At 72.5% G+C, this 54477-nt stretch carries 53 protein-coding genes (2 of these 53 cut by a window edge); 26 read left to right on the forward strand and 27 right to left on the reverse strand.

Features of this window, described 5'->3' with window-relative positions; translation table 11 throughout:
* The 3 genes in view from ACIGXE_RS02115 to era are tightly spaced (at most 37 nt apart) and all read left to right on the forward strand, a layout consistent with a single transcriptional unit that may run on beyond the window.
* Positions 1-941: the 3' portion of a beta-xylosidase gene (locus tag ACIGXE_RS02115; protein WP_399741621.1), read on the forward strand. It extends 409 nt beyond the left edge of the window; the window shows 941 of its 1350 coding nt (coding positions 410-1350); its start codon lies beyond the left edge, outside the window; it ends in the stop codon at positions 939-941.
* A 37-nt stretch (positions 942-978) separates the two neighbouring features.
* Entirely contained in the window at positions 979-1941 is a 963-nt protein-coding gene (locus tag ACIGXE_RS02120; protein WP_399741624.1) for a WxL protein peptidoglycan domain-containing protein, read from the forward strand.
* A 30-nt stretch (positions 1942-1971) separates the two neighbouring features.
* Positions 1972-2913, forward strand: a complete 942-nt coding sequence (gene era, locus ACIGXE_RS02125; protein WP_399741627.1) for a GTPase Era — start codon at positions 1972-1974, stop codon at positions 2911-2913.
* A gap of 142 nt (positions 2914-3055) precedes the next feature.
* Here era and ACIGXE_RS02130 read toward each other — a convergent pair whose 3' ends face one another.
* Entirely contained in the window at positions 3056-3334 is a 279-nt protein-coding gene (locus ACIGXE_RS02130) for a protealysin inhibitor emfourin (RefSeq protein ID WP_399741630.1), read from the reverse strand.
* Between the two features lie 20 nt (positions 3335-3354).
* Complete coding sequence (locus ACIGXE_RS02135; RefSeq protein WP_399741633.1) at positions 3355-4431, reverse strand: M4 family metallopeptidase; 1077 nt, start codon at positions 4429-4431, stop codon at positions 3355-3357.
* Between the two features lie 296 nt (positions 4432-4727).
* Here ACIGXE_RS02135 and leuA point away from each other — a divergent pair, with 296 nt between their 5' ends.
* The 3 genes from leuA (at position 4728) to ACIGXE_RS02150 (ending at position 8837) form a co-directional block, all read left to right on the forward strand.
* Entirely contained in the window at positions 4728-6491 is a 1764-nt protein-coding gene (gene leuA, locus ACIGXE_RS02140; protein WP_399741636.1) for a 2-isopropylmalate synthase, read from the forward strand.
* A gap of 228 nt (positions 6492-6719) precedes the next feature.
* Positions 6720-8012 (forward strand): choice-of-anchor A family protein, encoded by a 1293-nt coding sequence (locus tag ACIGXE_RS02145; RefSeq protein ID WP_399741639.1) that lies wholly within the window; start codon positions 6720-6722, stop codon positions 8010-8012.
* 132 nt (positions 8013-8144) lie between these two features.
* The gene (locus tag ACIGXE_RS02150; protein WP_399741642.1) at positions 8145-8837 is read left to right on the forward strand and encodes a TerB family tellurite resistance protein; all 693 of its coding nucleotides are present in this window, start codon (positions 8145-8147) and stop codon (positions 8835-8837) included.
* Positions 8838-9052: 215 nt separating this feature from the next.
* On the opposite strand, the gene ACIGXE_RS02155 is transcribed toward ACIGXE_RS02150, so the two are convergent.
* The 3 genes from ACIGXE_RS02155 to ACIGXE_RS02165 all read right to left on the reverse strand — a co-directional run bounded on the left by ACIGXE_RS02155 (position 9053) and on the right by ACIGXE_RS02165 (position 13721).
* Entirely contained in the window at positions 9053-10684 is a 1632-nt protein-coding gene (locus ACIGXE_RS02155; protein ID WP_399741644.1) for a LuxR family transcriptional regulator, read from the reverse strand.
* A 190-nt stretch (positions 10685-10874) separates the two neighbouring features.
* Positions 10875-12248 carry an FAD-dependent oxidoreductase gene (locus tag ACIGXE_RS02160; protein WP_399741647.1) on the reverse strand — a complete coding sequence of 458 codons (1374 nt, stop codon included), beginning with the start codon at positions 12246-12248 and terminating at the stop codon, positions 10875-10877.
* A gap of 249 nt (positions 12249-12497) precedes the next feature.
* Positions 12498-13721 carry an FAD-dependent monooxygenase gene (locus ACIGXE_RS02165; RefSeq protein WP_399741651.1) on the reverse strand — a complete coding sequence of 408 codons (1224 nt, stop codon included), beginning with the start codon at positions 13719-13721 and terminating at the stop codon, positions 12498-12500.
* A 168-nt stretch (positions 13722-13889) separates the two neighbouring features.
* Between ACIGXE_RS02165 and ACIGXE_RS02170 the strand changes: the two genes are divergently transcribed.
* Positions 13890-15005, forward strand: a complete 1116-nt coding sequence (locus tag ACIGXE_RS02170) for a TetR/AcrR family transcriptional regulator C-terminal domain-containing protein (protein ID WP_399741654.1) — start codon at positions 13890-13892, stop codon at positions 15003-15005.
* A gap of 8 nt (positions 15006-15013) precedes the next feature.
* On the opposite strand, the gene ACIGXE_RS02175 is transcribed toward ACIGXE_RS02170, so the two are convergent.
* On the reverse strand, positions 15014-15748 hold the full coding sequence (locus tag ACIGXE_RS02175; protein ID WP_399743689.1) for a helix-turn-helix domain-containing protein: 735 nt from the start codon (positions 15746-15748) through the stop codon (positions 15014-15016).
* A 236-nt stretch (positions 15749-15984) separates the two neighbouring features.
* On the opposite strand from ACIGXE_RS02175, the gene ACIGXE_RS02180 reads away from it, so the two are divergent.
* From ACIGXE_RS02180 to ACIGXE_RS02190, 3 genes are all read left to right on the forward strand, one after another.
* Positions 15985-16656 carry a DUF4097 family beta strand repeat-containing protein gene (locus ACIGXE_RS02180; protein WP_399741657.1) on the forward strand — a complete coding sequence of 224 codons (672 nt, stop codon included), beginning with the start codon at positions 15985-15987 and terminating at the stop codon, positions 16654-16656.
* Positions 16657-16738: 82 nt separating this feature from the next.
* Positions 16739-17389 carry a TOPRIM nucleotidyl transferase/hydrolase domain-containing protein gene (locus ACIGXE_RS02185; protein WP_399741659.1) on the forward strand — a complete coding sequence of 217 codons (651 nt, stop codon included), beginning with the start codon at positions 16739-16741 and terminating at the stop codon, positions 17387-17389.
* A gap of 56 nt (positions 17390-17445) precedes the next feature.
* Positions 17446-18042 (forward strand): ClpP family protease, encoded by a 597-nt coding sequence (locus ACIGXE_RS02190; RefSeq protein WP_399741662.1) that lies wholly within the window; start codon positions 17446-17448, stop codon positions 18040-18042.
* Between the two features lie 24 nt (positions 18043-18066).
* Here the strand turns inward: ACIGXE_RS02190 and ACIGXE_RS02195 are convergent, their stop codons facing one another.
* Positions 18067-18336, reverse strand: a complete 270-nt coding sequence (locus tag ACIGXE_RS02195; protein ID WP_399741665.1) for a DUF397 domain-containing protein — start codon at positions 18334-18336, stop codon at positions 18067-18069.
* Entirely contained in the window at positions 18318-19151 is an 834-nt protein-coding gene (locus tag ACIGXE_RS02200) for a Scr1 family TA system antitoxin-like transcriptional regulator (RefSeq protein ID WP_399741668.1), read from the reverse strand. The genes ACIGXE_RS02195 and ACIGXE_RS02200 overlap by 19 nt, the downstream gene beginning before the upstream one ends.
* A gap of 94 nt (positions 19152-19245) precedes the next feature.
* Between ACIGXE_RS02200 and ACIGXE_RS02205 the strand changes: the two genes are divergently transcribed.
* The 4 genes from ACIGXE_RS02205 (at position 19246) to ACIGXE_RS02220 (ending at position 21376) form a co-directional block, all read left to right on the forward strand.
* On the forward strand, positions 19246-19491 hold the full coding sequence (locus tag ACIGXE_RS02205) for a hypothetical protein (RefSeq protein ID WP_399741671.1): 246 nt from the start codon (positions 19246-19248) through the stop codon (positions 19489-19491).
* Positions 19488-19703, forward strand: a complete 216-nt coding sequence (locus ACIGXE_RS02210) for a hypothetical protein (protein WP_399741674.1) — start codon at positions 19488-19490, stop codon at positions 19701-19703. The genes ACIGXE_RS02205 and ACIGXE_RS02210 overlap by 4 nt, the downstream gene beginning before the upstream one ends.
* An 85-nt stretch (positions 19704-19788) precedes the next feature.
* Positions 19789-20538: a DNA repair protein RecO gene (gene recO, locus ACIGXE_RS02215; protein WP_399741677.1), complete on the forward strand. Its 750-nt coding sequence runs from the start codon at positions 19789-19791 to the stop codon at positions 20536-20538.
* Positions 20539-20551: 13 nt separating this feature from the next.
* Positions 20552-21376, forward strand: coding sequence for an isoprenyl transferase (locus ACIGXE_RS02220; protein ID WP_399741680.1), 825 nt, complete (start codon positions 20552-20554; stop codon positions 21374-21376).
* Positions 21377-21434: 58 nt separating this feature from the next.
* Here the strand turns inward: ACIGXE_RS02220 and ACIGXE_RS02225 are convergent, their stop codons facing one another.
* The 4 genes from ACIGXE_RS02225 to ACIGXE_RS02240 form a co-directional block, all read right to left on the reverse strand.
* Positions 21435-21845, reverse strand: a complete 411-nt coding sequence (locus tag ACIGXE_RS02225; RefSeq protein ID WP_345488510.1) for a Fur family transcriptional regulator — start codon at positions 21843-21845, stop codon at positions 21435-21437.
* Positions 21846-21906: 61 nt separating this feature from the next.
* A complete protein-coding gene (locus tag ACIGXE_RS02230) occupies positions 21907-22800 on the reverse strand; it encodes a metal ABC transporter permease (RefSeq protein WP_399741683.1) in 894 nt (297 codons plus the stop codon).
* Position 22801: 1 nt separating this feature from the next.
* Positions 22802-23578: a metal ABC transporter ATP-binding protein gene (locus tag ACIGXE_RS02235; RefSeq protein WP_399741686.1), complete on the reverse strand. Its 777-nt coding sequence runs from the start codon at positions 23576-23578 to the stop codon at positions 22802-22804.
* 35 nt (positions 23579-23613) lie between these two features.
* Positions 23614-24612, reverse strand: a complete 999-nt coding sequence (locus tag ACIGXE_RS02240; protein ID WP_399741688.1) for a metal ABC transporter substrate-binding protein — start codon at positions 24610-24612, stop codon at positions 23614-23616.
* Between the two features lie 46 nt (positions 24613-24658).
* Between ACIGXE_RS02240 and ACIGXE_RS02245 the strand changes: the two genes are divergently transcribed.
* Together ACIGXE_RS02245 and ACIGXE_RS02250 are read left to right on the forward strand one after the other, a co-directional pair.
* Complete coding sequence (locus tag ACIGXE_RS02245) at positions 24659-25480, forward strand: hypothetical protein (protein ID WP_399741691.1); 822 nt, start codon at positions 24659-24661, stop codon at positions 25478-25480.
* A gap of 66 nt (positions 25481-25546) precedes the next feature.
* On the forward strand, positions 25547-26929 hold the full coding sequence (locus tag ACIGXE_RS02250) for a glycine--tRNA ligase (RefSeq protein WP_399741694.1): 1383 nt from the start codon (positions 25547-25549) through the stop codon (positions 26927-26929).
* A gap of 67 nt (positions 26930-26996) precedes the next feature.
* Here ACIGXE_RS02250 and ACIGXE_RS02255 read toward each other — a convergent pair whose 3' ends face one another.
* From ACIGXE_RS02255 to ACIGXE_RS02265, 3 genes are all read right to left on the reverse strand, one after another.
* Positions 26997-27587: a TetR family transcriptional regulator gene (locus tag ACIGXE_RS02255; protein WP_399741697.1), complete on the reverse strand. Its 591-nt coding sequence runs from the start codon at positions 27585-27587 to the stop codon at positions 26997-26999.
* Positions 27588-27603: 16 nt separating this feature from the next.
* The gene (locus tag ACIGXE_RS02260; RefSeq protein ID WP_399741700.1) at positions 27604-28626 is read right to left on the reverse strand and encodes an aldo/keto reductase; all 1023 of its coding nucleotides are present in this window, start codon (positions 28624-28626) and stop codon (positions 27604-27606) included.
* Between the two features lie 92 nt (positions 28627-28718).
* On the reverse strand, positions 28719-30170 hold the full coding sequence (locus tag ACIGXE_RS02265; RefSeq protein WP_399741703.1) for an MFS transporter: 1452 nt from the start codon (positions 30168-30170) through the stop codon (positions 28719-28721).
* 101 nt (positions 30171-30271) lie between these two features.
* On the opposite strand from ACIGXE_RS02265, the gene ACIGXE_RS02270 reads away from it, so the two are divergent.
* The 4 genes from ACIGXE_RS02270 to ACIGXE_RS02285 all read left to right on the forward strand — a co-directional run bounded on the left by ACIGXE_RS02270 (position 30272) and on the right by ACIGXE_RS02285 (position 37480).
* Positions 30272-31273, forward strand: coding sequence for a helix-turn-helix domain-containing protein (locus ACIGXE_RS02270; RefSeq protein WP_399741706.1), 1002 nt, complete (start codon positions 30272-30274; stop codon positions 31271-31273).
* Between the two features lie 60 nt (positions 31274-31333).
* Positions 31334-32470: a tRNA dihydrouridine synthase DusB gene (gene dusB, locus ACIGXE_RS02275; protein WP_399741709.1), complete on the forward strand. Its 1137-nt coding sequence runs from the start codon at positions 31334-31336 to the stop codon at positions 32468-32470.
* A 698-nt stretch (positions 32471-33168) separates the two neighbouring features.
* On the forward strand, positions 33169-35880 hold the full coding sequence (gene ppdK / locus ACIGXE_RS02280; RefSeq protein ID WP_399741711.1) for a pyruvate, phosphate dikinase: 2712 nt from the start codon (positions 33169-33171) through the stop codon (positions 35878-35880).
* 571 nt (positions 35881-36451) lie between these two features.
* Complete coding sequence (locus ACIGXE_RS02285) at positions 36452-37480, forward strand: ArsR/SmtB family transcription factor (RefSeq protein ID WP_399741714.1); 1029 nt, start codon at positions 36452-36454, stop codon at positions 37478-37480.
* Here ACIGXE_RS02285 and ACIGXE_RS02290 read toward each other — a convergent pair.
* Positions 37450-38610, reverse strand: a complete 1161-nt coding sequence (locus tag ACIGXE_RS02290; RefSeq protein WP_399741717.1) for an alkaline phosphatase PhoX — start codon at positions 38608-38610, stop codon at positions 37450-37452. The genes ACIGXE_RS02285 and ACIGXE_RS02290 overlap by 31 nt on opposite strands.
* 230 nt (positions 38611-38840) lie before the next feature.
* Between ACIGXE_RS02290 and ACIGXE_RS02295 the strand changes: the two genes are divergently transcribed.
* Together ACIGXE_RS02295 and ACIGXE_RS02300 are read left to right on the forward strand one after the other, a co-directional pair.
* Positions 38841-39305: a group III truncated hemoglobin gene (locus ACIGXE_RS02295; RefSeq protein WP_399741720.1), complete on the forward strand. Its 465-nt coding sequence runs from the start codon at positions 38841-38843 to the stop codon at positions 39303-39305.
* Positions 39306-39416: 111 nt separating this feature from the next.
* Positions 39417-39848, forward strand: coding sequence for a VOC family protein (locus tag ACIGXE_RS02300; protein WP_399741723.1), 432 nt, complete (start codon positions 39417-39419; stop codon positions 39846-39848).
* Between the two features lie 73 nt (positions 39849-39921).
* Here the strand turns inward: ACIGXE_RS02300 and ACIGXE_RS02305 are convergent, their stop codons facing one another.
* The 5 genes from ACIGXE_RS02305 to ACIGXE_RS02325 form a co-directional block, all read right to left on the reverse strand.
* Positions 39922-40686, reverse strand: coding sequence for an SDR family NAD(P)-dependent oxidoreductase (locus ACIGXE_RS02305; RefSeq protein WP_399741726.1), 765 nt, complete (start codon positions 40684-40686; stop codon positions 39922-39924).
* 89 nt (positions 40687-40775) lie between these two features.
* Positions 40776-41360 carry a TetR/AcrR family transcriptional regulator gene (locus tag ACIGXE_RS02310; RefSeq protein WP_399741729.1) on the reverse strand — a complete coding sequence of 195 codons (585 nt, stop codon included), beginning with the start codon at positions 41358-41360 and terminating at the stop codon, positions 40776-40778.
* 46 nt (positions 41361-41406) lie between these two features.
* Entirely contained in the window at positions 41407-41736 is a 330-nt protein-coding gene (gene nirD, locus ACIGXE_RS02315) for a nitrite reductase small subunit NirD (RefSeq protein WP_399741732.1), read from the reverse strand.
* Positions 41733-44276 carry a nitrite reductase large subunit NirB gene (gene nirB, locus ACIGXE_RS02320; RefSeq protein ID WP_399741735.1) on the reverse strand — a complete coding sequence of 848 codons (2544 nt, stop codon included), beginning with the start codon at positions 44274-44276 and terminating at the stop codon, positions 41733-41735. The genes nirD and nirB overlap by 4 nt, the downstream gene beginning before the upstream one ends.
* 1 nt (position 44277) lies before the next feature.
* On the reverse strand, positions 44278-45489 hold the full coding sequence (locus ACIGXE_RS02325) for an NAD(P)/FAD-dependent oxidoreductase (RefSeq protein ID WP_399741738.1): 1212 nt from the start codon (positions 45487-45489) through the stop codon (positions 44278-44280).
* A gap of 273 nt (positions 45490-45762) precedes the next feature.
* On the opposite strand from ACIGXE_RS02325, the gene ACIGXE_RS02330 reads away from it, so the two are divergent.
* Positions 45763-46548, forward strand: a complete 786-nt coding sequence (locus ACIGXE_RS02330) for a sulfite exporter TauE/SafE family protein (protein WP_399741740.1) — start codon at positions 45763-45765, stop codon at positions 46546-46548.
* 19 nt (positions 46549-46567) lie between these two features.
* On the opposite strand, the gene ACIGXE_RS02335 is transcribed toward ACIGXE_RS02330, so the two are convergent.
* The 3 genes from ACIGXE_RS02335 to ACIGXE_RS02345 form a co-directional block, all read right to left on the reverse strand.
* On the reverse strand, positions 46568-47197 hold the full coding sequence (locus tag ACIGXE_RS02335; RefSeq protein WP_399741743.1) for a class F sortase: 630 nt from the start codon (positions 47195-47197) through the stop codon (positions 46568-46570).
* 73 nt (positions 47198-47270) lie between these two features.
* On the reverse strand, positions 47271-47825 hold the full coding sequence (locus ACIGXE_RS02340) for a hypothetical protein (RefSeq protein WP_399741746.1): 555 nt from the start codon (positions 47823-47825) through the stop codon (positions 47271-47273).
* Between the two features lie 229 nt (positions 47826-48054).
* Positions 48055-48843: an aminotransferase class IV gene (locus tag ACIGXE_RS02345; RefSeq protein ID WP_399741749.1), complete on the reverse strand. Its 789-nt coding sequence runs from the start codon at positions 48841-48843 to the stop codon at positions 48055-48057.
* A gap of 68 nt (positions 48844-48911) precedes the next feature.
* Between ACIGXE_RS02345 and ACIGXE_RS02350 the strand changes: the two genes are divergently transcribed.
* A complete protein-coding gene (locus ACIGXE_RS02350; protein WP_399741753.1) occupies positions 48912-49499 on the forward strand; it encodes an NADPH-dependent FMN reductase in 588 nt (195 codons plus the stop codon).
* Positions 49500-49687: 188 nt separating this feature from the next.
* Positions 49688-50407 carry a divalent cation tolerance protein CutA gene (cutA, locus tag ACIGXE_RS02355; RefSeq protein WP_399741756.1) on the forward strand — a complete coding sequence of 240 codons (720 nt, stop codon included), beginning with the start codon at positions 49688-49690 and terminating at the stop codon, positions 50405-50407.
* Here the strand turns inward: cutA and ACIGXE_RS02360 are convergent.
* The 3 genes from ACIGXE_RS02360 to ACIGXE_RS02370 form a co-directional block, all read right to left on the reverse strand.
* Complete coding sequence (locus ACIGXE_RS02360) at positions 50394-52508, reverse strand: molybdopterin oxidoreductase family protein (protein ID WP_399741759.1); 2115 nt, start codon at positions 52506-52508, stop codon at positions 50394-50396. The genes cutA and ACIGXE_RS02360 overlap by 14 nt on opposite strands.
* Before the next feature lie 72 nt (positions 52509-52580).
* Positions 52581-53270, reverse strand: coding sequence for a vancomycin high temperature exclusion protein (locus ACIGXE_RS02365; RefSeq protein ID WP_399741762.1), 690 nt, complete (start codon positions 53268-53270; stop codon positions 52581-52583).
* Positions 53271-53301: 31 nt separating this feature from the next.
* Entirely contained in the window at positions 53302-54027 is a 726-nt protein-coding gene (locus ACIGXE_RS02370) for an aquaporin (protein ID WP_399741765.1), read from the reverse strand.
* Between the two features lie 75 nt (positions 54028-54102).
* On the opposite strand from ACIGXE_RS02370, the gene ACIGXE_RS02375 reads away from it, so the two are divergent.
* Positions 54103-54477, forward strand: partial view of a hypothetical protein gene (locus ACIGXE_RS02375; protein ID WP_399741768.1) — the 5' portion only. The gene runs 327 nt beyond the window's last position; the window shows 375 of its 702 coding nt (coding positions 1-375); the start codon lies at positions 54103-54105; the stop codon falls past the right edge of the window.

Below are 54477 nucleotides of genomic sequence, written 5' to 3' on the forward strand. Positions count from 1 at the left end.
CCGGCAAGGGCACCTTCCCGCCCTTCTCGATGAAGGGCACCTTCACGGTGACCGCGCCCGGCGCGATCACCCTCTCGCCCGGCGACTACAACATCCACACCAGCTACATCATGGAGCTGGACACGCCCTGCACCGTCACCAATCCGCCCGCGCCCGTCTCCGAGACGGTCACGGCGGCCCCGCAGCCCGGCGCCAACCAGCGGGCCCTCCAGCTCGACAACGCCTCCGGGGCGCCCGGCGTCCGCGTCACCGTCACCGGCACCAAGTTCACCCCGCTCGCCGAGGTCACCGTCGTCGGCCGGGCCGGTGCGGCCGAGACCGCCGACCGGATGACGGTCACCACGGACGGCGAGGGCGGCTTCGCCGCGCGCCTGAGGGTCTCCGACCTGGCGACCACCGGCATCGTGGCGTACGAGGGCGCGGCCTGGGACCCCGACAAGGGCGCCGGCCCCGTCGCGTACCAGGTCGTCGACGACACCCCGGCACCGCCGAACAGCCAGAAGATCACGGCCACGGTCAAGGCGGGCACCCTGTCCATGACCCAGGCCGGTGACGCCGTACAGCTCTCGGCCGTCGACTTCGGACAGGGCGGCGCGGCCACCGGCGCGCTGCGGACGGTGACGGTCAAGGACTTCCGCGGCGGCCCCGCGGGCTGGTCCCTGACCGGCAAGGTCACCGACTTCGCCGGACCCGGCGGCACCGCCATCGGCGCCGGCAGGCTCAGCTGGAGCCCGGCCTGCGCCACCAAACCCGGCAGCCCCAGCACCTGCGTCCCGGGCAGCCCCGGTGCCGTCGGCACCACCGGCGCGACCCTCGCCTCCACACCCAACGGCACCCTCACGGGTGGCGAGTTCACCGTCGACGCCGGGCTCTCGCTCGACGTCCCGGCGTACACCGCGCCCGGCAGCTACGCGGGCGTGCTCACGCTGACGCTGTCCTGACCGTTCCGAGAGAACCGAGCCGAAGGGGTCCGCACCCGTGCGCACGCCGTACGTCCTCCTGCGACACGTCCTCGGCCTCCTGGGCGCCGCGCTGCTGCTCGGCGTCCAGGGGGTCACCCCCGCCTCCGCGGCCGAGAACGGCGAGTGGGCCGTCTACCCGGCCGCCTCGCGGCTGGGCAGCCGCCCGTACTTCTACCTCTCCGCCGACCCGGGGACCACCGTCACCGACAAGGTCACCGTGGCCAACAAGACGACCGCCCCGCTCACCTTCCTCCTCTACGGCGCCGACGCCTACAACACCGAACGCGACGGCGGCTTCGCCGTGCGCACCCGGCAGGAGAAGCAGACCGGCGCGGGCGCCTGGATCCGGCCGGAGCTCGACCGGGTCACCGTGCCGCCGCGGTCCGCCGTCACCGTGCCGTACACCCTCACCGTCCCCGCCGACGCCGAGCCCGGCGACCACCCCGGCGCCCTCGTCGCCCTCGACGAGCGGATCGCCCGGGGCGGCGGCGCGGTCGCCCTCGGCGTGCAGCGCGCGGTCGGAGCCCGGGTCTACCTGCGGGTCGGCGGCCCCACCGTCCCCGCCCTCTCCGTCGAGGACGTCACCCTCGACCAGGACCGGCCGCTCGTGCCCGGCGCCGGCACCAGCAGCGCTGTCCTCTCCTACACCCTGCACAACCGCGGCAACGTCACCCTCAACCCCAAGGTCGCCCTCAAGGCCCAGGGGGTCTTCGGCCGCACCCTGCTCTCCCGCGACCTGGAACGGCTGCCGGCCGAGCTGCTGCCCCGGCAGAGGATCCGGCTCACCGAGCGCTGGGCGGGCTCGCCGCAGCTCGACTGGGGCGAGGTGACCCTGACCGCCACCGCCAAGGACGTCCGCGAGACCGGCCGGGTCTCCTTCCTCGCCCTGCCCTGGTTCCCCGCCGCGGTGCTCGCCGCGGGGGCTCTGGCCGGGCTGCTCGGCCTGCGGATACGCCGCCACCGGGCACTGAGTACGTGAGGGGGGCGCGCATCGGGGAGAATGACCCCCATGAGCGTTCGTACTGATGAGAACACCGCCCCCCACCGGGCCGGCTTCGCCTGCTTCGTCGGCCGCCCCAACGCGGGCAAGTCCACCCTGACGAACGCTCTCGTCGGCCAGAAGGTGGCGATCACCTCCAACCGGCCGCAGACCACCCGGCACACCGTCCGCGGCATCGTGCACCGCCCCGACGCGCAGCTGATCCTGGTCGACACCCCCGGCCTGCACAAGCCGCGCACCCTGCTCGGCGAGCGCCTCAACGACGTCGTGCGCACCACCTGGGCCGAGGTCGACGTGATCGGCTTCTGCCTGCCCGCCGACCAGAAGCTCGGGCCCGGCGACCGCTTCATCGCCAAGGAGCTCGCCGAGATCAGGAAGACCCCGAAGGTCGCCATCGTCACCAAGACCGACCTGGTGGACTCCAAGACCCTCGCCGAGCAGCTGATCGCCATCGACCAGCTCGGCAAGGAGCTGGGCATCGAGTGGGCCCAGATCGTGCCGGTCTCCGCCGTCGGCGACAAGCAGGTCCAGCTCGTCGCCGACCTGCTCATCCCGCTCCTGCCGGAGTCCCCGCCGCTCTACCCCGAGGGCGACCTCACCGACGAGCCCGAGATGGTCATGGTCGCGGAGCTGATCCGCGAGGCCGCGCTCGAAGGCGTGCGGGACGAGCTGCCGCACTCCATCGCGGTGGTCGTCGAGGAGATGATCCCGCGCGAGAACCGCCCGGCGGACCGCCCGCTGCTCGACATCCACGCCAACGTGTACATCGAGCGCCCCAGCCAGAAGGGCATCATCATCGGCCCCAAGGGCAGCCGCCTCAAGGAGGTCGGCATGAAGTCCCGCAAGCACATCGAGGCGCTGCTCGGGACCCCGGTCTTCCTCGACCTCCACGTGAAGGTCGCGAAGGACTGGCAGCGGGACCCCAAGCAGCTCCGCAAGCTGGGCTTCTAGCCCTTCCTGCCCTTCCCGGCCCCGGCGGGCCGGGATCTTCGAACTCGGCCCGGGTGGCTTCCCGGACTTTGACCAGGTCCGGGGAACGCGAAGGCGCCGACAGCCCCGCGGGGCCGCCGGCGCCTCTGGTGGGGGCTCCGCGTCACGCGCCTTCCTTCAGGACCCGTTGGATCAGGGCCCGCTGCGCCTCCGTGAGGTCCGGGTCGCCGGTGCGGAGGGTGCGTCCGTCGACCGTGATCTCGTACAGGAAGCCGTCCGGGACGCCCCGGGCCGCCTCGGTGTCGTCGTCGTCTTGGGGCTCGGACATGACGGCGGTGGCCAGGGTCTGCAGCTCGGCCGCGTCGGCGAGGCCGGCGGTGTCCACCTCCGCCGACCTCTCGATCCCCGCGAAACCGCCCGTGCGCCGTACTCGAATCCGCATGGGCCTTGTCTACAGCACCGTCAGCGGGTCGGCACGCCGACGGTCGTCCAGGCGTCGAGGACGGCCTTGAGCTCCTCGCCGTCCCCGTAGAGGGCCCGCGCCGACTTCGCCGTGGCCCGCGCGAAGTCCGCGAACCGGGCCTCCTGGTCCAGGGTGCCGCCGGTCAGCACGTCGTACCAGATCCGCCCGGGCCGCTCCCACGCGTGGCCGCCGAGCGCGGTGGCGACCAGGTAGAAGGCGCGGTTCGGGATGCCCGAGTTGATGTGGACGCCGCCGTTGTCGGAGTTCGTCCGGACGTAGTCGTCCATGGACGCGGGCTGCGGGTCCTTGCCGAGGACGTCGTCGTCGTACGCCGTGCCCGGCTCCTTCATGGAGCGCAGCGCGACGCCGTTGTCGATGGCGGGGCCGAGCAGCCCGGCGCCGATCAGCCAGTCGGCCTGCTCCGCCGTCTGGCCGAGGGCGTACTGCTTCACGAGCGAGCCGAAGACGTCCGACAGGGACTCGTTGAGGGCGCCGGACTGGCCGTAGTAGGCGAGGTTCGCGGTGTACTGGGTGACGCCGTGGGTGAGCTCGTGGCCGATGACGTCGACGGGGATGGTGAAGTCGAGGAACAGCTCGCCGTCGCCGTCGCCGAAGACCATCTGCTCGCCGTTCCAGAACGCGTTGTCGTACTTCTCGTCGAAGTGGATGCTCGCCAGCAGCGGCAGGCCGGCGCCGTCGATGGAGTGGCGGCCGAAGGCCTTGAAGAAGAGGTCGAAGGTGGCGCCGAGACCGGCGTAGGCGCGGTTGGCGGTGGCGTCGTCGCCGGCCGGCCCGCCCTCGTCGCGGATCCGGGCGCCCGGCAGCTCGGTGCCGTGCCCGGCGTCGTAGATGGTCCGCCGCGGCTTGTCGGAGAGCTCGCCCTCCGCCCGGGCCTCGCCCGGGACCGCCTCCTCGCGGGCCGCCCGCTGGGTGGTGTCCACGAGCAGGGTGCGCTGGGCGGCCTCGGCGTAGGCCGGATTGTCGGACTCTGCGAGCCGCTCCAGGATGTGGGGCGGGACGATCGAGCAGACGGCGGGCGGGGTCGCGGACGAGGACGCAGACGTGTGGGGAGTCATAGGGGCAATGTGGCACTGTGTGCTCGCCCTGTCACGGCCCGCGACGATGATTGGTGAAATGGAGTGATGGGTCACCTTTCTGCCTTGACGCGGCGCCCGTCCCGCATACTGAAACGGGACGTCCGCCTCCGCCGCACCTCGGCTACAGTGACGCACATCATGCGTTTCGGGCTGCTTCTCCTTAGCTGCCGCGGCGAGGGCCTGTAGTCGTAGGCCGACCCCCTCCCCGCGGGTTTCGGTGTTGCGTTCGACAGTCGGCCGTCCTTCCCGCAGGACCCTCCGAGGAGCCCTACGCAATGTCCCAGTCGCCCTTCATCAGCCGTCCGACGCCCGTCACCAACGCCACGCACCTGCAGAAGCCGTCCGGCATGCCGGTGCACAAGTACGGGCAGTACGAGGCCGTCGACATCCCGGACCGCACCTGGCCCGAGCAGCGCATCACCAAGGCGCCGCGCTGGCTGTCGACCGACCTGCGCGACGGCAACCAGGCCCTGATCGACCCGATGAGCCCGGCGCGCAAGCGCGAGATGTTCGACCTGCTGGTCCGCATGGGCTACAAGGAGATCGAGGTCGGCTTCCCGTCCTCCGGCGAGACCGACTTCAACTTCGTGCGTTCCATCATCGAAGAGGGCGCGATCCCGGACGACGTCACCATCTCCGTACTGACCCAGGCCCGCGAGGACCTGATCGAGCGGACCGTGGAGTCCCTGAAGGGCGCCAAGCGCGCCACCGTGCACCTGTACAACGCGACCGCCCCCACCTTCCGCCGGGTCGTCTTCCGCGGCTCGAAGGACGACATCAAGCAGATCGCGGTCGACGGCACCCGCCTGGTGATGGAGTACGCGGAGAAGCTGCTGGGCCCGGAGACCACCTTCGGCTACCAGTACAGCCCGGAGATCTTCACGGACACCGAGCTGGACTTCGCCCTGGAGGTCTGCGAGGCGGTCTGCGACGTGTGGCAGCCCGGCCCGGGCCGCGAGATCATCCTCAACCTGCCCGCCACCGTGGAGCGTTCGACGCCGTCCACCCACGCGGACCGCTTCGAGTGGATGTCCCGCAACCTGACCCGCCGCGAGTACGTCTGCCTGTCCGTCCACCCGCACAACGACCGCGGTACGGCCGTGGCGGCGGCGGAGCTGGCCATCATGGCCGGCGCCGACCGCATCGAGGGCTGTCTGTTCGGGCAGGGCGAGCGCACCGGCAACGTCGACCTGGTGACCCTGGGCATGAACCTGTTCAGCCAGGGCGTCGACCCGCAGATCGACTTCTCGCAGATCGACGAGATCCGCCGGACCAGCGAGTACTGCAACCAGATGGAGGTCCACCCGCGCCACCCGTACGCGGGCGACCTGGTCTACACGGCCTTCTCCGGCTCCCACCAGGACGCCATCAAGAAGGGCTTCGACGCCATGGAGGCCGACGCGGCCGCCCAGGGCAAGACCGTCGACGAGATCGAGTGGGCCGTCCCGTACCTGCCGATCGACCCGAAGGACGTCGGCCGCTCCTACGAGGCCGTCATCCGCGTCAACTCGCAGTCCGGCAAGGGCGGCATCGCGTACGTCCTGAAGAACGACCACAAGCTGGACCTGCCCCGCCGGATGCAGATCGAGTTCTCGAAGATCATCCAGGCCAAGACCGACGCCGAGGGCGGCGAGGTCACGCCGAAGGAGATCTGGTCCGTCTTCCAGGACGAGTACCTGCCGAACCCGGACAACCCGTGGGGCCGCATCCAGCTGCGCTCCGGCCAGTCGACCTCCGACACGGACGGCACCGACACCCTGAAGGTCGAGGCCGTCGTGGACGGCGTCGAGACCGTTCTGACCGGCTCCGGCAACGGTCCGATCTCCGCCTTCTTCGCCGCGCTGCAGGCGATCGGCGTGGACGCCCGCCTGCTGGACTACCAGGAGCACACGATGAGCGAGGGCGCCTCCGCGCAGGCCGCCTCGTACATCGAGTGCGCCATCGACGGCAAGGTCTTGTGGGGCATCGGCATCGACGCCAACACGACCCGCGCCTCGCTGAAGGCGGTCGTCTCGGCGGTCAACCGCTCGGCGCGCTGACCTCTCGCCCGCAAGCCGCCCCGCACCCCCCCAGGGGGTGCGGGGCGGCTTCTCGTGTGACCTGCCTCACGGTTTCAGGTTCACTTAAGGAAGATCATGCGGACATGCCGGAATCGGTGCCATATCAGGTGAGTTGACGGCACATCAGGCCGTGGCGGAAGGTCTGCTCGTCCACTCGGACATTCCCCCCGGAGACTCTCTCCCCGCACTCCCGACCTGGAGTTCCGCATGCGCACGTCCGCTGCCGTCGCCGCCGTCCTCGCGGTGACCGGAGCCGCCCTCACCTGGGCCCCCGCCGCCTCCGCCGGCACCCCCGCGTGCGCGCCGAACCCCCTCGGCACCGCGGGACGGTACGCCGAGTTCGTCGAGCGGGACTCCGTGCGCCACTCCGACTCCGAGGGCGCGGTCGCGGTCGGCGGCGACGCCACCTTCGGCAGCCCCGAGCAGCGCTCCGGCTTCTCCATCGGCAGCCGGCTCGGCTCCGCGGACCTCGCGGCCCTGCCCGGCGGCCACAGCCTCGTCGTCGGCGGCACCCTCTACGCGAACCAGGTCGTCCTGGACAAGGGCACCGGCGTCGCCGGCAAGGTCGTCGACCGCTCCACCCCGGGCTCCGGCTTCGGCGTCGACGGGAACAAGGTCAAGGAAGGCCCCTCGCCGATCGACTTCGGCAAGGAGTTCGGCTCGCTGCGCGCCCTGTCCGCCGGCTGGGCGACCGTCGACCCCAACGGCACCGTCGCGAGCGACCAGGGCGGCCAGGGGCTGTTCCTCACCGGCACGGACCGGCAGCTCAACGTCTTCGCCGTGGACGCCGCCGACCTGCAGAAGGCCCGCGCGATCACCCTGAAGGTCCCGGCCGGCGCCTCCACCCTGGTGAACGTGCTCGGCACCTCGTACGACATGAACGCCGCGGCCACCTACGGCGTCTACTACCAGGGCGAGAGCGGCGCGCCCGTCATCGACGACTACGACCTGCCGAGCGACGCCTTCCGGCAGATCCGCGCCAAGCTGCTGTGGAACTTCCCGCAGGCCGAGAGCGTGAAGAAGAACCACACCTCCTGGCCCGGCACCGTCCTCGCGCCGAACGCCACCGTCGAGATGGGCGGCAAGGGCGTCGGCCCCGGCCACGTCAACGGTTCCGTGATCGCCGAGAAGCTGATCACCGTGCCCGGCGCCGAGACCCACCAGATGAACTTCACCGGCTGCCTCCCGGGCGGGCAGCGGCCCGGCCCGGTCGTCCCGCCGGAGCAGCCGAAGCCGACCGAGACCCCGGTGCCCACGGCCCCTCCGACGCCCACCGGGACCGCCTCCCCGAAGCCCTCCTCCCCGGCCACTTCCGCCCCCACCCCCTCGCAGTCCACATCGGCCGCGGCACCGGCGCCCGCGCCGTCGTCCACTCCGGAGGGTGATCTCGCCCGGACCGGCTCGGCCTTCGGACCTGGCGCGATGGGGGTGGCCGGAGCGGCCGTCCTCGTCGGCGGCGGCTTCCTGGCCTTCGCGAAGCTGCGCAGGCGCGCTTCCTGAGCCCCGGCGGGGCCCGGCGGGTCTCGGCCATCTCCTTGGCGTTCTGCTGACGAGGTGCTGACGCCACATCATCGATGTGGCTAACATCACGCCACGGCCGGCAGTGTTGCCGGAACGTTAAGGAGGTGCGGCGTGCGGTCAGCGCGGAAGTCACGGGACCGGAGCAGGGTTCTCTGCGGAATCCGCACCTCCTGGAACACGATCGGCGACGGCGAGTTCTTCTGCGAGGAGTGCGGCGGCGACCGCAACTACCGCCGTCGCACCGGGCGCCGCCGGTTCGCCCTCCTGGGCGTGCCGCTGCTGCCCCGGGGCCACGCGGGTCCGGTCGTCGAGTGCGCCGCCTGCCACACGCACTTCGGTACGGACGTGCTCACGCACCCGACGACCAGCCGGTTCTCCGGGATGCTCCGGGACGCGGTGCACACCGTCGCCCTCGCCGTCCTCGCGGCGGGCGGCACCTCGTCCCGTACCGCCGTGGACACCGCCGCCGCCGCGGTCCGCGCGGCCGGCTTCGCCGACTGCACCGGGCTCCAGCTCGTCGAGCTCGTCGAGGCCCTCGCCGCCGACACCGGCCGCTTCCTGCCGGACGTCAGCAGCGGGGGAGCGGCCCTCGCCATCGAGCTCCACGAGGCCCTCGAACCGCTCTCCCCGCACCTGGCTCCGTCGGGACGCGAATCGATCCTGCTCCAGGGCGCCCGGATCGCCCTCGCGGACGGCCCGTACACCCCGGCCGAGCGCGAGGTCCTCGGCACGGTCGGCAACGCGCTCGCGCTGTGCGCGGACGACACCGCCCGCCTGCTGGCGACGGCCCGCACGGTGAGCTGACGACCGACGCTTCCCTCACGGCCGAGGGGCGGGGTTTGCGGGGCAGGGGGCGCGGGTCTCGGCGTGCGGGTCATGGCGGGCGGGTCGCGGTGCGCGGCTCACGCCACGAGGGTCATGGCGCGCGGGGCTCGGCTCACGGGCCTCGGCGCGTGGCTCACGGTGTGCGGCTCACGGCGTGCGGGTCTCTGCTCTCGGGCCGGCGCGTCGGTGCGGGCTTACGTGCCCGCCAGGAGGGCGGCGGCGCGGTGGGTGTCCGGGACGGCGCCCAGACGCGCGAAGACCGCGCGGGCGGCGCCCAGTTCGAGCCGGGCGGCCTCGTCGTCACCGGCCGCCCGGTCGGCCGCCGCGAGCAGCATCCGCGCCCGCGCGGCCTCGTACGGCACGCGCAGCTCCAGCCAGAGCGCGAGGGCCCGGCACAGCGGCTCGTGCGCCGGCCCGCCCCGGGCGAGGGCCAGCGCCCCGCGCGCGCCGGCGGCGACGGCGGCGAGCAGCGGCGCGTCCTGAGGAGGTCCCAGCTCCTCCAGCTCCAGCACCGCCTGTTCGGCGGCGTCGGTCTCGCCGGCCGCCAGGGTCACCTCGGTGAGCGCGGCGAGCAGCCGGGCGCGGCCGAGGAGGTCGTGCCAGGGGTCGCTCTGGCAGTCCAGGGCCAGCCGCAGCCCGGCGAGGGCGGTCTCGACGCGGCCCTCGGCGAGCCGGAGCAGCGCGAGCCCCGGCTGCGGGACGCGCCCGAGTTCGTGGGCCCGGGCGTACGAGCGGGCCGCCTCGTCGCGGCGGCCCTGGCGCCGCTGGATGTCCCCGGCGGCGTACGAGGCCGCGGCGGCGGCGTCGAGCGAGTCCGCCAGAACCTCCTGGTGCACCAGATGCGCCTCCTCCTCCGCCCGCGTCCACTCGCCGAGCAGGTCCAGCACCTCGACGTGGTGGACGCGGCACAGGCCACGGAAGGGGTTGGGGACGGCGCCGTGGGGCCGGGCGCCGTGAGGCGCGGGCGGTAGGGGCGGCCGTACGAGCGTCTGAGCGGAGGCGCCGGCCGGGGCGCCGTTCCGTCGGGACCACCCGTCCCGCCCCGCGGGCTCCGCCCGGGCGGGGTCCGGGGGAGGGGCGGTCGCCCACGCCGGGCGGGGAGCAGCCGGCGCGGCGGCGGGGGGCGCGGGCTCCGGGACCGCGCACCAGGCCATCGCCGCGTCCGTCCAGGGCACGGCCCGGCCGAGGTCGGCCGCGCCCAGGCATCCGTCGAGGGCCAGGCAGAACAGCCGGCCGGTGAACAGGGCGCTCAGTCCGCCCGCCGTCACCGTGCTCATCACCTCGTCGAGGAGGGCGAGCCCCTCCGCCCGACGGCCCTGCGCGAGCAGGACGGAGGCCTCGGCCTGGTGGCTCAGGGCGAGGAGGTCGGGGCTGCCGGTGGAGTCGGCGAGCCGGGTCATGCGCCGGGCGGCGGCGAGGGCCGCGGCCGGGTCGTGGTGCTCCTGGGCCTCCTCGGCGTCCGCGAGGGCGAGGAAGCACTGCTCGGGACAGTCGGGCCGGCCGTCCAGATGGTGTCGGGCCCGGTGCAGCCAGCCCGCGGCGGCCACGGGCCGGCCGAGGCGGCGGTAGGCGGAGGAGAGCCACCACGCGGTGCGTCCCGCGCCGCGCCGGTCGCCCTCCGCCACGTAGGCGGCGTGGGCCCGCAGCCGGGCGGCGACGGACTCGTCGACGTTGCCGGACCACCAGGCGGAGTCGGCGAGGGCGTCGAGGTCCCCGGGCGCGAGGGGCACGGTGGGGTGCCGGTCGGCCTCGCGCAGGAGGGGGTACGCACCGGCCCAGTCCTCGCGGGCCGCCGCGTCCCTGGCCTGCGTGAGGATGGCGGCCATGACGGGCTCCTTCCCGGCCCTTTCAGGGTAGGGCCGGGAAGGTGCCGCGGCAGGCTGTGGCCGGCCGGTGCGGCCGGTCGGTGCGGCCGGTCGGTGCGGCCGGCCGGTGTCACGGGCCGGTGTGACCAGCCGGTGTGACCAGACGGTTTGACCGGCCGGCGCGCGACCGGTCGGCGCGACCGGTCTGATGTCAGCCCAGGTCGACGCCGCTGGCGCGCAGCATGTCCTCGCGCTCGACGATCTTCACGCGCTCGCGGCCCTGCGGCTCGCCGAGCGCCTTCTCGGCGGCGTCGAGCCGGTACCAGCCCTCCCACGTGGTGTACGTGACGCCCTTGGCCTCCAGGAAGGACACGACCGCGTCCTCCTCCGGGGACTCGGGGGTGAGCAGGCGCCCGTTGGCGTGGTCGTCGAGCAGGTTGGCCACGGTCTCGTTGGCGTCGCCCTTGGTGTGGCCGATGAGGCCGACGGGGCCGCGCCGGATCCAGCCGGTGACGTAGGTGGAGGCCATGTGCGCGCCGCCCTCCTCGATGACCCGGCCGCCCTCGTCGGGGACGGTGCCGCTGACGGTGTCCCAGGGGAGCTTGGGCAGCTCGTCGGAGAGGTAGCCGACGGCGCGGTAGACGGCCTGGACGTCCCAGTCGGTGGTCTGCCCGGTGCCCTTGACGTTGCCGGTGCCGTCGAGCTCGGTGCGCTCGGTGCGCAGGCCGACGACCTTGCCGTCCTCGCCGAGGATCTCGACGGGGGACTCGAAGAAGTGCAGGAAGAGCTTGTGCGGGCGGTCGCCGACGTCGCGGATCGCCCAGTTCTCCAGCGTCTTGGCGACCATGTCGGTCTGCTTGTTCTTGCGCCGCTCGGCGATGGAGCCCTCGTCGTAGTCGATGTCCTCGGGGTTGACGATGACCTCGATGTTCGGCGAGTGGTCCAGCTCGCGCAGCTCCATCGGGCTGAACTTGGCCTGGGCCGGGCCGCGGCGGCCGAAGACGTGGATCTCCAGGGCCTTGTTGGCCTTGAGGCCCTCGTAGACGTTCGGCGGGATCTCGGTCGGCAGCAGCTCGTCGGCGGTCTTGGCGAGGATGCGCGCGATGTCGAGGGCGACGTTGCCGACGCCGAGGACGGCGACCTTCTCGGCCGAGAGGTCCCAGGTGCGCGGGACGTCCGGGTGGCCGTCGTACCAGGAGGCGAAGTCGGCGGCGCCGAGGGAGCCGTCGAGCTCGACCCCGGGGATGCGCAGCTCGCGGTCGAACATGGCGCCGGTGGAGAAGACCACCGCGTCGTAGAAGGACCGCAGGTCGTCGAGGTGGAGATCGGTGCCGTAGTTCACGTTGCCGAAGAGGCGGACCTGCGGCTTGTCGAGCACCTGGTGGAGGGCCGTGATGATGCCCTTGATCCGCGGGTGGTCGGGCGCGACGCCGTAGCGGATCAGGCCGAACGGCGCGGGCATCCGCTCGAAGAGGTCGATGGACACACCCGGTTCGGCGGCGGCCTCGGACTTCAGCAGCGCATCAGCGGCGTAGATCCCGGCGGGGCCGGCGCCGACGATCGCGACCCGGAGGGGGCGGGGCATGACGGTTTCCCTTCGCAAGCGAGCGGCGGCGAGGGATCGCCGCACTTAGGTCACCCTAAATAACACCGGAAACGATCCGGTACCCGCCCCCGGTCTATGGCCTCATAAGTCAGGCTTATGGCATCTCAAAGGGTGGCCTAGGTGGGCTGGCTGAGCCGGTCGCCGGCGAGGGCGGTCACGAACGTCGGGCCGCCCCGGACAGCCCCTTCTTGTGGAGGCCCGTCCGGCCCGCGTGTGGTCCGTCGGCCCTCACCGGGTCCGCGCGGCCGGACCGTACTCCGGGAGTGCGATGTCCCCGGCCTTGGCGAACTGGGCGGCGAGGACCTGCCGCATCGGCCAGCGGGTCATCGACCGCATCGACAGGTCGCGCAGGCGGATGCCGAGCCGGCCCGAGGGCGCGTACCCCGAGGCTCCGCCCGGCGGCAGCTGCTGAGCCTGGGTCACGTATGGGCGCATCACCTCGTCGTAGCGGCGGAGGGCGACGCGGTGGTCGCGCCCGCTCGACCTGGCGGCGGAGAGTTCGCCCGCCAGGACGTAGGCGCCGACCAGGGCGAGGCTGGTGCCGAGGCCGGTCAGCGGGGTCGCGCAGTACCCGGCGTCGCCGAGCAGGGCGACCCGGCCGCGCTGCCACCGGTCGAGGCGGACCTGGCCCATGGAGTCGAAGAAGAAGTCCGGGGCGGTGCGCATCGCCCGCACCAGGCGCGGGGCCTCCCAGCCGACCTCGGCGAAGCGCCGGGCCACCAATTCCCGCTGGGCGGCGACGTCGCGGCGGTCGTAGGTGAGCGGCGCCGAGCGGAAGCTGAGGCCGGCCTTGATCTCGCCGGGCTCGCGGCCGGGGCGGGCGGAGGCGACCAGGCCGCCCGGCGCGTTGTGCATCAGGTACCAGCCGTCGAGATCCAGGTCGTCGACGGTGGCGGTGAACCAGGCCGTGTAGAGGCCGAGCGGCCGGACGCACGCGTCCTCCGGGCCGAAGGCGAGCGTGCGCACCACGGAGTGCGGTCCGTCCGCGCCGACGACCAGACCGAAGCGGCGGGGCGCACTCTTCTCGAAGGTCACGGCGACCCCGTCGGCGTCCTCGTCGATCCCGGTGACGGTGTCGTCGAACAGGTACTCCGTGTCCGGCAGGGTGGCCTCGTACAGCAGGCGGGCGAGGTCGCCGCGGAGGATCTCGATCTCGGAGACGATTCCCTCGCCGCCGAAGCTCTCGGCGGGCATCCGTGCGGTGACCCGGCCGGAGGTGTCGACGAGCGCGAGGCCGCGCTGGTCCACGCTCTCCGCCCTGGCCCGGTCCATCAGGCCCATCCGCTCGATCACGGTGCGGCCGGCGCCGCGCAGATCCACGGTCTGCCCGCCCGGTCGGGGCGCCGGCGCGCGCTCCACGACCGTGACACGGAAGCCTCCTCTGCGTAGCCAGTACGCCAGCGCGGGCCCTGCGATGCCGGCCCCGGAAATGAGTATCTCGTCGTTCCCCATGCTGTGAACGTACGCTGTACGCAAGGTAGTGCGCAAGCGTGAAACTCCTTGCGCACCACGGCCTTTGCGGGCACCCGTACTAGTGCGGTAGGCGGTGGATCGGGTTCGCTCGAGGGGGTCGCCCGGCGCCACCGGCTACGATGGCGCCGTCCAGGTGCACTAGTGCGGATGAGCGTGACGGAGGGTGTTTCGGTGAGCGGACGGGCGGAATCGCGCTCCAGTCGGATCGTCGCCGAGCTGCGGCGGCGGATCGAGACGGGCGAACTGGCGCCGGGCGACCGCGTGCCGTCCACCCGCGAGATCACCCGGCAGTGGGGCGTCGCGATGGCGACCGCGACCAAGGTGCTCACCGAGCTGCGCCGCGAGGGCGTGGTCCGCGCGGTCCCCGGCGTCGGGACGGTGGTGGAGGCCCCGAGCGCTCAGCCCCGCGGCACGGCGAGCGCGCGGCCGAGCGGCACCGCGAGCGCGCAGCCCCGAGGCACCGCGAGCGCGCAGTCCCGCAGCCGCCCCCCGGTCGCACCGCATCCGGTCGCACCGCATCCGGTCGCACCGCATCCGGTCGGGTCGCGTCCGGTCGGGTCGCGTCCGGCCGGGTCCTCCGACGCGGCGTCGGGCCAGCCGGTGCTCGCGCTCGGGCGGATCGTCGCCGCCGCCGTCGAGGTCGCCGACACGGAGGGGCTCGCCGCGGTCTCGATGCGCCGGGTGGCCGCCGAGCTCGGGGTGGCGACCATGTCGCTGTACCGGCACGTGGCCGACAAGGACGACCTGCTGACGCGGATGATGGACGCGGTCATCGCGGAGCGTCCGCTGCCCGACGAGGCGCCCGCGGACTGGCGGGCGGCGATCGAGCTGGCGGTCCGGCGGCTCTGGGAGCTGTTCCGCCGCCACCCGTGGCTCGCGCCGGCCCTGTCGGTGACGCGGCCTCAGATGATCGGCTCGGCACTGCCGTACAGCGAGTGGATGCTCGCCACGCTGCTCGCGCGCGGCCTCGACCTGAACACCGCCTTCACCGCGCACCTCACGCTGCTCAACTACGCCCGGGGGATCGCGGTCAACCTGGAGGCGGAGCGGGAGGCCGAGGCGCACAGCGGCCTGGACAACGAGGAGTGGATGGGCTCGCAGGAGCCCGCGCTCCTGACGATCCTGGCCTCCGGCCGCTTCCCCGCCCTCTCCCGGCTGGCCGCGACCGGTTACGACCTCGACCTCGACGCCCTCTTCGAGTTCGGCCTCCAGCGTCTCCTCGACGGGATCGCGTCGTACGTGGACGCGCCTCCCGCCGACTGATCAGCTGCTCACTCGGCGGTCGGGTGGCCCGGGTCGCGGCGGGTGGAGAGGATGTCGCGGGCCTGTTCGGCGGAGCGCATGATGCTCTCCGCGACGAAGTCGACGAAGCGGGCGACGTTCTCCAGGCGGACCGCGGCCGGGGTGTCGGGGCCGAGGATGCCGACGCCCTGCCGGGCGGTCTGGGCGAGCGCGATGTTGGACTGGGCGGCGGCGACCATCGACTGGTACCAGACGTCGTCGTCGACGGCGTAGCGCTCGCGGCGGCCCTCGCCCTGTTCGCGGCGGATCAGGCCCTGCTGCTCGAGGAACGCGACGGCCTTGGAGACGGATGCCGGGCTGACCTGGAGGCGCTGGACGAGTTCGGCCGCGGTCAGGCTGCCCTCGTCGGTGGTGAACAGGCAGGTCAGGACCCGGGACATCATCTTGGGCAGGCCCTGCTGCATGAGGAGCGTGGTGAACACCTCCTCGTACTCGCGCACGGCCTCGGCGTCGCGGCCGTGGGCCAGCTCGGGCGCCTGCGCTCCGCGCGGGGCGGCCGGCCTACGCCGGTGGGCCCGGCGCTCGGTGGCGCGGTGGGCCAGGTCGGCGCGGTAGGCGGTGGGGCCGCCGTTGCGCATGACCTCGCGGGTGACCGTCGAGGTGGGGCGGTCGAGACGCCTGGCGATCTCCGCGTAGGCGAGCCCGTCGGCCAGTCCCAGCGCGATCTGCTGGCGTTCCTGCTGGGTGAGTCGGCCTCCCGGCATCGCGGTCTCCCTCTCGTACGGCTGTGACGCGGTCAGCATAGCGTTCACACCTCGTCCAATGCAACGTGATGGATCACTGGCGTTGCATTAGAGGGTGATCCGTTGCAACGATATTCGCGAGTTGACCTGGAGTGATGCCGATTACGCGCAACAAGCTTGTTGCCGCACATTGGAAAGCAACGTAGCGTTTCCGGTGTCAGAAACGACGAGCGCAAGACTCCAGAGGAGACAGAACGATGCAGAAGTTCGCCACCACCGCCCCGATCTCCGCGGTCATCGACTTCCCCGCGGGGCGCGTGCAGTTCATCGCCGCCGACCGGGCCGACGCCACCGTCGAGGTCCTGCCGGCCAATGCCGCCAAGAACCGTGACGTGAAGGCCGCCGCGCAGACCAGGGTCGACTACGCCGACGGCGTGCTGCGGATCGCGGCCCCGGAGGGCAGGAACCAGTACTTCGGCTCCTCCGGCTCCATCGAGGTCACGGTCCAGCTGCCCGCCGGCTCCCGGGTCGGAGTCACCTCCTCCTGCGCCGAGTTCCGGGGCGTCGGGCGCTTCGGCGAGGTCGCCTTCGAGGGCGCGCAGGGCGCCATCAAGATCGACGAGACCGCGGGCCTGAGCGTCGCCACCTCGGGCGGGGACGTGACCGTCGGCCGCCTCACCGGCCCCGCCGACATCAGCACCGGCAAGGGCGACATCCGGATCAGCGAGGCCCGCCGCGGCGCGGTCGTCCTGCGCACCCAGATGGGCGACATCTCGGTCGGCGCCGCCGCCGGAGTCTCCGCCTCCCTCGACGCCGGCACCGGCTACGGCCGGATCCGCAACACGCTCAGGAACGCCGAGGGCGCCGACGCCGGCCTGAACATCCAGGCCACCACGGGCTACGGCAACGTCGAGGCGCGCAGCCTTTGAGCAAGGGCGACGGCCCGGGGAGACGCCGTGCCACGCGGATATCCGATGGCACGCGGGCCTGCCGAGGACGGACACTCGCCCCATGGAAGACATGGGGGCGTTCCGGGAAGCGGTCCTCGCGTGGGCGGCGAGCGACGCCGCGGCACGTGAGCCGGCGGTGGCGGGTGACCTGGAGGAGCGCGCGCGCGAGCTCGCCGCGCGACTGCCCGTACGGACGGTGGTCCTGCTCGAAGGGCTCAGCGACGTCGCCGCGGTCGACGCACTCGCCGAGCGCCGCGGCCGTGATCTGGCGGCCGAAGGGGTCTGCGTCCTGCCCATCGGCGGCGCGATGAGCGTCGGACGCTTCGCCCGCCTGCTCGGCCCGTCCGGCCTCGGCCTCCGGCTCGTCGGACTGTGCGACGAGCGGGAGCGCGACTACTACGCCCGGGCCTTGGAGCGGGCCGGCACGGAGGAGCGGGGCTTCTTCGTCTGCGCGGCCGACCTGGAGGACGAGCTGATCCGCGCGCTGGGCATCGCCCGGGTGACGGAACTCGTCCGGGCGGAGGGCGACGAGCGGCCGCTGCGCACCTTCCTGCGCCAGCCCGCGCAGCAGGGCCGCGCACCGCACCAGCAGCTACGGCGCTTCTTCGGCACCAAGAAGGGGCGCAAGATCCACTACGGCCGCGTCCTCGTGGAGGCCCTCGACGCGACCGACGTCCCCGCGCCGCTCGAAGCGCTCTTCGCCGGCCTGTGAGCCGATCGGCGGCATGACCCGTGAGGAGCGGGGCGCCCGATGGAAGGCATGTCCCCATGCCCGCCGACTCCCAGGACCCCACCGCCCACGAGGCCACCGACGCCGGGGCGGACGCCGAGGCGGCCGCCGTCGTCGAGCGCCTGCTGCGGCACCGCATCGTCCACATCGCCACGCCCATCACCCACGCGACCGCCGAACGCGTCACGGCCCAGCTGCTGCTCCTGGCCGCCGAGAGCGACCGCCCCGTCACCCTCTACGTCAACTCCACGGGCGGCTCGGTGCCGGCCGGCCTGGCGATCTACGACACGATGCAGCACATCAGGAACGACGTCGTCACCATCGGGCTCGGCTACTGCGCCTCGATGGCGCAGTTCCTCGTCGCCGCCGGCACTCCCGGCAAGCGGTACGCCCTGCCCAACACGCGCATGATGCTGCACCTGCCGTCCTTCGCGGACGCCGTCGCCGCCGACACCGACGGCCTCGGGATCGCCGAACTGCACCACACGCGCGTCCGCGTCACGGAACTCCTCGCCCGGCACACCCACCGCGACGCGGCCCGGGTCGCCGCCGACTTCGCCGACGACCGCTGGCTCACGCCGGAGGAGGCCAAGGAGTACGGCCTGATCGACGACGTCCTGGACTCGGGGGCGTGACGGGTCATGCGGGCGGCGGCGTCGTCATCTCTTCACGCCCGCCACGAACGCGGCCCAGGCGGCGGCGGGGAGGAGGAGCGCGGGGCCGTCGGGGACCTTGCTGTCCCGGACGGGGACGACGCCGGGGACTCCGTCGAGGACTTCGAGGCAGTTGCCGCCGTCGCCGTCGCTGTAGGAGCTCTTGCGCCAGGCGGCGCCGACGAAGTCGTAGGAGACCTCGACGCAGTCGCCGCCGGAAGCGTTGCTGTAGCTGCTCGTGAACCAGTGGGCGTTGCTCAGGTCGTACTCGCGCATCGTCTGAAGTCCTCCGCCGCCGACTCGATCAGGGCCAGGGACGCCTCTGGCGACAGAGCGGCGGCCCTGAGGAGATCGTAGGTCTGCTGTGCCCGCTTCACCACAGCCGGATCGTCGAGGAGGTTGCCCGAATACACCGCCTCTGTATAGGCCGTTGGCGGCGCGTCCGCGAACTCCATGAGCTTGAGCGGCTTGCCCATCTGGGGGTAGGCGCCCGCCGCGTACGGCAACACCTGGAGAAGTGCCTTTCGCCCTCGTACGTGCGACACGAGGTGGTGGAGCTGCTCCGCCATCACGGCCTGACCTCCCACAGGGATACGCAGCGCCGTTTCGTGCAGGATGACCCAGTACATGGGCCGTGCAGCGTCCTTGAGGATCGCCTGCCGATCGAGCCGCGCGCTGACTTTCTCCTCGACGTAGTCGTCAGAGGCGAGCGGGTTACTGGCGCGGGTGAGGGCACGCGCGTACTCGCGCGTTTGGAGGAGGCCGGGAATGGCGCTTGACTCGAACTCACAGATCTTCGTCGCGACGTCCTCCAACTCCGCCGCGGCCTGAAAGTATTCCGCGTACGGCGACTTGTCGATCAGCTTTCGCCAGGTGCGTTCGAAAATACCGCCGGTTTGTAGGACCTCGTCGAATCTCCTCGCCAGATCCTGCTGCGGCTTCCGGATTCCCTGCTCGAAGAGTCCGATGTACGCCCCCGACACGAACACCCGTGCACCCAGCTCGTTCTGGGAGAGCCGCGCCGCCTCGCGGCGTTCCTTCAGGAGCTCCCCGAAGAACTCCCACGCCGCCTGTTGTCTGCCTTTGGCCATGGATTGACTCCCGAACCCGACACCGCAGTTGTTGCCCCAGCGTGGCTGTCGATTCTACGGATCGCCCTCCACCCTGGATGCGGAAAGCGAGGAAATGGATTCGGAAAGGAACGTGTTGGTGAAAGAAGACAACATGCGGTCGGCGGAAGAGGCGCGAGAGGTGGTGAGGGAATTGCGGGACGCCCTCGGGCGGGCCGGAATCACGCTGCCCTCGCTCGGGCTCGACGCCGTGACCCTCGCCGCCGATCCTCCTCGGCCGTTGATCGAACTGGGGCGCTGCACGGCGGCGACCGCCCGTCTGCTCGTGGCGGCGCTCACGAACGAAGGGGGACGCGAATGAAACCACCCATCGGCGCGTACGTCGTGGACACCAGCACCGGAAGGGTAGGGACGGTCATGGGGCACGAGGGCCCCTATCTCCAGCTCCGGCCCATCGGCGGCGGGCGCGAGTGGGACTGCGAGCCGGACGGGGTCCGGGTGGCGACCGTCGCCGAGCGGCTGAGCGCGGCGACGGCGCACGCGAACGCCCGTAGCCGGGGCGAAGTGCCGTGACGCCGGAGCGCGCGCGATCCGGACCTCGCCCGGGTGTGACGGAGAAGGGCCGCTGAGCACTCCTCCGGTACGGGAGAATGGCTCCATGAGTCTGTTCCGCGACGACGGCATCGTGCTGCGCACCCAGAAGCTGGGTGAAGCGGACCGCATCATCACGATCCTCACGCGCGGTCACGGCCGCGTACGCGCCGTCGCGCGCGGGGTGCGGCGGACGAAGTCGAAGTTCGGGGCGCGGCTCGAACCGTTCTCGCACGTGGACGTGCAGTTCTTCGCCCGGGGGAGTGAGCTCGTCGGGCGCGGTCTTCCGCTGTGCACGCAGAGCGAGACCATCGCCGCCTACGGCAGCGGGATCGTCACCGACTACGCCCGCTACACCGCGGGGACCGCGATGCTGGAGACGGCGGAACGGTTCACCGACCACGAGGGCGAGCCGGCGGTGCAGCAGTACCTGCTGCTCGTGGGCGGGCTGCGGACGCTCGCGCGCGGGGAGCACGCGCCGCACCTCATCCTCGACGCGTTCCTGCTGCGCTCGCTCGCGGTGAACGGCTACGCGCCCAGCTTCGAGGACTGTGCGAAATGCGGACTTCACGGTCCGAACCGCTTCTTTTCGGTCGCCGCGGGTGGAGTCATATGCGGGGACTGCCGGGTGCCCGGAAGCGTCGTACCCTCTGCGGAGGCCGTAGGCCTGCTCAGCGCGCTGCTCACCGGCGACTGGGAGACGGCGGACGCGGCCGAGCCGCGTCACGTCAGGGAGGGCAGCGGGCTCGTGTCCGCCTATCTGCACTGGCACCTGGAGCGCGGGCTGCGCTCGCTGCGGTACGTAGAGAAGAGCTAGGAGAGACCACGCCATGGCCATCGCACGACTCCTCGGGCGGCAGCGACGGGAGTACAGCACCCCCGAGCCGCACCCGTCCGGTGCCCGTCCGCCGAAGCTCCAGTCGGAGCTCGTGCCCGAGCACGTCGCGATCGTCATGGACGGCAACGGCCGCTGGGCCAAGGAGCGCGGTCTGCCCCGCACCGAGGGGCACAAGGTCGGCGCCGAGCAGGTGCTCGACGTGCTCCAGGGCGCGATCGAGATGGGCGTGGGCTCGATCTCGCTGTACGCCTTCTCCACGGAGAACTGGAAGCGCTCGCCCGAGGAGGTGCGCTTCCTGATGAACTTCAATCGGGACTTCATCCGCAAGACCCGCGACCAGCTCGACGCGCTCGGCATCCGGGTGCGCTGGGTGGGCCGCATGCCCAAGCTGTGGAAGTCGGTCGCCAAGGAGCTCCAGGTCGCCCAGGAGCAGACCAAGGACAACACCAGGCTGACGCTGTACTTCTGCATGAACTACGGCGGCCGGGCGGAACTCGCCGACGCGGCGCAGGCGCTCGCGGAGGACGTGAAGGCGGGCCGGCTCGACCCGGCGAAGATCACCGAGAAGACCATCCAGAAGTACCTCTACTACCCGGACATGCCGGACGTCGACCTCTTCCTGCGGCCCAGCGGCGAGCAGCGCACGTCGAACTACCTGATCTGGCAGAGCGCGTACGCCGAGATGGTCTTCCAGGACGTCCTGTGGCCCGACTTCGACCGCCGCGACCTGTGGCGGGCCTGCGTCGAGTACGCCCAGCGCGACCGCCGCTTCGGCGGCGTCGACCCGGCCGACCTCGCGGTGCTCGACAAGGCGTGACCGTACGCGAAGGGCCCGTGCCGGATGTGTCCGGTACGGGCCCTTGGCGTATGTCAGGTCACTTCGCGGCGCACTCCGCGCACGTGCCGAAGATCTCCACCGTGTGGGCGACGTTCACGAAGCCGTGTTCCGCGGCGATCGTCTCCGCCCACTGCTCCACGGCCGGGCCCTCGACCTCCACGGCCTTGCCGCAGACGCGGCAGACCAGATGGTGGTGGTGGTCGCCGGTCGAGCAGCGGCGGTAGACCGTCTCGCCGTCGCTGGTGCGCAGGGCGTCGACCTCGCCGGCCTCGGCCAGGGACTGGAGCGTGCGGTAGACGGTGGTGAGGCCGACGGAGTCGCCGCGGTGCTTGAGCATGTCGTGCAGCTCCTGGGCGCTGCGGAACTCGTCCACCTCGTTCAGCGCCGCCGAGACTGCGGCCCGCTGCTTGGTCGAGCGGCCGCGTACGGGGGGTCCTGCCGTCACCACGGGGGCCTCCTTGAATCCTTGTCTGCCCCCGCCATTCTGCCAGCCCCCCGTTACCCGGATGTCAGACCCGCACGTCGTCCGCGGGGCGCCGACTGGCCGGAAGCGGCGCGTCGCAGGCCTGTGTGGCGGCCTCCGCGGCCCGGGCGCGGCGCCGCGCGAGCGGGGTGGCGAGGGCCGTCAGGGCGACGAAGACGCCGATCGCGAGGAGCACGATCGTCGCGCCGGGCGGCGCGTCGACGTAGTAGGTGGTGACGGTGCCGGACAGGGTGACGCCGACGCCGATCAGCACCGCGAGGGCGAAGGTCGTACGGAAGGACCGGGACAGCGACTGGGCGGCCGCGACCGGGACCACCATGAGCGCGCTGACCAGCAGCAGGCCGACGACGCGCATGGCGACCGTGACGGTCACGGCGGCGGTGACGGCGATGAGCAGGTTCAGGGCGCGCACCGGGAGGCCGGTGACGCGGGCGAAGTCCTCGTCCTGGCTGACGGCGAAGAGCTGCCGGCGCAGACCGACCGTGACCAGGATGACGAAGGCGGCCAGGATCGTGATCGCCACGGTGTCCTCGCGGGACACGGTCGTCAGCGAGCCGAAGAGGAACGAGGTCAGGTTCGCGTTGGATCCGGTGTCCGAGAGGTTGATCAGCATCACGCCGCCGGCCATGCCCCCGTAGAAGAGCAGGGCGAGCGCGAGGTCACCGCGGGTCTTGCCGTACGCGCGGATGAGCTCCATGACCACCGCGCCGACGACGGCGACCAGGGTCGCCATCCACACCGGGTTCGAGGACATCAGGAAGCCGAGGCCGACACCGGTCATGGCGACGTGGCCGATGCCGTCGCCCATGAGCGCCTGGCGCCGCTGGACGAGGTAGATGCCGACGGCGGGCGCGGTGATGCCGATCAGCAGGGCGGCGAGCAGGGCCCGCTGCATGAAGGCGTCGTTGAGGAATTCCATGTCAGCTCAGCAGTCCCGTACGGAGCGGCTCGTCGGCCGCGTGCGGATGGACGTGGTCGTGGCCGGGCAGCGCGTGCTGGCCGACGGCCTGCGGCGGCGGGCCGTCGTGGACGACGCAGCCGTCGCGCAGCACGACCGCGCGGTCGATGAGGGGCTCCAGCGGGCCGAGTTCGTGCAGGACGAGGAGGACGGAGGTGCCGCCGGCGACCTGCTCGTGCAGCGTGGCGGCGAGGATCTCCTGGCTGGCGAGGTCGACGCCGGCCATCGGCTCGTCCATGATCAGCAGCTCGGGCTCGGAGGCGAGCGCGCGGGCGATGAGCACCCGCTGGTGCTGGCCGCCGGAGAGCGCGGAGACCGAGTCCCGGGCGCGGTCGGTGAGGCCGACGAGCTCGATGGCGCGGTCGACGGCGGCCCGGTCGGCCTTGGTGGTGAGGCCGAACCTGCGGCGGGAGAGCCGGCCGGAGGTGACGACCTCGCAGATGGTGGCGGGGACGCCGCTCGCGGCGGTGGTGCGCTGGGGCACGTACCCGACCCGGGCCCAGTCGCGGAAGCGCTTCTGGGGGGTGCCGAAGAGCTCGATGGCGCCGCCGGTCAGCGGCACCTGGCCGATGACGGAGCGGACGGCGGTGGACTTGCCGGAGCCGTTGGCGCCGAGCAGCGCCACGACCTCACCGCGCCGGACGGTGAGGTCGACTCCGCGCAGGACGGGCCGCGAGCCGAGGGCCGCGGTGGCGCCGCGGACGGAGATGACGGGCTCGTCGCCCACGAGGGAGCTCACGGGTTCCTCCTGCGGGAATGCGCTTGCCGGGGTGGTCACTTGGCGCCGAGTGCCTTCTTCAGCGCGGCGAGGTTGGACTGCATGACCTCGAGGTAGTCAGCGCCCTTGGACCGGTCCGTGATTCCCTCCAGCGGGTCGAGCACGTCGGTCTTGAGGCCGGTGTCGGTCGCGAGGGTCCTGGCGGTCTTGTCGCTGGCGAGGGTCTCGAAGAAGACGGTGCTGACCTTGTCCTGCTTCGCGATGTCCTGCAGCTGCTTGATGCGGGCCGGGCTGGGCTCGGCCTCGGGGTCGATGCCGGAGATGCCCTCCTGCTCAAGGCCGTAGCGCTCGGCGAGGTAGCCGAAGGCGGCGTGGGTGGTGATGAAGGTCTTGGTGGCGGTGTTCCGCAGACCGGTCTCGAACGCGGTGTTCAGGTCGCCGAGCTTCTTCACCAGGGCGTCGGTGTTCTTCCGGTAGTCGGCGGCGTGCGCCGGGTCGGCCTTCGCGAAGGCGGCGCCCACGCCCTTGGCGACCTCGGCGTACTTCACGGGGTCGAGCCAGATGTGCGGGTCGGCGCCGGCCTCGGAGCCGTGGTCGTGGCCCTCGTGCCCGGCCTCCGCGCCGTGGCCCGCCTCCGCGCCGTGACCGTCCTCGTGGCCGCCGGTCTCGGTGCCGTGCTCTTCCAGCGTGGTGAGGGTGGTGGCGTCGACGGTGTTCTTCACGCCGGCCTGCTGGACGGCGTCGTCCACGGCGGGCTGGACGCCCTTGAGATAGAGGATGACGTCGGCCTCGCCGAGCTTGCCGATCTGCCGCGGCTTGAGCTCCAGGTCGTGCGGCTCGACGCCGGGCTTGGTGAGCGTGTCGACGGCGACGTGGCCGCCGCCTATCTGCTCGGCCAGGTACTGCATGGGGTAGAACGACGCGACGACGCCCAGCTTCCCGTCGCTGTTCTTGTCGGCCGCGTCCGAGGTCCCGCCACAGGCGGACAGGGTGACGAGGCCGAGCGCGACGGCTCCGGTGAGGGCGGTCGGGGGTATCAGTCGGCGTACGTTCATGACACTCATTTTCAACAAAGATGGAAACGGTTGTCAATTGCCGCACGTGTGTCCCGCCGCACTCCTGTTCGGCCATGCGGCGCGCGGAGATCAACGGCATCCCCCTCTACCGGGACGACGTCCCCGCCGGGAACGCTTCCAGCCGCGCGAACCGGCCTTCCGCCACGGCCTGCGCGGCCCCGGAAGAACCGGCTGGGGCTCCCTCGCCCTCGCACACATCGGCGCCGACGCCGTCCGCGCCTGGGCCGCCGCGCGCTTCATCCGGGCCGCGGCGGTGCTCCTGCTCACCGGGCCGGCCCCGAAGGCCCTCGACCCGCGCCTGCCCGACCGGCCGCGCGCCGAGCGGCCCGTCGTGGCGCCGCCGCCGGGCAGGTCCGGCTGCCGGCTGGAGGCGCCCGCGCACCGGGTGGACCTGGTCATGGTCTCGTTCGGGGGACCCGCCTCGCCCGTCGGGCACCTCGCGGCCGAGGCGGCCCGCGCCCGCGCGCTGCGCGACCCGCGCGTGGCGGACGAGCTGACCGGCGACGTGGAGGTCCACTCCTCTTATGTGGGCGGCGGGCGGATGCTCTTCTGGCTGGTGGCCGAGACCGACGAGATGGGCGCCGCCGTGGTCGGTCCTCGTGCTGCCCCACGCGTGCGTGCCCGGCGAGGACAGCCGTTTCGGGCCCGAAGCCGGAGCTGTTCGCGGAGACCCTCCACGAGCCGTACGCGTACCGGCCCAGGCTCTTCGGTCCTCTTCGGGGAGAACGGCGCCGTCCTCGATATCCAGGCAGACTGGTACAAGTCGGGGAGCGATCTGACCGCCGCCCTCGACAGCCGCGTACCCCCCTCCCTCCGCTTCCCGATGAGCGAGGGAGAACCGATTTGAAAGAGGGGGTGCGGGCGCCGGTAACCTGTGGCATTCGCACTTCGTCGTCGTAATGAAGAGAGCACCGTGGCCGCCGACAAGATCGACACCATCGTCAGCCTGAGCAAGCGCCGTGGCTTCGTCTACCCGTGCAGCGAGATCTACGGTGGCCAGCGAGCCGCCTGGGACTACGGGCCGCTGGGTGTCGAGCTCAAGGAGAACATCAAGCGTCAGTGGTGGCGTTACATGGTCACCGCGCGCGAGGAGGTCGTCGGCCTCGACTCGTCCGTCATCCTGGCCACCGAGGTCTGGGAGGCGTCCGGCCACGTCGCCACCTTCACCGACCCGCTGACCGAGTGCACCTCCTGCCACAAGCGCTTCCGCGCCGACCACCTGGAGGAGGCGTACGAGGAGAAGCACGGCCGCCTGCCCGAGAACGGTCTGACCGACCTCAACTGCCCCAACTGCGGCAACAAGGGCACCTTCACCGAGCCCAAGCAGTTCTCCGGCCTGCTCTCCACGCACCTCGGCCCGACTCAGGACACCGGCTCCGTCGCGTACCTGCGTCCCGAGACCGCCCAGGGCATCTTCACCAACTTCGCCCAGGTGCAGACCACCTCGCGCAAGAAGCCCCCGTTCGGCATCGCGCAGATGGGCAAGTCCTTCCGGAACGAGATCACTCCGGGCAACTTCATCTTCCGCACCCGCGAGTTCGAGCAGATGGAGATGGAGTTCTTCGTCAAGCCGGGCGAGGACGAGAAGTGGCACGAGTACTGGATGGAGCAGCGCTGGAACTGGTACACCGGCCTGGGTCTCCGTGAGGAGAACATGCGCTGGTACGAGCACCCGGCGGAGAAGCTCTCCCACTACTCGAAGCGCACCGCCGACATCGAGTACCGCTTCCAGTTCGGCGGCAGCGAGTGGGGCGAGCTCGAGGGCGTCGCCAACCGCACCGACTACGACCTGAACGCCCACTCCAAGGCCTCGGGCGCCAACCTGACCTTCCTGGAGCAGGAGACGGGCGAGCGCTACACGCCGTACGTCATCGAGCCGGCGGCCGGTGTCGGCCGCACCATGCTGGCCTTCCTGCTCGACGCGTACACCGAGGACGAGGCGCCCAACGCCAAGGGCGTCATGGAGAAGCGCGTCGTGCTGCGCCTCGACCGCCGCCTGGCCCCGGTCAAGGTCGCCGTCCTGCCGCTGTCCCGCAACGCGCAGCTCTCGCCGAAGGCCAAGGGCCTCGCGGCCGACCTGCGGCAGAACTGGAACATCGAGTTCGACGACGCCGGCGCCATCGGCCGCCGCTACCGCCGTCAGGACGAGATCGGCACCCCGTTCTGCGTCACCGTCGACTTCGACACCCTCGAGGACAACGCGGTGACCGTGCGCGAGCGCGACACCATGAAGCAGGAGCGCGTCTCCCTCGACCAGATCCAGGGCTACCTGGCCAGCCGCCTCATCGGCTGCTGAGTCCGCTTCGCACGCTCGGGAAAGCCCCCGGTTCCGTTCGCGGAACCGGGGGCTTTCCCGTACCCGGTCAGGGGCGCAGGGCGCGGAGCACCAGCGCGACCACCCCGTCGAAGGCGGCCTCGACGCCCGGGGCGGACCACTCGGCGGCGTGGGCAGGGTTGTGGAAGCGGTCGGTGGCGTGGAAGACCGCGCGGGCCGTCGTCGCGAGGTCCGGCTCCGGGGCGGCGAACACGCCCTCACGGGCACCGTCCTCCAGGATCCGGGCGATCTGCTCGACCAGGTGGTCCTCGTGTCGGTCGACCACCGCGCTGTTCTCGCCGATGAGCACCTGGAAGGTCGCCATCAGCTCCGGATCGCCGCCCGCCTTCCTGCGCTTGAGGGCGAAGAGGGCGCCGAGCCAGCCGGTGAGCCGTTCGTCGGCCGGCTCCGTGCTGTCGACGTACGGCCGGAGCGCGATGATCGTCCGCTCCAGCCACCGCTCGGTGACCGCCTCGCGGAGCGCCGCCTTCGTGCGGAAGTGGCGGTAGACGCTGCCGTGGCTGACGCCGAGCGCGCGGGCCACGTCCACCACGGTCGCCTTCGCCGGGCCGTAGCGGCGCAGCACCTCCTCGGTGGCTTCAAGGATGCGCTCTGCGGTCAGGGTCTCCGTGGTGGCCATGGAATGACAGTACCTGTCAGCGTTCGCTGTCCAGGTGGGCCATCTGGTTCTCCGGGTAGCGGGACCCGGCCGCCGCGTCGGCGGGAACGGCCGTCTCGATCGCCGCCAGGTCGGCCGCGTCGAGGGTGACGTCCAGGGCGCCGAGGGCCTCGGCGAGCCGGTCGCGGCGGCGGGCGCCGATCAGCGGCACCACGTCCTCGCCGCGCGACAGCGCCCAGGCGATCGCGATCTGCGCGACCGTGACGCCCTTGGCGTCGGCGACCGCGCGCAGCCGGTCCACCAGATCCAGGTTCCGGCCCAGGTTCTCGCCCTGGAAGCGGGGGGACATCCCGCGGAAGTCGCCCGGCGTGAAGGCCTGGTCACGGGTGACATGCCCGCTGATCAGGCCGCGGGACAGGACCCCGTACGCCGTGACGCCGATGCCCAGTTCGCGGGCGGTCGGCAGGATCTTGTCCTCGATGCCGCGGGAGATCAGCGAGTACTCGATCTGGAGATCGGCGATCGGGGCCACGGCGGCGGCCCGGCGCAGGGTGTCGGCGCCCACCTCCGAGAGGCCGATGTGCCGGACGTGGCCCGCCTCGACCAGTTCGGCGATGGCGCCGACCGTCTCCTCGATCGGCACGTCGGGGTCGACCCGGGCGATCCGGTAGATGTCGATGTGGTCGGTGCCGAGGCGCTGCAGCGAGTACGCGGCGAAGTTCCGCACCGCCGCCGGCCGCCCGTCGTAGCCGAGGAAGTCGCCCTCGACGGCACGCAGGGCGCCGAACTTCACGCTGGTCAGGGCCTGTTCGCGGGCGGCGGCCGGGGCGGTGCGCAGCGCCTCGTTGATCAGCAGCTCGTTGTGGCCCATCCCGTAGAAGTCGCCGGTGTCGAGGAGCGTGACGCCGGCGTCCAGGGCGGCGTGGATCGTCGCGATCGACTCGGCGCGGTCGGCCTCGCCGTACAGCGCGGACATGCCCATGCAGCCCAGGCCGAGGGCGGAGACCCGGGGACCGGTGGTGCCGAGGGGACGGGTGGGGAGGGAGGTCATGGTCGTCATGGGGGGGCTCCTGGGGAGGGGAGGAAGGGTGCCCGCCGAGCGGGCACCCTTCAACCATGACATGTGCGATGACAGATTTCAATATCTGTCACTCATCCCCGCCCGGCCGACGGGAGGCGCAGGCTCAGCAGCAGCGTCAGTGCCACCACGCCCAGCTGGACGAGCAGCGTCGTGGTGAGCGCCGAACCCATGTCCGCGCGGGAGGAGCCGAGCGAGAGGAAGAGCGAGCCCAGCGTCGCCACGCCCAGCGCCAGCGCCGACTGCTGCGTCGTCACCATCACGCCGCTGCCGACGCCCGCCCGCTCCGCCGGCACCTCCGAGAGCACCACCCGGAACAGCACCGGCAGCTGCAGGCCCTGGCCGAGTCCCGCGATCGCCATGCCCGGCAGCAGGCTCCACACCGACAGGTCCGGCCAGCCGCGTGCCACCGTCCAGGCGAGGAGTCCGATGCCGAGCGCCTGGAACACCGCGCCCGCCGGGACCACCCGGGTGCTGCCCCAGCGCCCGATCAGCCGCGGGCCCGCGAGCGAGGCTCCGAAGAACGCCACGGCCATCGGCACGAGGGCCAGGCCCGAGGCGACCGCACCCATCGCGAGACCCTGCTGGAGCGAGATCGCGATCACGAACATGAAGCCGCTGAAGCCCAGCGACAGCGGCAGCACCACCGCGAGGCCCCGGCGCAGCGAGACCAGGCCGAGCAGACTCGGCGGCACCAGCGGCGTACGGCCCGCGCGGTCCGCCCGGACCTCCACCCACCAGAAGGCACCGGCCGCGAACGGGAAGACGGCCAGCGCCACCCAGGTCCACAGCGGCCAGCCGGCCGCCCGGCCCTCGGTCAGCGGGGCCAGCAGCGTGAGCAGGGACAGCGCGAGCAGCAGCGTGCCGGGCACGTCGACCGGCGCGGGCCGGTCCGAGCGGGTCTCGGGGACGGAACGGGCGGCGAGCAGCAGCCCGACCGCCGCCACCGGCACGTTGACCAGGAAGATCGACCGCCAGCCGGTGCCCGCGACATCGGCGGCCACCAGCACGCCGCCCAGGATCTGGCCGGCCACCATCGCGAGACCGGCGGTCGCCCCGTACAGGCTGAGCGCCCGTGCGTGCCGGGCCCCCGACGTCGAGGCGTGGATGGTCGCCAGGACCTGCGGCAGCATCAGCGCCGCCGCCGCGCCCTGGGCCACCCGGGCGCCGACCAGCGTCCAGGCGTCCGGGGCGAGGCCGCAGGCGAGGGAGGTAACGCCGAAGGCGGCCATGCCGGCGAGGAACAGCCGACGGCGCCCGAACAGGTCGCCGAGCCGGCCGCCGAGCACGAGCAGCACGGCGTACGCCAGGCCGTAGCCGGCCACGACCAGCTCCAGGAGCGCCGGTCCGGCCGCCAGGTCGTGGTCGATGGTGGGCAGGGCGACGTTGACGATGAAGAAGTCGATCAGCGGCAGGGCCGCGCCGAGCAGCACGGTGAACAGGCCGAGGGAGCCGAGCGCCGGGCGGGCGCGGTCGACGGCCGGGAGGGCTGCGGCGCGGGCGGACGGGGAGGTTGTCGTAGTCACGCCATCGAGCCTCTTGCCGTCCTCAGCCTGGTACCAGAGTCTCTTTATCCTGGTACAAGGACTACCTGGCAATGGGCTGAGCGCCGCGGCACCCTGGGAGCATGACAGTCATGACGGCGTACGCGACCACCGAGCCGGACGTCCGGCGCCACGAGCTCGCCGCGTTCCTGCGCAGTCGCCGCGAGCGGATCAGCCCCGAGCAGGTCGGGCTGCCGCGCGGCCGGCGCCGCCGTACCCCCGGGCTGCGCCGCGAGGAGGTCGCCCAGCTCTCCGCCGTCGGCGTCACCTGGTACACGTGGCTGGAACAGGCCCGGCCCATCCAGGTCTCCCCGCAGGTCCTGGACGCGGTGGCCGCCGCGCTGCTGCTCGACCCCACCGAGCGCACCCACCTCTTCGCCCTCGCCGGACAGGCCGACCCGCACCCCGAGGCGGCCTGCCCGACCGTCACGCCCGCGCTGCGGCAGCTCCTCGACCAGCTGGAGCCGGTGCCCGCCGCCGTCCAGAACAGCCGCTACGACTTCCTCGCCCACAACCGCACCTTCGGGCGCCTCTTCTGCGACCTGGACGCGCTGCCCCGCGAGGACCGCAACAGCCTCTGGCTGGCCTTCACCAACGACGAGTTCCGCGCAGCCGTCACCGACCTCCCCGAGGTGCTCCGCTCGCTGGCCGGCAAGCTGCGCGCCGCCATGGCCGAGCACCTCGCCGAACCGGCCTGGAAGGCGCTCCTGAACCGGCTGCAGGAGGCGTCGCCGGAATTCCGCGAGATCTGGGCCCGGCACGACGTCGTCGACCAGTCCGGCCGTACGAAGCTCATCCGCAACCCCCACGTCGGGCTGCTGCGCCTCGAACACACCAACCTCTGGCTCGGCCCGCAGGCCGGACCGCGCCTGGTGACGTACGTACCGGTGGACGAGGCCTCGCGGGCGGGCGTCGAACGGCTGCAGGCGCTGATCCTGGCGGAGGAGGAGACGGCGGCGGCCCGGGAGGAGACGGCCCGGGAGGCCCGAGAGCCGGCTGTCCGGGAGCCGGCGGTCCGCCCCGAGGCCGCCCCGGTGGCAGCTCGGCGGAACGCGGTCCTCGTGACGTCGGGCCGAGCCGGATAGTACGGCCGAGCCGGATCGTACGGACGTCTGAGAAGTCGCGCCGTGCGCGACAATGGGCGAATGACCGCGTTCTCCCCCCTCGCCATCGGGCCGCACATCGTGCAGCCGCCGGTGGTGCTCGCGCCGATGGCCGGCATCACCAACGCCCCCTTCCGCACCCTCTGCCGTGAGTTCTCCGGAGGGAAGGGCCTGTTCGTCAGCGAGATGATCACGACGAGGGCGCTGGTCGAGCGCAACGAGAAGACCATGCAGCTCATCCGCTTCGACGAGACCGAGAAGCCGCGCTCGATCCAGCTGTACGGCGTGGACCCGGTGACCGTCGGCAAGGCCGTCCGCATGATCGTGGACGAGGACCTGGCCGACCACATCGACCTGAACTTCGGCTGCCCGGTCCCGAAGGTCACCCGCAAGGGAGGCGGCTCCGCCCTCCCGTACAAGCGGCCCCTGCTGCGCGCGATCCTGAACGAGGCCGTGACCAACGCGGGCGACCTGCCGGTCACGATGAAGATGCGCAAGGGCATCGACGACGACCACATCACCTATCTCGACGCCGGCCGGATCGCCGTCGAGGAGGGCGTCACCGCCATCGCCCTGCACGGCCGGACGGCCGCCCAGCACTACGGCGGCACCGCGGACTGGGACGCCATCGCGCGGCTCAAGGAGCACGTGCCGGAGATCCCGGTGCTCGGCAACGGCGACATCTGGTCGGCGGACGACGCGCTCCGGATGATGCGCGAGACCGGCTGCGACGGCGTCGTCGTGGGCCGCGGCTGTCTCGGCCGGCCCTGGCTCTTCGGCGACCTCGTGGCGGGCTTCGAGGGCACCGGCGCCTACGCGCAGCCCTCGCTCCGGGTGGTCGCGGACGCGATGGTCCGGCACGCCCGCCTGCTCGGCGAGTGGCTGGGCGACGAGTCGCGCGGCGTCATCGACTTCCGCAAGCACGTGGCCTGGTACCTCAAGGGCTTCTCGGTCGGCTCCGAGATGCGCAAGAAGCTCGCCGTCACGTCCTCGCTGGACGCCCTGCGCTCCGGCCTCGACGAGCTCGACCTCGACCAGCCCTGGCCGGCCGGCGCCGACGGCCCGCGCGGCCGTACGTCCGGGAACAACCGGGTCGTCCTGCCGGACGGCTGGCTCAAGGACCCGTACGACTGCGCCGGCGTCAGCGAGGACGCGGAGCTGGACACCTCGGGCGGCTGAGCCGCCGGTCCTCCCGGCGCCGCCTGCGGGCCCGGAACGGAAGGCCGGGCCCGGGCGCGTCCTGCGCACGCTTCTTGAATGCTCGGGCCCCCGGGGAGCCGCGCTCCGCCCCGGCCGGCCTGCCCCGCTCAGGTGAGCGGGCCGTGGAGGGCGTACCCGGGGACGCGCCGTGTCCCTCTCGTCGCCCCGGGCGACCACCGCCGTCCCGGGACCGGCGAAGAAGCGCCTCCCGGGTGGCACCCGGTGCACAAGATCGCCCGTGCGGACACAGCGTGACGTGCACGAATGGGCCGTCACCGCGCGCGAGAGGCCGGGAGGTCCCGCGGACGGTCCGGATCGTGGGAAACGGGCCGCTCGTACGGAGTGATTCTCGCCACCCTTGATCGGAGTACTGCTCAGATGAGCAGGTTTCCGACGCCTGTGGCGGTTGAATGATGGCACGGAGTGCCACCCGTTTTGTGTTCAAGAGTTGAACGCAGATACGGAATTGCGCGCTCATCTGAGCGCTCTGAGCCTACAATGAGTCAAATGAGCTTCGGGCCCTGAAAGCGGAAGCTACCCGTCAGTTACTTTCGAAGTGCTGGCGGACGGGTGGTTAAGACCGGGTGACCGCTAGGCGTACCTCCCCAGAAGCCTTCGATCTGGGTATGTTCCTCGCCGTCAGGGCAGCCAACCGAGTCGTCGAGGAGTCGGGACCCGTGTCGGAAAACAATGATCAGAAGTTCGTGTACGACTTCACCGAGGGCAACAAGGACCTCAAGGACCTTCTCGGTGGCAAGGGCGCGAACCTGGCCGAGATGACCAACCTCGGTCTCCCGGTTCCCCCCGGGTTCACGATCACGACCGAGGCGTGCAAGACCTACCTCGACAGCGGCTCCGAGCCGGTCGAGCTCCGCGACGAGGTCAGCGCGCACCTCGACGCCCTCGAGCAGAAGATGGGCAAGAAGCTCGGCCAGGCCGACAACCCGCTGCTCGTCTCCGTCCGCTCCGGCGCCAAGTTCTCGATGCCCGGCATGATGGACACCGTCCTGAACATCGGCCTTTCGGACAAGTCCGTCGAGGGTCTCGCCGCGCAGGCCGACAACGAGCGCTTCGCCTGGGACTCGTACCGCCGCCTCATCCAGATGTTCGGCAAGACCGTGCTCGGCGTGGACGGCGAGCTCTTCGAGGACGCCCTCGACGAGGCCAAGGCCGCCAAGAAGGTCACCAGCGACACCGACCTGGACGCCGCCGACCTGAAGAAGCTCGTCAAGCAGTTCAAGAAGATCGTCAAGTCCGCGACCGGCCGCGACTTCCCGCAGGACCCGCGCGAGCAGATGGACCTGGCCATCAAGGCCGTCTTCGACTCGTGGAACGGCGACCGCGCGAAGCTGTACCGCCGCCAGGAGCGCATCCCGCACGACCTCGGCACCGCCGTCAACGTCTGCTCCATGGTCTTCGGCAACCTCGGCCCGGACTCCGGCACCGGCGTCGCCTTCACCCGCGACCCCGCCTCCGGCCACCAGGGCGTCTACGGCGACTACCTGCAGAACGCGCAGGGCGAGGACGTCGTGGCCGGCATCCGCAACACCGTGCCGCTCGCCGAGCTCGAGTCGATCGACAAGACGTCGTACGACCAGCTCATGCAGATCATGGAGACGCTGGAGACCCACTACAAGGATCTCTGCGACATCGAGTTCACCATCGAGCGCGGCCAGCTCTGGATGCTCCAGACCCGGGTCGGCAAGCGCACCGCCGGTGCCGCCTTCCGCATCGCCACCCAGCTCGTGGACCAGGGCCTCATCGACGAGGCCGAGGCGCTGCAGCGGGTCAACGGCGCCCAGCTCGCCCAGCTGATGTTCCCCAAGTTCGACGAGAACGCCAAGGTCGAGCAGCTCGGCCGCGGCATCGCCGCCTCCCCGGGTGCCGCCGTCGGCAAGGCCGTCTTCGACTCGTACACGGCCGTCAAGTGGTCCCGCTCCGGCGAGAAGGTCATCCTCATCCGCCGTGAGACCAACCCGGACGACCTGGACGGCATGATCGCCGCCGAGGGCATCCTCACCTCCCGCGGCGGCAAGACCTCGCACGCCGCCGTCGTCGCCCGCGGCATGGGCAAGACCTGTGTCTGCGGCGCCGAGGAGCTCGAGGTCGACACCAAGCGCCGCCGCATGACCACCGCCTCCGGCGTGGTGATCGAGGAGGGCGACGTCGTCTCCATCGACGGCTCCACCGGCAAGGTCTACATCGGCGAGGTACCCGTCGTACCCTCCCCGGTCGTCGAGTACTTCGAGGGCCGGATGCACGCCGGCGCCGACGACGCCGACGAGCTGGTCCAGGCCGTGCACCGGATCATGGCCTACGCCGACCGCGTCCGCCGTCTGCGCGTGCGCGCCAACGCCGACAACGCCGAGGACGCCTCCCGGGCCCGCCGCTTCGGCGCCCAGGGCATCGGCCTGTGCCGCACCGAGCACATGTTCCTCGGCGAGCGCCGCCAGTACGTCGAGCGCCTGATCCTCGCCGACACCGACGAGGAGCGCGAGGAGTCGCTGAAGGCCCTCCTGCCGCTGCAGAAGCAGGACTTCGTCGAGCTCTTCGAGGCGATGGACGGCCTGCCGGTCACCGTGCGCCTGCTCGACCCGCCGCTGCACGAGTTCCTGCCCGACATCACCGAGCTGTCGGTGCGCGTCGCCCTCGCCGAGGCCCGCAAGGAGCCGCACGAGAACGACCTGCGCCTGCTCCAGGCCGTGCACCGGCTGCACGAGCAGAACCCGATGCTGGGTCTGCGCGGTGTGCGTCTCGGCCTGGTCATCCCCGGCCTGTTCACCATGCAGGTCCGGGCCATCGCCGAGGCCGCCGCCCAGCGCATCGACGCCAAGGGCGACCCGCGCGCCGAGATCATGATCCCGCTCGTCGGCACCGTCCAGGAGCTGGAGCTGGTCCGCGAGGAGGCCGAGGCGGTCATCGCCGAGGTCGTCGCGCAGACCGGCGTGGAGCTGAAGCTGGCCCTGGGCACCATGATCGAGCTGCCGCGCGCCGCCGTGACCGCCGGTCAGATCGCCGAGGCCGCCGAGTTCTTCTCCTTCGGCACCAACGACCTGACCCAGACGGTCTGGGGCTTCTCCCGCGACGACGTGGAGGCCAGCTTCTTCACCGCGTACCTGGAGAAGGGCATCTTCGGCGTCAGCCCCTTCGAGACCATCGACAAGGACGGCGTCGGCTCGCTGGTCCGCCAGGCCGTCGAGGCCGGCCGGGCCACCCGCCCGGACATCAAGCTCGGCGTCTGCGGCGAGCACGGCGGTGACCCCGAGTCGGTGCACTTCTTCCACGAGGTGGGCCTCGACTACGTCTCCTGCTCGCCGTTCCGGATCCCGGTGGCGCGCCTGGAGGCCGGCCGCGCGGCGGCCGAGTCGAAGGGCAGCGACAGCCGCTGACCCACCCGCCGGCCGCGCCGCTGACCATCGGTTCAGTAGCGAAGCCGTGCGAAGACCACCGGAGCCGTCGCTCGTCCCCGACCCTCAAACCGATGGGCGACGGCTCCGGTCTCCAGAAGAGACGGGGCGGACACCTTGTGCGGAGGTGTCCGCCCCCGTCGTATTTCGTCCACGCCAACCGTTGCGTGATCGTTGGGGAAATGTGAGTTCCTGTTCAACTGCCCACGATTATGCGCGTTGAATTATTGGGCGTTGAACTTTCCGCGCTTTCGCAAAGAATGAGACGGGCGCGACCCCCGGATCCCCACCCGGAGGCCGCGCCCATTGGGTTCGTCGGGCGGGTGAGCCGCAACCCTCGCCGACCGCCGCCGGACGCGACCAAGCCCCCCACGGTCTTCGCCGCGTCACCTCGGTCCTGAAGGTTTCCCGTCCGACAGGCACAGCTTTTCGGTTCCCGGCCGTTCGCCGCGAGGCTTTTCAAGTGTGGCTGAAACACCCTGGTAACGTGCAGTGATGCTGTGCATACTCGTCGTCGGGGGTGGTTGCGAGTGCACAGGTGGGGGTTCGGCATATGCTGCGGATTCATTTCACCGGAAACGACTTGGCCGGGGTGCGTATGGCTGCCCGGCCGGACGTTCTGTGGGAAACGATTCTGAGTTTTCATCGGTTAAGGGACCGGCGCGGCTCCGTCGTGTACGGAGAATGGCGCTCCGAGGCGCGCATACGCCTGGGGGCCGAGACCCGGCTGCTGGGCGCGCTCGTGCCGAGCCGCGGCTATTTCCCCGACTTCCTGACCCCGCCCCAGGGCATCCTCGGGCTCGACGAGGGACTGGACGCCGTCGGCGCCACGCCGCCCGGCCGGCTGCACACCGAACTGGCCCTGATCGGCGCCGCCCGCGCCGGGCGCCCCGCGGTCCCGGCAGCGCTGCGGGCCCTCGCCGACGGGGGCAGCAAGCCCCTCGGCCGGCTCCTCTCGGCCCTGCGCAGCTACCACCGGGCCGCCGTCGAGCCGTACTGGACCCACATCCAGGCCCAGGTCGAGGCCGACCGGGCGCGCCGCGGCCGGGCCCTGCTGGACGGGGGAGCGGACGAACTCCTCGCCTCCCTGCCGCCGATGCTGCGCTGGCGCAGCCCCGTCCTGGAGGCGGACTACCCGGTCGACCGGGACGTCCACCTCGACGGGCGCGGGCTGCTGCTCCAGCCGTCCTGGTTCTGCCGCGGCACCGCGGTCGTGCTGCGCGACCCGGAGCTGCCGCCGGTGCTCGTCTACCCGATCACCCACTGCGAGCCGCCGACCGTCCGCGCCCCGGGCCTGCCCTCGCTGGCCAAACTGGTCGGGCACACCCGCTCCGCGGTCCTCAGTGCCATCGGCGACGGCGGCACCACGAGCGAACTGGCCCGCAGGGCGGGGGTCTCCCTCGCCTCCGCGAGCCAGCACGCCGGGGTCCTGCGCGAGGCCGGCCTGGTCGCCACGCTGCGGCACGGCAACGCGGTCCTGCACACGCTGACGCCGCTGGGCGCCGCCCTCCTGGGAGGCGGCGGCGCCCACGGCCGGACGGGGACCCGGTGCTACGCCCGGAACGGGCCGGTCACCTCGTAGGTGATCCCGCCCGAGGAGCTGCCGCTGGTGCCGCGCTGGCTGGAGAAGTACAGCCGGGTGCCGTCGGGGGAGAAGGCCGGTCCGGTGATCTCGGAGCCGGACTGGCCGGTGATCCGGAGGAACGGCGCCACGACGTCGTCCGGCGTGATGACGCAGATCTCCATGTTGCCGCCGTCCTCGGCGACGAACAGGTCGCCCGAGGACGAGCCGGTGACGTTGTCGACCCCCGTGAGCGGGGCGCCGCCGCCGACCACCAGCGAGTCGTCGTAGGCGAGCTCGTACGTGCCGGCGGCCAGGTCGAGCTGCCAGACCCGGTTGTCGCCCTTGGTGGTGAACCAGACGGTGTCGTTCGCGTAGTGGCAGCCCTCGCCGCCGTTGAAGCGCTTGGCGCCGGAGACCTGGTTGCGGGTGGCGGTCGGCGCGCCGTCCGGGTCCGGGACGGTCTGCCAGGTGAAGGTGCCGGAGGTGGCGGTGCCGGCCTTGAGCACCTGCAGGGTGCCGGAGGAGAGGTTGCCCCAGGTGGTGGGCAGGAAGCGGTAGAAGCAGCCGTCCGTCTCGTCCTCGGTGAGGTAGATCGCGTGGCGCACCGGGTCGGCGGCGGCCGCCTCGTGCTTGAACCTGCCCAGGGCGTCCCGGCGGACGGCCGCGTTCACGCCGTACGGGTCGGTCTCGTAGACGTACCCGAGGCTGACCTCCTCGCAGGACAGCCAGGTGTTCCACGGGGTCTTGCCGCCGGCGCAGTTCTGCCGGGTGTTGGAGAGGATCCGGTACGCGCCGGTGACGGTGCCGGCCGAGTCGAACCGCACGGCGCTCGCGCCGCCGCTCGGGTTGATCTCCGAGTTGGACACGTAGATCCAGCCCGTGCCGTCGGGGAAGCAGGCGCCGCCGTCGGGGGCGCTGTGCCAGGTGTACGAGGTCCCCGCGACCGTCTGGGAGGACCGGGCGACGACCCGGCTGGTGAACCCGGCGGGCAGCTGGATGCCGTTCGCGTCCGCGGCGCCGAGCGCCCCGTACGGGCCGGCGCCGGGCTGGGCGGGCGCGGCGAGTGCCGTGCCGCCCCAGAGGCTGCCGCCGAAGGCGGCGGCCGACGTACCGATGACCGCTCCCCGCAGGAAACTGCGTCGCTCCACGTCTCACTCCTGTTGAAGGTGTGAAGGGCCCCGCCGCGCCGGTCGGCGGCGGGGTCGCGCGGTCCTGGAATCTAGAAGTCCGGAGTTGACCGGGCGTCAACGGGCGGTGACGGGCGGACGACGGACGGTGGGCGGGGGCGGGCGCCGGGAGCGTGGGGGCTGGGTGGCGGGCTCGGCGGTGGGACCTTCGGCTCTGGCCCGCCGGCCCCCCGCTCCGGCAGTCTGGGGGTATGTGCGCCACCCGTGCCCCGCGTGACATCGGCTCCCGTGACGACCTCGAGGTGCTGCTGCGGCGCTTCTACGAGGCGGCCTTCGCCGATCCGCTCATCGGGCCCTTCTTCACCGAGGTCGCCGGTACGGACCTGGAGGCCCACCTGCCGAGGATCGCCGACTTCTGGGAGCGGGCCCTCCTGCGGGGCGCCGAGTACCGGCGGGACGCCTTCGCGCCGCACGCCGCGCTGCACGCCGCGCGGCCGCTCACCGCCGCCCACTTCGGGCGCTGGACGCAGCTGTGGCGCGCCTCCGTCGACGGGCTCCACGAGGGGCCGCTGGCCGAGCGGGCCAAGGCGCAGGGCGAGCGGATCGCCCTGTCCATGCTGCGGCGCCTCGAAGGGCGGGACGTGTCCACCGACGCCCCGGAGGGACAGGGCGGCTTCGTGCCGCTGGCGGCCCTCGGGCTGCGGTCGGCGGCCTGAGCGGAAAAGATTTTCGAGGAGAGTGCCGAGACACCGATGAGTTCCGGCGGGCCCGCCCGTCTCAACTCCCGGAAGCGCCGACACGGCCCCTACGGAAGAGAGCGTGACACCATGGCCCCGCAGATGATCTTCGTGAACCTCCCGGTGAAGGACCTCGACGCGAGCAAGGCCTTCTACGAGCGGCTCGGCTACTCGATCAACCCGCAGTTCTCGGACGAGACCGCCGCCTGCGTGGTCATCAGCGAGACGATCTACGCGATGCTGCTCACCGAGGAGAAGTTCCGGAGCTTCACCGCGCCCGGCAAGGAGATCGCCGACGCCACCAAGACCACCGAGGTGCTCGTCACGCTGAGCGCGGAGAGCCGCGAGAAGGTCGACGAGCTCGCGGACCGGGCGCTGGCCGCCGGCGGCGGCCCGGCGAAGGAGCCGATGGAGCTGGGCTTCATGTACGGGCGTTCCTTCGCCGACCCGGACGGCCACCACTGGGAGGTCTTCTGGATGGACGTGTCCGCCGCCCAGGGTGCGCAGGGCGCCCAGGGCTGACCGCCCGCCCGCCGGCCCAGGGCTGACCGCGCTGCCGCCGGCCCGGGGCTGACCGCCCGCCCGCCGGGAGCCGTCAGGCCGAGACGCCGCCGTCGATCACCAGGTCGGTACCGACGGCGGAGCCGGCCGCGTCCGAGGCGAGGTAGAGCACCGCGGCCGCGATCTCGGCCGCCGAGGAGATCCGCCCGAGCGGCGACTCCTCCTTCATCCGCACCGCACGGTCGGCCTCCGTCTCGCCCGGCCGCAGCGACATCGAGGACTCCGCGGCCCCCGGGCTCACCGCGTTGATCCGGATCCCGTCGGCGACGTGGTCGAGGGCGGCGGCCCGGGTGATCGCGGAGACGGCCGCCTTGGAGACCTGGTAGCCGAAGAGGCCCGGCACGCGCACGTGGGCGCCGAGGTTGGACGCGATGTTCACGATCGCCCCGCCGCCGTGCGCGCGCATGTGGGCGATCTCCGCCTGCAGCGCGTGCAGCACGCCGGTGACGTTGATGTCGAGCAGCGTCCGCCAGTCCTCCAGCGGGAAGTCCCCGGCGAGGTGGCCGCCGCGGAACACCCCGGCGTTGTTGACGGCGACGTCGAGCCCTCCGAAGGCCGCCACCGTGTCCCGTACGAGCCGCCGGGTGTCCTCGGCGACGGCGACGTCCGCCGTGAACGCGCGGGCGGTGCCGCCCGCGGCCTCGATCAGCGCCACCGTCTCGTCGAGCGGGGCGGCGGCGCGGCCGGCGACCGCCACCCGCGCGCCCTCGGCGGCGAAGGCGAGCGCGATCGCCCGGCCGAGCCCGGAGCCGGCTCCGGTGACGAGGACGGCGCGGTCGGTGAAGCGGGGGAACGACATGATCGGTTCTCCTGAGTTTTTTTGACCGTACGTTCTAGTATGAGGTCCGGGAAAAGGGGCGCCCGAAGGCGCCCCTTTGACCGGGTGCGTCAGTCCAGCAGGGCCAGCGCCTGCTCCGCCGCGTCCCGCACGCGGGCCGGGTCGCTGGACGCCTTGCCCACCACCCGCAGCCCCTGTAGCAGCACGAGCAGCATCCGGGCCAGGGCCCGCGGATCGCGGTCCGCCGGCAGCTCGCCCTGCGCCCGGGCCCGGCTGAGCGCGCTGTGCAGCAGGGTCTCGACCTGCTCCCAGCTGAGCTCCACCCGGCGGGCCACCGCCGCGTCGTGCGGGGCGAGTTCGGCCGCCGAGTTGGTGACCAGGCAGCCGCACTGGCGGAGGCCGTCGGTCCCCGCCTCCGCCGCGAACCGGCGTACCAGCGCGCGCACGGCCGGCAGGGCCGGGCCCGGCGCGGACAGCTCCGCCATGATCCGCGGGTCGCGGGTCTCCAGATAGCGCTCCAGGGCCTTCAGGTACAGCTCGTGCTTGCTGCCGAAGGTCGCGTAGAGGCTGGCGCGGCCGATGCCGAGGTGCGCGACGAGGTCCGACATCGTCGTCGCCTCGTAGCCGCGCGCCCAGAACAGCTCGAGCGCTGCCTGGAGCGCGGCGTCGGGATCGAATTCCTTGGTCCTGGCCACGCGTTGACCGTACGCCTGTCTGGAACGCTCGGTCAAGATCGGCCGGTCACACCGTCCGCACCGGGTACACCGCCACCGTCACCTCGTCGTCGTCCAGGCACCGCCCCGTCTCCAGGTCGAAGCGCTGCTTCAGGAGCGGCGAGGCCACGAACACGCGCCCGCCCGCCGAGCCGATCAGGCCCCGGGACAGCACCTGCGCCCCGGTGAACGGGTCACGGTTGTCGATCGCGTACGTCCGGCCCGCGCGGTCCTTGAAGACCGCGGCCTGCCGGCCGTCCGGCAGCAGCGCCGCCAGGCCACGCCCCGGGGTGAGACGCGACTCCTCGCAGACCGTCAGCCAGGAGTCTTCGGCGGGGGAGAGTTCGAGGGTCGTCATCGGGAGGAGGCTCCTTCCAGGGTGCCGATCGTGAGGATCTGGAGGTCCGGCTTGATCTGGTCGCGCTCCGGCACGAACCGCACCGACGGGTCCGGCGTCTCCGGCGCGTTGACGAAGGACACGAAGCGGCGCAGCCGGTCCGGGTCGTCCAGGGTCTCGGCCCACTCGTCCCGGTAGTCGGCGACGTGCGCCGCCATCAGCGCCTCCAGCTCGTCGCACAGGCCCAGCGAGTCGTGCACCACGACGTCCCGCAGGTGGGCGAGGCCGCCCTCCAGGCGCTCCAGCCACACGGAGGTGCGCTCCAGCCGGTCCGCGGTGCGGATGTAGAACATCAGGAACCGGTCGATCAGGCGCACCAGTTCCGCGTCCGACAGGTCCTGGGCGAGCAGGTCGGCGTGGCGCGGGGTCGCGCCGCCGTTGCCGCCGACGTACAGGTTCCAGCCGCCGGCGGTGGCGATCACCCCGAAGTCCTTCGACTGGGCCTCCGCGCACTCCCGGGCGCAGCCCGAGACCGCCGACTTCAGCTTGTGCGGGGCGCGCAGCCCGCGGTAGCGCAGCTCCAGCTGGATCGCCATCTTCACCGAGTCCTGCACGCCGTAGCGGCACCAGGTCTGCCCCACACAGGACTTCACCGTGCGCAGCGCCTTGCCGTACGCGTGCCCGGACTCGAAGCCGGCGTCGACCAGCCGCGTCCAGATCGAGGGGAGCTGGTCCACCCGGGCGCCGAAGAGGTCGATCCGCTGACCGCCGGTGATCTTCGTGTAGAGGCCGAAGTCGCGGGCCACCTCGCCGATCACGATCAGCTTCTCGGGGGTGATCTCACCGCCCGGGATGCGCGGCACCACCGAATACGAGCCGTTGCGCTGGAGGTTGGCCAGGTGGTGGTCGTTGGTGTCCTGCAGCGCCGCCTGCTCGCCGTCCAGGATGTAGCCGCCCAGGCCGATCGCGGGCGCGAGGCTGGCCAGGATGGATCCGACGGTCGGCTTGCAGATCTCGCAGCCGTCACCGCCCTTCGCCTCCTCCCGGCCGTGCGAGTCGAGCAGGGCGGCGAAGGAGGTCAGCCGCAGCGTGCGGGCGATCTCGTAGAGCTCGCTGCGGGTGTACGAGAAGCAGCCGCAGAGCCCTTTGTCGGTGGGCGCCGGCAGCAGCTTCTCGATCACCTTCACGCAACTGCCGCAGCCCGTCCCGGCCTTGGTGCACTTCTTCACCTCGGACAGCGAGCCGCACTGGGTGATCGCGTGCTTGGTGACGTTGTGGCAGGAGCAGATCACCGCGTCGTCCGGCAGCGCGGACGGGCCGAGCGCGACCGGCGCGCCGACACCCGCCGGGAGCACCAGCTGCTCGGGCGAGACCGGCGGCTTGGAGCCGGTCAGCGGGCGCAGCAGGCCGTAGGACTCGGCGTCGCCGACCAGGACGCCGCCGAGCAGCGTGCCCTCGCCGTCGACGACCAGCTTCTTGTAGATCCCGGAGCGCGAGTCGGAGTAGACGACGTCCAGACAGCCCTCGGCGGTGCCGTGCGCGTCACCGAAGGAGGCGACGTCGACGCCGAGCAGCTTCAGCTTGGTCGACAGGTCGGCTCCGGTGAAGCCCGTGGTGCTCTCCTCGGCGATGGTCGCCGCCGCCGTCTGCGCCATCTCGTAACCCGGCGCCACCAGGCCGTACACCCGGCCGTCGGAGGCCAGCGCGCACTCGCCGATCGCGAACACCGCCGGGTCGGAGGTCCGGCACAGCTCGTCCACCGCGATGCCGCCGCGCTCGCCGACCTCCAGGCCGCAGTCGCGGGCCAGCTGGTCGCGGGGGCGGACGCCCGCCGAGAACACCACCATCTCCGTGGCCAGTTCGGAGCCGTCCGACAGACGCATGCCCGTGACCGCGCCGTCCTCGGTGACGATCTCCTGGGTGCCCGTGCCGGTGTGGACGGTCAGCCCCATCTGCTCGATGGTGCGCAGCAGGGCCGCGCCGCCGCCCTCGTCGACCTGCACCGGCATCAGCCGGGGCGCGAACTCCACGATGTGCGTGTCGAGTCCGAGGCCCTTGAGCGCGCCGGCCGCCTCCAGGCCGAGCAGGCCGCCGCCGACGACCGCGCCGGTCGTCCGGCCCTTCGCGTACTCCTCGATCGCGAGCAGGTCCTCGATCGTCCGGTAGACGAAGCAGCCGTGGGCGTCCTTGCCGGGCACCGGCGGTACGAAGGGGAAGGAGCCGGTGGCGAGGACGAGGGTGTCGTACGCGAAGACCTGCCCGGACCGGGCGGTGACGGTGCGGGCCGCCCGGTCGACGGCGACCGCCGGGTCGTCGGTGTGGAGCTCGATGCCGTGCTTCTCCATGAATCCGTCCTCGACCATGGACAGGTCGTCGGGGGTCTTCCCGGAGAAGTAGGAGGTCAGCTGGACGCGGTCGTAGGCGGGGCGGGGCTCCTCGCAGAGCACCACGATCCGGGCCCGCGTCGTCACGCCCCGGTCCGCGAGCGCCTCCAGGAACCGCTGGCCGACCATGCCGTGGCCGACCAGGACGATGGTGGGGGTGGGGGGAGGGGTCGTCATGTCAGGAGCCTCCGTCGTGGGTGAGCAGGTGCAGCAGGGGGGCGTCGGGCAGGGCCTCGTCGCCCTCCCAGGCCCGGGCGAGCGTGCCGACCGCGGCGAGATCGCCGAGGAGCACGCCGCCGACGAGCCGGTCGCCACGGACGACGACCTTCCGGTAGGCCCGCCGGGTCGCGTCCGTGAGCTGCACGACGTCGTCGCCGGGGGCCGGGGTGGTCTCGCCGAACGCCGCCAGGTCCAGCGACTCGGGGCCGCCGAGGGTGAGCCGGGTGAGCGCCCGGGTGCCGGTGTAGCGGGGGCGGTCCGCGGGGGCGGGGCCGCCGGTCCGCTCGGCGCCGAGCAGATCGGCCAGGACGTCGGCCTGGTCGAGCGCGGGCCCGGCCAGGCCGTACACGCGCCCGGCGTGCTCGGCGCAGTCGCCGATCGCGTGGATGTGCGGGTCCGAGGTGCGCAGCTCGTCATCGACCACGACCCCGGTGCGGATGTCCAGACCGGCCTCGCGGGCCAGCGCCACGCGGGGGCGGACCCCGCAGGCCAGGACGACGACCTGCGCGTCGAGGACGAAGCCGTCGGCGAGCTCGACCGCGGTGACGGCGCCGTCCCGCTGCCGCAGACCGCTCACCCGGCACTCGGTGTGCACCTCGACGCCCAGTTCCTCCATGTGCGTCCGGAGCAGGGCCGAGGAGTCCTCGTCGAGCTGGCGCTCCATGAGGCGCTCGCCCTGCTGCGTGAGCATCACCTCGGCGCCGAGCGCCGCGAGCGCCCGGGCCGCCGAGACGCCGAGGAGGCCGCCGCCGATGACGACCGCCCGCACCCCGGGCCGTACCAGCTCCCGCAGGGCCAGGCAGTCGTCGAGGGTGCGGAAGGGGTGGACCCCGGAGGGCAGCTCCGCCCCGCGCAGTCCGCGCAGCGGCGGCAGCACCGGCGCCGAACCGGTCGCGAGGACCAGTCGGTCGTAGGGCACCAGGGAGCCGTCCGCGCACTCCACCGTGCGGGCCGCGCGGTCGATCCGCACCGCCCGCGCGCCGAGCCGGGCCGGCTCACGCGCCTCGGGCAGCGCGATGACCTCGGGGCCGTAACGGCCGGCGAGGACGTCCGCGAGCAGCAGCCGGTTGTACGGCGTGTGCGGCTCCTCGCCGAGGAGGGTGACCGGCAGGCGCTGGGCGAGCCGGGCGCCCGCCGTTCCGCCCCCGACCACCACGATCCGTGTACTCATACCCGGAAGCGTGCGCGGCGGGTGTTACCCGACGGGATCCCGGCTGTTTCCCGTACGGAACGCTGACCTCACCGTAGACGGGCCGCGCTGTGAGGCCTCGTCCGGCGGTATACGGGAGGGCCCCGGCCGGCGGGGCGGCCGCGCGAGACCCCCGGTCGGCGGTGTGCGCGAGGCCCCGGCCGGCGCGTAGGGCCCGGGGCGGCAAGCTCAGACGTAGCTCAAGACTCCCGGGATCGATGGCTGACGCACGCACCCGGGCTCTAGGCTCACGGCATGCCTGACATATCCCTGACCACTCTCGCTCTGCTCTGCCTCGCGGCCCTGGCCGCCGGCTGGATCGACGCCGTGGTCGGGGGTGGCGGACTGCTCCTGCTGCCCGCGCTGCTGCTCGGCCTGCCGCACCTGCCGGCCGCGCAGATCCTCGGCACCAACAAGGCCGTCGCCATCGTCGGCACCTCCGGCGCGGCCGTCACCTATGTGCGCAAGGCGCCCGTCCAGGTCGGCACGGCGGTGCGCATCGGGCTCGCGGCGCTTGCCGGCTCGATGGGCGGCGCCTTCTTCGCCGCCGGGATCAGCAGCGAGGTGCTGCGCCCGGTGATCATGGTCGTGCTGCTCGGGGTCGCCGGCTTCGTCATGTTCCGGCCGTCCTTCGGCACCCGCCCCGAGGGCGCGGAGCGGCCGGCGCTCACCCGGGCCCGGGTCGTCACCGCGATCGTGGTGGTCGGCGGCGGGATCGGCTTCTACGACGGTCTCTTCGGGCCGGGCACCGGCACCTTCCTCGTGCTCGCCCTGACCGCCGTGCTCCACCTGGACCTGGTGACGGCCTCCGCCACCGCGAAGATCGTCAACGTCTGCACCAACGCGGGCGCGCTCGCGATGTTCGCCTACCAGGGGCACGTGATGTGGCTGCTCGCCGCGGTCATGGCGGTCTTCAACCTGGCCGGCGGCATGGTCGGCGCGCGGATGGCGCTGCGGAAGGGCTCCGAGTTCGTGCGCGGGGTGCTGCTCGTGGTCGTCTTCTCGCTGGTCGCGAAGCTCGCCTTCGACCAGTGGGCGTGACGGCGGGCCGGCGCGCCCGCTACCTCACCCCGATGAGGTGCCCGAAGGCGACGACGTTGCCCTGGTAGCCGCCGGACTGCCGGGAGAAGGCGCCGCCGCAGGTGATCACCCGGATCTCGGCCCGGTCGGCCTCCCCGTACACCTTGGCGTCGGGGAAGCGGTCCTTGGCGTAGACCTCGATCGCGTCGATCGTGAACACGGCGGTACGGCCGTCCTTTCGGTCCACCTCGATCCGGTGCCCCTTCTTCAGGGCGCCCAGCGCGTAGAAGACGGCAGGTCCCCGCGCGTTGTCGACGTGGCCCGCGACGATCGCGGTGCCCTTCGCGCCGGGCGTGGTGCCGTTCCCGTACCACCCGGCCAGATTGCGGTCGGCGGCCGGCGGCACCTCCAGCGAGCCGTCCGGGGCGAGCCCGAGGTCCGTCAGGGGCGCGTCCACGTCGATCTCGGGGATGCGCAGCCGCAGCGGGGCGGAGGGCGACAGCGGGTCGGCGGCGGCGTCGGTGTGGACGCTCGGCCCGGCGGCGAAGGCCTGGGCGGCCGAGGGCACGGGCGGGGTGACCTCGCCGGAGCCGTCATGGATCATCCAGAGGCCCGCGCAGGCCGCGGCGGCTATGCCCCAGCCCTTCCTGCTGTTGCTCACGGACGTCATCCCTCCGGGTGTGGTCCTGCCCCCGCCGGGCCGTCAGCGGGCGCGCGGCGGGGGCAGGACGCGGGCGGTACCGTCAGCCGTCCTGCGCGCCGCTCGCCCGGCGCCGCAGGAGCCAGGTGCCGCCGACGGCGGCCGCGGCCAGCACCGCCACGCCCGCCGTGACCTGGGCGGTGTCGGGGCCCACACTGCCGCCGACACCGGTTTGCACATGGCCGCTGGGGCTCTTGTGCCGGACGACGAGGTCACCGCGGGCCGTCCTGCCGTTGTCGCAGGCGACACTGATCCCGTAGGTACCCGCCTTGACGTGGTGCGGCACCGTGAACTGGCCGACCACGACCTCCTTGTGGGTGCTGGGGTGGAGCTGGAACTCGCCCGCGCCGAGCGAGTTCGCGTCGCCCACGCCGTGGCCGTGGGAGCCGCAGGCGAGGGTGTTCACGGTGACCGTGGTGCCAGGGTCGGCCGAGGAGGGGAAGATCTCCAGTGCCTGGGAGCCGTGTCCGGAGCTGTTGCCGTGTCCGTCGTTGTCGCCGTGTCCTTCGGTCGCGAGCGCCGCGGGAGCGGCGAAGGCGCCGAGCGCGACGATCGTGAGCGCGGTACCGGTGAGCAGTCGGGCGGGGTTGCGGCGCATGGGGTCCTCCGGGGCGCGCGGACGTCTGAGCCGGAAGCGGGACGTTCTTCCGTAGGACCGAGATAAATGCGTGGCCCGGCCCGCCGCCTGCTGATGGAGGATCAGAATTACTCCGTCCGATACGGCGCGTCGGCTGGATTCCGGACGTTCTCGCAGGTCGGGCCGCATTTCTCGGCGTCAGCTGACGGTCCGTGCCGAACGGGTGACCGCCCCCGCCGTCGGGGGACGGTCAGATCGCCTCCCAGGGCGTCTCCTCGTACGCCGCGTACACCCGCTCCATCAGCTCCTCGTCGACCACGAGCTCGACGTCGTCGATCAGGGAGACCGGGGAGATGCCGCGCGAGTTCGCCACGAAGGCCGAGCGGAAGGACGGCACGTCCGCCAGGGCCACCCGGCGGGTCACGGACGGCAGCCGCGGGGCGAGCAGCCCCATGGTGATGCCGGCGAGGCAGGGCGCCGACGGCCAGATCACCGAAGTGCCGTCCCAGAAGGCGATGTTGGTCACCGCGCCCTCGGCGATCTCGGCGTCCGGGCCGCCGGTGAGCAGGGCCTCGTCGAAGCCCGCCCGGCGGGCCGCGTCCCCGTGGAAGGCCTGGCCGAAGCCGCCCAGGTGCTTGATGTGGGCGGCCGGGCGCCAGTACGGGACAGACTTCAGCGACCAGGGCGCCCGGTCGTCCGGGAACGGGGCCCGTACGGTCACGAGCGTGCGGGCGCCCTCGTACACGTACACCCGCGCGGACGCGTCCCGCCGGCCCGCCGCCGCGAGCGCCCCGGCGAGCTGCCGGCGGACCCGGTCGGCCTCCAGGGGCCGGCCGAACAGCTCGCGGGTGGCCCGGTCGAGCCGGTCCAGGTGCAGGCCGAGGCCCCGCACCCGCCCGTCGCGCACCTGCATCGCGGTGAAGTGCCCGTAGCCGCTCATCACGGTCGCGAGGAGCTCCGGGTCGGCGACGGGGACGCCGTCGACCTCGATGTGCAGGGCGGGGACCGTCTCTTCGGGCTTCTGGTCAGGCGTGGTCATGGGGTCCACCGTATGCCCGCGGATCCGGGCTTGACCTCGACCAAGGTCGAGGTACCACCATCCTCGCCATGGACATCACGAACCCGCTCCGTCTCGCCGTCATCGTCGCCAGCAACCGCGAGGGCCGCTTCGGTCCCGTCGTCGCCGACTGGTTCACCGCCCGCACCGCCGAACGCGACGACTTCACCACCCAGGTCGTCGACCTCGCCGACGTCGACCTGCCCACCGCCCTCTCGCACCGGCCCGGCCCCGCCGTCCGGGCCGAACTCGCCAAGGTCAGCCCGGTCCTGGCCGAGGCGGACGCCTTCGTCGTGCTCACCCCCGAGTACAACCACTCCTTCCCCGCCGCCCTCAAGTCCCTGATCGACTGGCACTTCACCGAATGGCAGGCCAAGCCCGTCGGCTTCGTCTCCTACGGCGGCATCTCCGGCGGCCTGCGCGCCGTCGAGCAGCTCCGCCAGGTCTTCGCCGAGATGCACGCCGTCACCGTCCGCGACACCGTCTCCTTCCACCTGGCCCACGGCCTGTTCGACGAGGACGGCACGCCGAAGGACCCCACCGGGCCCGACACCGCCGCCAAGACCATGCTCGACCAGCTCGGCTGGTGGGCCCGCGCGCTCAAGGACGCCAAGTCGGTGCGTCCGTACGCCGGCTGACGGCTCCACGAGGTGACGGGCGGGCGCATCCCCGACGGGGCGCGTCCCCCGGCGGGGCGCCTCCCCGACGGGGCCGCGCGCGGCCGGCCGGCGGCACCGCCGCCGCCGACGTCGGCCCCGGCGCGGCGCGCGAGACGAGGGGCGCACGCCCGGCTGCACGCGGCCCGGTTCGCCCGTACGGTGGAGGCGTGATCGTCACCGTCCGCACCACCACCGACGCGCGCGCGAAGGCCGACGCCCTGGCGCGCGGCGCCGTCGAGGCCCGGCTCGCCGCCTGCGCGCAGATCTCGGGGCCCGTCACCTCCGTGTACCACTGGCAGGGCGCGATCGAGACCGCCGAGGAGTGGGAGGTGGTGCTCAAGACCACCGAGGCCCGCTACACGGCCCTGGAGGCGCACCTGCTCGCCGCCCACGACTACGAGACGCCCGAGATCCTCGCCACCCGGGTGGCCCGGGTCAGCGCGGACTACGCCCGCTGGGTCGAGCGGGAGACCACGCCGGTCCCGGAGCTCGAGGGGCCGGCCGACGAGGAGCTGCCGTTCTTCATGTACGGGACGCTGCGCCCGGGCGCGTACAACCACGACCGGTTCCTCGCCGGCCGCATCGGCATGGAGGCGGAGGCCGTGATGCACGGCGCGGTCCTGTACGACGGGCCGGGCTACCCGTACGCCGTTCCGGCGGACGGGGGCCAGGTGGTCGGCACCCTGCTGACGCCCGCGCCCGGCGCGTACGGCGAACTGTTCGGGCTGCTCGACCGGCTGGAGCTGCCCGTCGGGTACGAGCGGGTGGCCAGGGACGTCGTACGGCTACGGGACGGGGCGCGGGTCTCCGCCTGGGTGTTCCTGGCGGGACCGGACGCGCCCCTCGGCCCGGTCATCGAGAGCGGCGACTGGTTCAGCCGGCCGTAGCCGGTGTCCCGGCGGGCCTGCCCGCCGGCTCCAGGCGGACCGCGCACACCTTGAACTCCGGCATCCGCGAGACCGGGTCGAGCGCCGCGTTCGTCAGGGTGTTGGCCCGGCCCTCGCCCGGCCAGTGGAAGGGCATGAAGACGGTGTCCGGGCGGATCGCGGTCGTGACCCGGGCCGGCGCCACCGCCCGGCCGCGCCGCGACACCACCGCCACGGGCTCGCCGTCCGCGACCCCGATCCGCTCGGCGAGCCGGGGATGGAGCTCCACGAAGGAGCCGGGCGCGGCCGCGTTCAGCTCGGCGACCCGCCGGGTCTGCGCCCCCGACTGGTACTGCGAGACCACCCGTCCGGTCGTCAGCACCACCGGGTACTCGGCGTCGGTCTCCTCCGCCGCCGCCCGGTGCACGACCGGCACGAACCGGGCCCGTCCGTCGGGCGTGGCGAAGCGGTCGAGGAAGAGGCGCGGGGTGCCGGGGTCGCTCTCGTCGGCGCAGGGCCAGTACACGCCCTGTTCCTCCTCGATCCGCCGGTAGCTGATGCCCGCGTAGTCCGCCGGGCCGCCCGCCGAGGCGCGCCGCAGTTCCTCGAAGACCTCCTCGGGGTCGGTCGGGAAGCCCTTCTCCCGGCCGAGCAGCGCCGCGAGCCCGTGCATCACCTCCAGGTCGCTGCGGACCCCCGGCGGCGGCGTGAGGGCCTTGCGGCGCAGCAGCACCCGGCCCTCCAGGTTGGTGGTGGTGCCGGTCTCCTCGGCCCACTGGGTCACCGGCAGGACCACGTCGGCGAGTTCGGCGGTCTCGGAGAGGACGACGTCGGCGACGGCCAGGAAGTCCAGGGAGCGGATCCGCTCCTCGACGTGTGCGGCGCGCGGCGCCGACACGACCGGGTTGGAGCCCATGAGCAGCAGCGCCTTCACGTCGCCGCCGAGGGCGTCGAGCAGCTCGTACGCGCTCCGCCCGGGGCCGGGCAGGGTGTCGGGGTCGACGCCCCACACCCCGGCGACGTGCGCGCGGGCGGCCGGGTCGTCGAGCTTGCGGTAGCCGGGGAGCTGGTCGGCCTTCTGGCCGTGCTCGCGGCCGCCCTGCCCGTTGCCCTGGCCGGTGAGGCAGCCGTAGCCGCTGAGCGGCCGGCCGGCCTTTCCGGTGGCCAGGCACAGGTTGATCCAGGCGCCGACGGTGTCGGTGCCCTTGGACTGCTGTTCCGGGCCGCGGGCCGTGAGCACCATGCCGCTCTCCGCCTCGGCGAACATGCGGACCGCCTCGCGCAGCCGCGGCACGGCGACGCCGGTGATCCGCTCCACGTGCTCGGGCCAGTGGGACATGGCCCCGGCCCGGGCGCCCTCCCAGCCGGTGGTCCGCTCGCGGACGAAGTCCTCGTCGACCCGGCCCTCGGCGACCACGAGGTGCAGCATCCCGAGGGCGAGCGCCAGGTCGGTCCCGGGGCGCGGGGCGAGGTGCAGGTCGGCCTGCTCGGCGGTGCGGGTGCGGCGCGGGTCGACGACGATCAGCTTGCCGCCGTTCTCCTTGAGCTCGGTGAGGTAGCGCAGGGCGGGGGGCATGGTCTCGGCGAGGTTGGAGCCGACCAGGATGACGCAGCCGGTCCGCGGGATGTCCTCCAGCGGGAAGGGGAGTCCCCGGTCGAGGCCGAAGGCCCGCTGGTGGGCGGCCGCGGCGGAGGACATGCAGAAGCGCCCGTTGTAGTCGATCTGCGAGGTGCCGAGCACGAGCCGGGCGAACTTTCCGAGCGTGTAGGCCTTCTCGTTGGTGAGGCCGCCGCCGCCGAAGACCCCCACGGCATCGGCACCGTGGTCGGCGCGGGTCCGGCGCAGCCCGTCGGCGACGGCGGCGAGTGCCTCCTCCCAGGTGGCGGGCTTCAGCACCCCTGTGTCAGGGCAACGGACCAGGGGCTCGGTGAGCCTGACCCGGGAGGAGAGCACGGCCGGGGCGGTGCGGCCCTTGCCGCACAGCGCGCCCCGGTTGACGGGGAAGTCGGGCCGGTCGACCACCTCGACGGGGAGCTCCCCGGTGCCCCCGGCGCGCAGGTTCATGCCGCACTGGAGGGCGCAGTAGGGACAGTGCGTGGGAACGGTGGTGACCTCTGACATGACCCGAGGATGCGACGGGCGTGTTACGGGCGGGGTCGTGCCGCATTACGGGGAGGATGCCCTGCGCTCAGATCAACGGTCCGCGCCGGGTGAGGCGAGCGCCTTCGTCACGCCGTCCTCGCGGGCGCCGAGGAAGTGCGGGTCGGGGCGCAGGGCCGCGTCGAGGGCGGCCTTCCCGGCGGCCGCGAGCTCCCGGGTGGTGCCGTAGTACCAGGTGGCGTCGTGGGGTTCGCCGACCCCGACGCCGTACGAGTCCACGCCCGCCGCCCCGCACAGGGCGACGGCCCGCTTGATGTGGAAGTCCTGGGTGACGAGGACGGCCCGGTCCACCCCGAAGATCTTCTTGGCGCGGACGCAGGAGTCCCAGGTGTCGAAGCCCGCGTAGTCGCTGACGACCCGGCCTTCGGGCACCCCGCGCTGCGCGAGGTACGTCCGCATCGCGCTGGGCTCGTCGTACTCGGTGCGGCTGTTGTCGCCGGTGACGAGCAGGACCTTGACCTTGCCCGTGCGGTAGAGCTCGGCGGCGGCGTCGAGGCGGTGCGCCAGGTACGGGGTGGGACGGCCCTTCCAGAGGCCGGCGCCGAACACGACCGCGACGTCCTGGGCGGGCACGTCGGCCGTGGTGCGCAGCCGGTCGTCGGCGCTGAGGTGCATCCAGGTGGCGGGGGCGAGGGCGAGGACGGCGCCCAGCATGACGGCCTGGACGGCGCGGCGGCGGCCCCGGGTGGTGCGGGGGAGGCGGGGCAGGCGGACGCCGCGCATCAGGTGGACCTCCGTGGTCGGGAAGGAGTGGTCACTCCGTTCGACGCTGTTCGGCGGCCTTCGGTTCGCTCGTGGCCCGGTCCGTTCCGTACAGCAGTGCGGACAGGGCCATGCCGAGCAGCATGCCGAGGAGCTGGGCGGCGGCGAAGGCGGGCACGGAGCCGGGCGCGATGCCGGTGAAGGAGTCGGAGAAGGCGCGGCCGAGGGTGGCGGCCGGATTGGCGAAGGAGCCGGAGGAGGTGAACCAGATCGCCGCGCCGATGTAGCCGGCGACGGCCACCGGGGCGAGCGAGGGGCGGCCGATGCGGCCCAGGCCCTGCACGACGAGGACGAGCCCGGCGGTGGCGACCGCCTCGCCGAGCAGCAGGTGCAGCTCGGCCCGCTGCTCGGTGGCGAGCGCCGCGCCGGGCGCCCGCCCGAACATCGCCTCGGCGAGCAGCGCGCCCGCGACGGCGCCGCCGAGCTGGGCGCCGATGTAGGCGACGGCCTCGCGCCCGCGCCCCGCCGAGCGGCGGGACCACCACTCGGAGAGGGTGACGACCGGGTTGAAGTGGGCGCCGGACAGCGGGCCGATGAGGGCGATGAGCAGGCCGAGACCGATGGCGGAGGCGGCGGCGTTGGCGAGCAGCCGGACGCCGATGTCCTGGCTGAGGGAGTCGGCACGGATGCCGGAACCGACGATGACGGCGACCAGGGCGGCGGTGCCGGTGAACTCGGCGAGCGCGCGCCGGGGGAGCGGCGCAGGGGACATTCTCATAGTGGAAAAGATATTCCGTGATTCGGAACGAAAAAAGAGGGGAGGGGAGGGATGAGACATCCGTACGATCCGTGGGTGATCGACAAAGCCACCCTCCTCGCGGCAGCAGTCCGCAACAACGCCGACTGGTGCGACACCATGTGCCGCGCCCACGGCCTGCCCGGCTCCTTCGGCCCCCGCGCCTGGACCAACCCGCGGCGCACCCCGCTCTACTACCCGGACGCGGTCAGCCTCTCGGAGGACGCCGAGGTCGGGGACGTCCTGGCCGGCGTCGACCGGTCCGCCGGAGCCTCCGTCAAGGACAGCCACGCCCGCCTCGATCTGGCGGCCGAAGGCTTCCGACCGCTCTTCGAGGCCCGGTGGATCCACCGCCCGGCCGGTCTCCCCGGCCGCCCCGTCACCGCCGGCTTCCGCCCGGTCACCAGCCCCGCCGAACTCGCGGCCTGGGCC

This window comes from Streptomyces sp. NPDC053431 (assembly GCF_044544925.1).
GTDB lineage: Bacteria > Actinomycetota > Actinomycetes > Streptomycetales > Streptomycetaceae > Streptomyces.

What these genes read in the sequence shown, in the direction of transcription:
- era (WP_399741627.1), top strand. Translation starts at nt 1,972, where the DNA reads ATGAGCGTTCGTACTGATGAGAACACCGCCCCCCACCGGGCCGGCTTC.
- ACIGXE_RS02130 (WP_399741630.1), bottom strand. Translation starts at nt 3,334, where the DNA reads ATGCGGATTCGAGTACGGCGCACGGGCGGTTTCGCGGGGATCGAGAGG.
- ACIGXE_RS02135 (WP_399741633.1), bottom strand. Translation starts at nt 4,431, where the DNA reads ATGACTCCCCACACGTCTGCGTCCTCGTCCGCGACCCCGCCCGCCGTC.
- leuA (WP_399741636.1), top strand. Translation starts at nt 4,728, where the DNA reads ATGTCCCAGTCGCCCTTCATCAGCCGTCCGACGCCCGTCACCAACGCC.
- ACIGXE_RS02145 (WP_399741639.1), top strand. Translation starts at nt 6,720, where the DNA reads ATGCGCACGTCCGCTGCCGTCGCCGCCGTCCTCGCGGTGACCGGAGCC.
- ACIGXE_RS02155 (WP_399741644.1), bottom strand. Translation starts at nt 10,684, where the DNA reads ATGGCCGCCATCCTCACGCAGGCCAGGGACGCGGCGGCCCGCGAGGAC.
- ACIGXE_RS02160 (WP_399741647.1), bottom strand. Translation starts at nt 12,248, where the DNA reads ATGCCCCGCCCCCTCCGGGTCGCGATCGTCGGCGCCGGCCCCGCCGGG.
- ACIGXE_RS02165 (WP_399741651.1), bottom strand. Translation starts at nt 13,721, where the DNA reads ATGGGGAACGACGAGATACTCATTTCCGGGGCCGGCATCGCAGGGCCC.
- ACIGXE_RS02170 (WP_399741654.1), top strand. Translation starts at nt 13,890, where the DNA reads ATGAGCGTGACGGAGGGTGTTTCGGTGAGCGGACGGGCGGAATCGCGC.
- ACIGXE_RS02175 (WP_399743689.1), bottom strand. Translation starts at nt 15,748, where the DNA reads ATGCCGGGAGGCCGACTCACCCAGCAGGAACGCCAGCAGATCGCGCTG.
- ACIGXE_RS02180 (WP_399741657.1), top strand. Translation starts at nt 15,985, where the DNA reads ATGCAGAAGTTCGCCACCACCGCCCCGATCTCCGCGGTCATCGACTTC.
- ACIGXE_RS02185 (WP_399741659.1), top strand. Translation starts at nt 16,739, where the DNA reads ATGGAAGACATGGGGGCGTTCCGGGAAGCGGTCCTCGCGTGGGCGGCG.
- ACIGXE_RS02190 (WP_399741662.1), top strand. Translation starts at nt 17,446, where the DNA reads ATGCCCGCCGACTCCCAGGACCCCACCGCCCACGAGGCCACCGACGCC.
- ACIGXE_RS02195 (WP_399741665.1), bottom strand. Translation starts at nt 18,336, where the DNA reads ATGCGCGAGTACGACCTGAGCAACGCCCACTGGTTCACGAGCAGCTAC.
- ACIGXE_RS02200 (WP_399741668.1), bottom strand. Translation starts at nt 19,151, where the DNA reads ATGGCCAAAGGCAGACAACAGGCGGCGTGGGAGTTCTTCGGGGAGCTC.
- ACIGXE_RS02205 (WP_399741671.1), top strand. Translation starts at nt 19,246, where the DNA reads ATGGATTCGGAAAGGAACGTGTTGGTGAAAGAAGACAACATGCGGTCG.
- ACIGXE_RS02210 (WP_399741674.1), top strand. Translation starts at nt 19,488, where the DNA reads ATGAAACCACCCATCGGCGCGTACGTCGTGGACACCAGCACCGGAAGG.
- recO (WP_399741677.1), top strand. Translation starts at nt 19,789, where the DNA reads ATGAGTCTGTTCCGCGACGACGGCATCGTGCTGCGCACCCAGAAGCTG.
- ACIGXE_RS02220 (WP_399741680.1), top strand. Translation starts at nt 20,552, where the DNA reads ATGGCCATCGCACGACTCCTCGGGCGGCAGCGACGGGAGTACAGCACC.
- ACIGXE_RS02230 (WP_399741683.1), bottom strand. Translation starts at nt 22,800, where the DNA reads ATGGAATTCCTCAACGACGCCTTCATGCAGCGGGCCCTGCTCGCCGCC.
- ACIGXE_RS02240 (WP_399741688.1), bottom strand. Translation starts at nt 24,612, where the DNA reads ATGAACGTACGCCGACTGATACCCCCGACCGCCCTCACCGGAGCCGTC.
- ACIGXE_RS02255 (WP_399741697.1), bottom strand. Translation starts at nt 27,587, where the DNA reads ATGGCCACCACGGAGACCCTGACCGCAGAGCGCATCCTTGAAGCCACC.
- ACIGXE_RS02260 (WP_399741700.1), bottom strand. Translation starts at nt 28,626, where the DNA reads ATGACGACCATGACCTCCCTCCCCACCCGTCCCCTCGGCACCACCGGT.
- ACIGXE_RS02270 (WP_399741706.1), top strand. Translation starts at nt 30,272, where the DNA reads ATGACAGTCATGACGGCGTACGCGACCACCGAGCCGGACGTCCGGCGC.
- dusB (WP_399741709.1), top strand. Translation starts at nt 31,334, where the DNA reads ATGACCGCGTTCTCCCCCCTCGCCATCGGGCCGCACATCGTGCAGCCG.
- ACIGXE_RS02285 (WP_399741714.1), top strand. Translation starts at nt 36,452, where the DNA reads ATGCTGCGGATTCATTTCACCGGAAACGACTTGGCCGGGGTGCGTATG.
- ACIGXE_RS02295 (WP_399741720.1), top strand. Translation starts at nt 38,841, where the DNA reads ATGTGCGCCACCCGTGCCCCGCGTGACATCGGCTCCCGTGACGACCTC.
- ACIGXE_RS02300 (WP_399741723.1), top strand. Translation starts at nt 39,417, where the DNA reads ATGGCCCCGCAGATGATCTTCGTGAACCTCCCGGTGAAGGACCTCGAC.
- ACIGXE_RS02305 (WP_399741726.1), bottom strand. Translation starts at nt 40,686, where the DNA reads ATGTCGTTCCCCCGCTTCACCGACCGCGCCGTCCTCGTCACCGGAGCC.
- nirD (WP_399741732.1), bottom strand. Translation starts at nt 41,736, where the DNA reads ATGACGACCCTCGAACTCTCCCCCGCCGAAGACTCCTGGCTGACGGTC.
- nirB (WP_399741735.1), bottom strand. Translation starts at nt 44,276, where the DNA reads ATGACGACCCCTCCCCCCACCCCCACCATCGTCCTGGTCGGCCACGGC.
- ACIGXE_RS02325 (WP_399741738.1), bottom strand. Translation starts at nt 45,489, where the DNA reads ATGAGTACACGGATCGTGGTGGTCGGGGGCGGAACGGCGGGCGCCCGG.
- ACIGXE_RS02330 (WP_399741740.1), top strand. Translation starts at nt 45,763, where the DNA reads ATGCCTGACATATCCCTGACCACTCTCGCTCTGCTCTGCCTCGCGGCC.
- ACIGXE_RS02335 (WP_399741743.1), bottom strand. Translation starts at nt 47,197, where the DNA reads ATGACGTCCGTGAGCAACAGCAGGAAGGGCTGGGGCATAGCCGCCGCG.
- ACIGXE_RS02340 (WP_399741746.1), bottom strand. Translation starts at nt 47,825, where the DNA reads ATGCGCCGCAACCCCGCCCGACTGCTCACCGGTACCGCGCTCACGATC.
- ACIGXE_RS02345 (WP_399741749.1), bottom strand. Translation starts at nt 48,843, where the DNA reads ATGACCACGCCTGACCAGAAGCCCGAAGAGACGGTCCCCGCCCTGCAC.
- ACIGXE_RS02350 (WP_399741753.1), top strand. Translation starts at nt 48,912, where the DNA reads ATGGACATCACGAACCCGCTCCGTCTCGCCGTCATCGTCGCCAGCAAC.
- ACIGXE_RS02360 (WP_399741759.1), bottom strand. Translation starts at nt 52,508, where the DNA reads ATGTCAGAGGTCACCACCGTTCCCACGCACTGTCCCTACTGCGCCCTC.
- ACIGXE_RS02365 (WP_399741762.1), bottom strand. Translation starts at nt 53,270, where the DNA reads ATGCGCGGCGTCCGCCTGCCCCGCCTCCCCCGCACCACCCGGGGCCGC.
- ACIGXE_RS02370 (WP_399741765.1), bottom strand. Translation starts at nt 54,027, where the DNA reads ATGAGAATGTCCCCTGCGCCGCTCCCCCGGCGCGCGCTCGCCGAGTTC.